Genomic DNA, 57,281 nt, shown 5'->3' with positions numbered 1-57,281 from the left:
CTCGATCTTCGAGAGGTCGAGGATGTCGTTGATGAGCGTGAGCAGATCCGTGCCCGCGGAGTGGATGTTCTTCGCGAAGTCGATCTGCTTCAGCGTCAGGTTGCCGCCGACGTTGTCGGCGAGCTGCTGGCCGAGGATGAGGATCGAGTTGAGCGGCGTGCGGAGCTCGTGCGACATGTTCGCGAGGAACTCGGACTTGTACTTGCTGGTGAGCGCCAGCTCGGCCGCCTGCTCCTCGAGGGCGCGCCGCGCGTGCTCGACCTCCTTGTTCTTGCGCTCGACCTCCTCGTTCTGCTCCGCGAGCTGCTTGGCCTTGGTGGCGAGCTCCTCGTTGGTCTGCTGGAGCTCGATCTGGCGGGTCTGGAGCTCGGAGGTAAGCTGCTGCGACTGCTGCAGCAGGTTCTCCGTCTTCATCGTCGCCTCGATCGTGTTGAGCACGACGCCGTTGGACTGGGTGTGCTGATCGAGAACCGTGAGTTGCGTGTTCGTGAACTGGCGCAGCGCGGCGAGCTCGATGACGGCCATCGTCTCACCTTCGAAGAGCACCGGGAGCACGAGGATGCTCTCGGGCGACGCGGTGCCGAGGCTCGAGTGGATCTGCGTGTAGTGGGGCGGCACGTCGTTGAGCAAGATGCGCTGCTTCTGCGCCGCCGCCTGTCCGACTAGGCCGACGCCGATGGAGATGCTCTCGGGCTGGTCGGAACGCTGCGCATAACCGGCCAGCAAACTGAGCACCTTCGGCTCCGCCGTCTCCCCGAGCTCCGCGGGCTCGCCGCGTTCCATGTGGTAGAACGCCCCCTGCTGCGCTTCGACGAGCGGCGACAGCTCGGAGAGGAGCATGCGACCGACGGTCACGAGGTCGCGCTGGCCCTGGAGCATGCTCGTGAACTTCGCGAGGTTCGTCTTGAGCCAGTCCTGCTCCTGGTTGCGGTCCGTCGTGGCACGCAGGTTGTCGATCATGGTGTTGACGTTGTCTTTGAGCTCCGCGACCTCGCCGCGGGCGTCGACCTGGATCGACCGCGTGAGGTCGCCCTTGGTCACGGCCGTCGCGACCTCGGCGATCGCGCGGACCTGGTTGGTCAGGTTCGCGGCGAGCAGGTTGACGTTGCGAAGCAGCTCCGTCATGAGCGGGAGCGCGGGGAAGTCGTCCCTCGGCTCGATCCCGCGGGCGAGCCTCAGGACGAGGCCGCAGATCTCGTGGTCCAGCACGAGCTTCTCGAGGCTCTGGCAGCTCTCGAAGTCGAGCATGCCGGGCCCCGACACGCTGTTGATGCCCGAGAGCGCCGCCAGCGTCGCTCCCATGGAGGTCTCGAGCCCGGCCTGGGCGTCGAGGCGCTTGGCGTCGCTGAGGCCGATGTAGGCCTGTGTCGGGAGATGGAGGTGCTTGCCGATCTCATTGTACGCGCAGTCCACCATCTGCGTCTCGACCGCGCCCATCGGGGTGGTCTCGTACCTCACGTCGAACGCCGCGGGGGAGCCGCCGTAGAGGACCGGCGCGCCGGGGCTCGCGAGCTGGGAGATCACGAGACCGCTCAACGTCTCGGCGGTGTGCTGGATCAGCGTCCCCACCAGCGTCACCGGCGCCATGAATCCCGAGAGCGGCATCGAGATCAGCTCGGTGGGGATCCCGAAGCGCGCGCAGTCCACGAGGTTCTGCGACGTGATCTCGCTCCACTTGAGGGGCGACGTGGGACAGCACGAGAAGATCGTCAGCGGCTTTTCACGGAGCGAGTTCTCGTCGCCCCGGACCGCCAGCTGGAAGTCCTTCATCAGCTCGAACGACTCGATCCGGAACGCCCCGGTGACCACCGGCTTCTCGCAGTAGAGGAGGCTCAGGTACAGGCGATAGCTGTCGGACACCGTCTCGTGCACGTCCGCGGGGACGATCGCGGTGCTCGCCGCGTGGATGTCAGAGAGGCCGCTCACGACCTTGAAATGCTCCACGCAGTCCCGGGTCGAGGGGCGGCGGATCTCGCCGGTCGCGGCGTCGAGCACGTGGATGGCCGCCGAGCCCGGCGTGAAATGGACGCGGCGGCCCGAAAGATCGTGGGTCTCTTCGCCCAGGACGTCGTAGAGCTTGAATCCCTTCGGGGCGCTTAAGACCGCCCGATCCACCAGCTCCTCCCGGATGAAGACCCGCTGCGCCGGCCGGTCGACCTTCGCGCCGTGGTCCGAAAGGAGCGACAGCACCCGGGGGTTGTGGACCTCGACGCCGAGCCGCCAGAGAACCTCCCTGGCCTCGGCGAGGATCCGCTCGATCAGCGCGTCGTCCAACAGCCGGAAGATCGGTACCATGCCTCCCCCTACCGCGGCAGGAGCAGGACCTCGTCGGTCCGCGCGATCGTCACGCCCCGCCGCCGCCAGTCGTCGAGCAGCCCGGGCACGGCCTCGGGACGGATCGCCTTCACCGCGTCCTCCACGAGCCACACGTCGAATCGCCCGAGGGTCAGGAAACCCTCGACGGCATACCGGTCGCAGACGTCCAGCGCGACCCCGTACACGACGATCCGCGACGGATCGTACGCGCGCAGCACCGTGCACGAGTTGGGATTCGAGAAGACGTCGAATCTCTGCTTCTCCAGGAAGACCTCGCCCCGGTGGTTGCGGACCTGCGCGGCGAGAGCCGGGGCCGGGACCGGGTTCGACGAAATCCAAATCGGGTTCTGCGCCGCGGTCGCCGCGATCTTCGCGGCGCCCGGTGTCCCGGCGACGCAGTGGGGCGGGTAGGTCTCCCGGAAGTCGGGCCGGTCGGAGATCTCCGGATCATCGGGGGCGTGGCGGTCCACCGACCCTGCTCTCGAGATTCCCGACCGCGTCGCGTGGAGCGTCAGCCTCTCGAGATTGGGAACGATCGTCTCGGCGCCGGGCACGTACAGCGCCCCCGAAGGGTCCATGAAGTCCACCTGGGTGTCCACGTCCCAGAATAACGTCCCCGCCATGGCGCACCTCCGGGATCGATGGCCCCTCATTGTATGCGCGATCAGCATCCGGCGGAGCCTCGGGTTAGACTGGTTGGGCGGGTGGCCGCTCCGCGGAGTCCCCATGAGCGATGCGCATCGAGCCGAACGGCCCCTCGAGGGGCGCCGCGTGGTCGTCACCGGCATCGGGGCGGTGGCGCCGAACGGGGTCGGACGCGAGGTGTTCTGGGGCGCCACGCGGGCCGGGAAGAGCGGGATCCGGCGGATCGCGGGATTCGACGTCTCCTCGTTCCCGACCCGGATCGCGGGGCAGGTGGCCGACTTCGACGTGTCCCGCTTCGTCGAGGGGCGCGACGCGAAGCACCTCCCGCGGGCGACCGTGATGGCCATCGCCGCCGCGGACGAGGCGTGCGAGGACGCGGGCCTGAGCCCTTCCGCGCTGACGATCGAGGAGCGGCGGCGGTTCGCGGTGGTGGTCGGCAGCGGCGGAGCCGGGCTCGAGTTCGCCGAGAACCAGTTTCGCGAGTTCTATCTCGGGAACCCGAAGGGGGTCAGCCTCTACACGATCCCGTCCGCGACCCCGGGCTCCCTCAGCAGCGAGATCTCCATGCGGCACGGCCTCAGGGGACCGAGCCACGTCCTGACCACCGGGTGCACCTCCTCCACGGACGCGCTGGGGCACGCGCTCTCGCTGATCCGCTACGGCCGGGCGGACCTCGCCCTCGCCGGCGGGGCCGACGCCCCCATCAGCCCCGGGATCCTGGCGGGGTTCTGCATCATGAAGATCATGACCCCGTCCTGGAACGACGAGCCCGAGCGCGGCTCCCGTCCCTTCTCGCGCGACCGCGACGGCTTCGTGCTCGGGGAGGGAGCGTTCATGCTCCTCCTCGAGGAGCGCGGGGCCGCGGTGCGGCGCCGGGCGCGGATCTACGGCGAGATCGCCGGCTACGGATCGACCTGCGAGGCGTTCCACCGGGTCCGGCTCGACGAGACCGGCGAGGAGCCGGCCCGCGCCATGACCCTCGCGCTCGAGGACGCCGGCGCCGGCCCGGCGGAGATCGACTACGTCGCCCTGCACGGCACCTCCACGCTGCTGAACGACCGGATCGAGACGCGCGCGGTGAAGCTGGCCCTCGGCGGGCGCGCCGGCGACGTCCCGGCGTCGAGCGTCAAGTCCATGATCGGTCACCCGCAAGGGGCGAGCGGCGCCGCGGGGGTGGCCGCCACGCTCCTCGCCATGCGCGACGCGTTCCTCCCGCCGACCATCAACCGCGAGGCGCCGGACCCCGAGTGCGACCTCGACGTGGTCCCGAACGCCGGCCGTCCCGGACGGATACGGGTCGCGCTCTGCAACTGCATCGGGTTTGGCTCGAAGAACTCGGCCCTGGTCGTCAGGGCCGCCGGGGACGAACCGTGACCGCCCTGAGGAGGAGCGAGAAGCCCGAGCGGATGGACGGCCCGGGCTGCGGCCCCGAGGAGATCGAGGCCGCGCTCCGGGACATCGCCCTCGTCAACCGTCGCCTCGGCGGGGCCCGCACGCTGCTCCGCGCGCTCGATCCTTACGTCCACGCGGTGCCGCCGGGAGGCGTTCTCGACGTCCTGGACGTCGGAACCGGCGGCGCGGATCTCGCGGTGGCGATGGAGTCCCGCGGCCTGAGCAGGGGACGGACCGTCCGGGTGACCGCCGTGGATCGCGATCCCGCGGCGGCACGGGTGGCGGCGAGGACTGCCGCGGCCGCGCGGCACGTCCTCGTCGTCCTCGCCGACGCGCGCGCTCTCCCCTTCGCCGACCGGAGCTTCGACGTCGTCACCGCGTCGATGTTCCTGCACCATTTCGCCGAAGCGGAAGCGGCGGCGCTGCTCGCCTCCTTCGCGAAGGTGGCCCGGCGCGCGGTGATCGTGAACGACCTCGAGCGAGGGGCGCTCCCGTGGGCGTTCATCGCCGTGGCGGCCCGCCTCGCGAGGCGCAGCGCGCTCTTCGTCCACGACGCCCCGCTCTCCGTCCGGCGGGGGTTCACCGTGAGCGAGCTTCGCGCGCTGGCCCGTCGGGCCGGGTCGGACCGCGCGCGGGTCACGCGGCGCTGGCCGTTTCGTCTCGCACTCACGCTGCCCGCGGGCGGATCTCGCCCGTGAAGCCGCTGGACCTGCTCGTGCTCGGAGGGGGACCGGCCGGGGCGGCGATCGCGGCTCTCGCGGCGGAGAGGGGGGCTCGGGTCCTCGTGGCGGACCGCGACCGCTTTCCCCGGGACAAGGTCTGCGGCGAGTTCCTCTCCGTCGAGGGGCAGGGAGTCCTGGAGCGGCTCGGAGTCATGCGCACGCTACTGGCGGCCGGGGCGGTCGGAATCGCCCGATCCACGATCACCTCCCGCGCCGGGCGCGCCGTCGACGCCCCTCTCCCCGACCTGCCCGGGATCGGGCGGGAAGCCCTGGGGGTCTCCCGGCGGCTCCTCGACGCCACGCTCGTCGATCGCGCGCGGGCGCTCGGCGCCATGGTTCGGGAGCGATGCGAGGCCGTCGTGCCGGTCCTCGAGGACGGCCGCGTGGCCGGCGCCCGTCTGCGCGGCGTGGGACGCCGTGACGAGGGGGAGGACGTCGTTGCGGCCCTGGTGATCGGCGCCGACGGTCGCCGGTCCGCGCTCGCCCGCGTCCTGCACCCGTCGCTCGGCGATCCTCCGCGTTGCGGTCCGCGATCCTGGTTCGGGCTCGAGGTCCACCTCGAGGGAGGATCTTCCGCTCCCCGCGACCGCGTCGAGCTCCACCTCTTCGACGGCGGGTACGCGGGGATCGGGCCGGTGGAGGGCGGGCGGGTCGATCTGTGCTTCATGGTCCGGGTGGCGGCCCTCCGCGCGTGCGGCGGATCTCCCGAGCGGGTCGTGCGCGAGCGGATCCTGGCCAACCCCGCCGCGCGGCGATCCCTCGCGGGGACGACGGCGTGTTCTTCCTGGAAGAGCGTGGGGCCGCTCCGATTCGGGCCGCGCCGGCCGACGGCGGCGGGAGCGCTCTTCGTGGGAGACGCGGCAGGAACCATCGACCCGTTCTGCGGCGAGGGGATCTCGAACGCCCTGAAGGGCGCCGAGGTCGCGCTTCCTTTTGCCCTGGACGCGGCGGCCCGCGGCGGTCTCGGGAAGGACGCGGCGCGAGGCTACGAGCGCGCGTGGCGCGCGGCGTTCGTCCCGGTGACCCGCCGGGCACGCGCGATAGGGTTCCTGTTCGGTCACCCTGCCGTGGGTGATGCGGTCATCGCGTTGCTGTCGGGCATCGCCTCTCCCCTCCTCCCACGTCTCGTCGCCGCGACGCGGACGGGGAGATCGGGAGCCCTCGCAGGTTGAACCTCGCGCAGCGACTGCGCTAGTCTTGCACGAGGGAGGGGCCATGGGAAACCGAGCCGCGGACTGGCTCGCGCAAGCGGAACGGGATCTTCAGCAGGCCGCAGGACCTCGTCGAGAAAGGCAAGGTACTGGACAACGCGTACGTCCCCGCGAGAAATCCGAACGGACATCCGGAGGGAGCGCCCTTCGAGCACTACGGCCCGCTCCAGAGCGGTGAGGCGATCCGGTATGCCGGTCAGATCCTTGACTTCGTCCGTTCTCAGATGGCCTGACGGCGCGGCGGTGGACGCCGCGGTGCGCGCCTGGGCTGCCGCGGAGACTCCTCGCCACCCTGGGATTCTGTCCCTCGGCTACTTCGGCTCTTACGCCAGGGGCGACTCCGGGGTCGGCAGCGACCTCGATCTCGTCGCCGTCGTCGGCGCCGCGGATGAGCCCTTCGAGCGCCGGGCACTCTCGTGGGACCTTTACCCCCTGCCCGTCCCGGCCGATCTCCTCGTTTACACGCGGGACGAGTGGAGCCGGATGGCATCCGGCGACAGCAGGTTCGCCCGGACGCTGCGTGCCGAGACCGTTTGGATCTTCGGGACGGTTCCCGGGGCCTGAAGGCGAGCGACGCTCAGCGCCCCTCCCCCTCCAGCCACCTCTCGCAGTCGATCGCGGCCCGGCAGCCGGCTCCCGCCGCGGTGACCGCCTGGCGGTAGACGTGGTCGTGCACGTCTCCCGCGGCGAACACACCGGGGATGTTCGTGTAGGACGAGCTGCCGTGGATCTCGAGGTATCCCTCGGCGTTCATCGGGAGGATCGTCTTGAACAGCGACGTGTTCGGCGTGTGGCCGATGGCGACGAAGAAGCCGGCGCAGGGACGCTCTCCCACGGCGCCCGTCTTCACGTTCCGGACTCGGACGCTCACGACCTTCTGGCCGTCGCCCAGGACCTCGTCCACGACGGAGTCCCAGACGACCTCGACCTTCGGGTTCTTGAGCAGGCGATCGACCATGATCTTCGAGGCGCGGAACGCGTCGCGCCGGTGGACCACGGTGGTGCGGGAGCCGTAGCGCGCCAGGAAGAGCGCCTCCTCCATCGCGGAGTCGCCTCCGCCCACCACCACGATCTCCTTGTCGCGGAAGAAGAACCCGTCGCAGGTCGCGCAGTAGGAGACGCCGCGCCCCGCGTACTCCTTCTCTCCCGGGATCCCGAGGGTGCGCGGCGAGGCGCCGGTCGCCACGATCACCGCGCGCGCGCGCGCCTCACCGTCGTCCGTCCAGACCCCGAACGGGCGCGACGAGAAATCCACCCTGGCCACGTCGCCGGGGAGGAACTTCGTGCCGAATCGCTCGGCCTGTTTGCGGAACAGGTCCATCAGCTCCGGCCCCATGATCCCCTCGGGAAAGCCCGGGTAGTTCTCCACGTCCGTCGTGTTCATGAGCTGGCCGCCCGCCAGGAGCCCCTCCGCGACCACCGGCGAGAGATTCGCTCGGGCGCAGTAGATGGCGGCGGTGAGCCCCGCCGGCCCGGACCCGAGGATCACGACGTCGTTCTGCGTCACCTTCGCCTCCCTCTAGTCGAGCTGCGTGCCCCGCGGGATGACGACGATGCCCCCCGCGGTCACGGTGAAGCGCTCCCGGTCCAATTCCGGGTCCTCCCCGATCACGAACCCGGGCGGGACGCGGACCTCCTTGTCCACGATCGCCCGGCCCACCCGCGCGTAGCGGCCGACCTCGACGCCGTCCATCAGCACGCTCTCCGCGACTTTGGCATACGAGTTCACGCGCACGCCGGGCCCCAGCACCGACCTCTCCACGCGGCCACCGCTGACGATCACCCCGCCGCTCAGGATGGAGTCGAGAGCGAGGCCGATGCGCCCGCCGGGCTCCTCCTGAGCGAACACGGTCTTCGCCGGCGGGAGCTGGTGCGGGACCGTGCGGAGCGGCCAATCCCGGTCGTAGAGGTTGAACACCGGGTCCACCGACACGAGATCCATGCTCGCGGCGTAGTACGCGTCCAGCGTTCCGATGTCCCGCCAGTAGAGCATCTGCTTCCGGTTCTCGTCCACGAACGGGTAGGCGTACACCTTCTCGGAGCCGACCAGGTTCGGCAGGATGTTGTGACCGAAGTCGTGCCGGCTCTCCTGCCGGGCGTCGGTGCACAGGGCGCGTACGAGGCTCTCGGTCTCGAAGCAGTACACCCCCATGTTCACGAGAGCGCGGTCCGGTCGGCCGGGCACCGGGCGCGGATCGGAGGGCTTCTCGGTGAAGGCGACGATTCGCCAGTCCTCGTCCACCTCGATCACGCCGAACGCCGACGCGTCCTCGATCGGAACCTCGACGGCGGCCGCGGTCGCCACCGCCCCCTTGGCCTCGTGCATCTCCAGCATCTTCCGGTAGTCCATCTTGTAGATGTGATCGCCCGACAGGACGATCACGTGCCGGGGCTTCTCCTGCTCGAGCAGGTAGATGTTCTGGTAGACCGCGTCGGCGGTGCCGGCGTACCAGCGCTGCCCGACCCGGAGTTGCGGCGGGACCGTGTAGATCCACTCGCCGAGCTCCGCCGAGAAGATCGGGTCCCACCCCTGCTTGATGTGCCTCTCGAGGCTCCCGGACTTGTACTGGGTCAGGACGAACATCTTCCGCAATCCCGAGTTCAGGCAGTTCGACAGGGTGAAATCGACGATCCGGTAGATCCCGCCGAAGGGCACGGCGGGCTTGCCGCGGTCGCGGGTGAGAGGGTAGAGGCGCTCTCCCTGCCCGCCTGCGAGCACCAGCGCCAGCACGTCCTGCAGGATCACCGACCGTCGGCCCATCGCTCAGTCCCCCTCGTGACGTGGGGAGCCCTTACTTGGGCTCCTCCGCGGGTCCCTCGCCGCCGGAGCGGGCCGCGAGGAGCTCCCGCACCTTGCCTCGGAGCTCGGTGGTGTCCGCGCTCTTGATGATGTAGGCGTCGGCGGCCCAGCTAAGGAAATTGTCCTTGTAGGACGAGTAGGCCGAGTTGAGCACGACCGGGATCTTCGGATGCTTCTCCAGGATCCGGCCCATCGTCTCGAGCCCGTCCATGCCGGGCATCCTGATGTCCAGGACGACCAGGTCGGGCGACCCCGACTCGAGAGCTTCGAGCCCCTCCACGGCGTTCGCGGCGGTGATTACCTCGTACCCCTCCTGCTCCAGGTCGTGCTTGTAGAGCAGTCGTAGGTTCTTCTCGTCCTCAACGACCAGGATTTTCGGCATCGTTCGATTCCTCCTGCGCTGCCGGGAGCCTCAAGTAGACCGTCGTCCCCGAGCCCACCTGGCTGTCGACGTGGATCTCCCCCCGGTGATCGGCGATGATCTGGCTCGCGATGGTGAGTCCGAGCCCCGACCCCGTCGCCTTTGTGGTGAAGAACGGCTCGAAGATCCGCCCGCGCACGTCCGCCGGGATCCCGATGCCCGTGTCCTCCACGGCCAGCTCGATCCCGCCCGGCACCTCCCGCACCCGGAGCGTGAGCGTGCCGCCGTGGGGCATCGCGTGAACGGCGTTCCTCATGACGTTGACCAGGGCCTGGAACATCTGGTTGCGGTCGGCGGCCGCGGGCGCGAGCCCGGACTCCGCGTCCACCCGCCCCACGACCCCCGCGTCGTCCACCTCCCAGCGGAGCAGGTCGAGCGCCTCGGTCGCCAGCTGGGCGAGGTCGACCCGACCGATCCGGGGAACCGCGGGTCGCGAGTAGTCGAGCACCTCCCGCACGATGGTCTCGAGCCGCCGCACCTCGTCCACGATGATCTGGATGGACTCCCGCTTCGTGTCCTGTGGAGGGACCTCGCGGAGGAGGGACCTCGCGAAGCCGCCGATCGCGACCAGAGGGTTCCGGATCTCGTGAACGACCCGGGCCGCCATCTCGCCCACCGCGGAGAGCCGCTCGGTCCGAAGGAGGCGCTCCTGGTTCTCGCGGATCTCCTGGGTCGCTTTCTCGAGGGACGCCACCTGGGTCTCGAGCTCTCCAATCAGCCTCGCCCGCTCGATCGCAAGGCCCGCCTGCATCCCGAGGAGCTCGAGCACGCCCACGTCGTCGTCCTCGATCGGACGGCCGGTGATCGCGTTGTCCGCCAGGAGGAGCCCCACCGGCTTCCCCTCGGCCACGAGGGGGACGGCGACGAAGTCGCCCACTCCCAGCCTCTGCAGGAGCTGGGAGCTCACCGGCCGGCCGTCCGGCATCTCGCGTCCACCCTGGACGCGGACGGTGGACGGCGCGTGCAGCGAGCCGATCAGGAAGTTGTCGCGATCGGCGAGGCGCGCCGTGATTCCCCGGACGATCTCGTTCACCCGGCTGCTGGTCCGCTCGACGAACGGCTCGTACTCACGGAGGAGCTTCCTCAAGCCCGCCTTCGAGCGGGACAGCTCGTCCCAGATCCGGTGGGCATCCTCCGGATCGGACGGGCCGATCGCCACCTTCCCCCGGAGCTCGCCGCGCTTGTCGTCGGCGAGCAGAAGGAAGGCCCGGTTGAATCGAAGCCCCTCTCCGGCGGTCGCGCCGACGAGGATGGTCCGCAGGATCTCGTTCAGCCCCATGGCGGACTGGAGGGCCTCCGCGATCTCCCGGATGATGGAAAGCTGGGCGACGCGCCGCTCGAGGTTGCGCTCGAGGGCTTTCGATCCGGTCAGGTCGAGGACCAGGTAGAACGCTCCCTGGGCCGCACCCTCCGCTCCCGGGATCTCGGTGCGGGTCACCATGACCCGGAGCTGGCGCCCCTCGTGGGTGCGGTGCTGCGCCTCGTATCGGTAGGTGGCGCTCCCCGGCGACGTTTCCGGCGCGTTCGGGACGATCTCCTCGACGATCTCGCTCCACCGCCGTCCGACCGCCTCTTCCCCCGGCCGCCCGTAGAGCGAGGCGGCGCCTCGGTTCCAAGCGCGGACGATGCCGCTCGCGTCCACCAGGACCACGGGGATCGACCAAGCCGCGATCAGGCGGACCAGGTCCATGGTCCCGCCCTGGAAGAACTGCTCGATCCCTTCGGCCCCGCGGATCTCCCGCGCCAGCTCGATCCACCGCCTCTCCGCCAGGCCGGGGACGCGAAGGGGGGCGACGGTCACCTCGAAGATGCGGGGGCGCGGGTCGGCGCCCTGGACCAGCCGCAGCACCCGCCGGAGCGGCCCCTCCTGCGCGCTCAGCTCCAGGAGGCACGGCTCGCACGGCCGACTGCTGCCGGCGAACACCTCGGTGCACGATTTTCCGAGCGCCTCCTCGGCGCGTACCCCGGGTAGCATTCCCGAGGCCCAGACCACCTTCCGGTCGGCGCCGAACACTGCGGCTCCGAGGCGGCCGACCTCCATCACGCGGGCGATCAGGTCCTCGCACGCGACCGGCAGATCCGGAAACTCCCGGTTCATTTCGCCTTCCACATCGCCTCCGGCGGGTTCGGAACGCGAGCGCTCATCGCCTCCGCGTACGCCGCCACGTATTGTCTCGCCGGGCGCTCCCAGGAGAAGTCGGCCGCCATCCCGCGGATCATGAGTCCACGCCAGAGCTTCCGATCGCGAAACGCGCGAGCCGCCCGACGCACGGTCTTGAGCAGCTCCGCCGGCTCGTACGCCCGGAACACGAACCCGTTGGCCCGATCCGGGTCCTCGTCGAGGTCCACCACGGTGTCCCCCAGGCCGCCCACCGCCCGAACCAGCGGCACCGTACCGTAGCGCAGGCTGTACATCTGGTTGAGGCCGCAGGGCTCGTAGCGGGACGGCATCAGGAACATGTCCGAGCCGGCCTCGATCCGATGGGCGATTCCCTCGTCCTGCCCCGAAAGGAACGCGAGACGGCCGGGGTGCTCCGACGCGGTCTCGCGGAGCACCGTCTCGAACCTCGCCTCTCCCGTCCCGAGGATCACGACCTGGATCCCGTCGCGGAGGATCGCGTCGAGCACCGGAACCACGAGGTCGATCCCCTTCTGGGACACGAGGCGCGTGACCATGCCCACGAGGGGAACCCCGCGGGCGGGCGGCTCGAGACCGGTCTCCTCGAGCAGCGCGGCCTTGACCTTCCCCTTGCTCGCGAGGCGGTGAGGGTCGTAGCGGAACGGTAAGTGAGAATCCGTCGCGGGATTCCAGGCTTCGACATCGATCCCGTTCAGGATCCCGCGAAGGCGTCCGGCTCTCGCGGCCAGAACCCCCTCGAGCCCGGCCCCGAACTCCGGCCCGCTTCGGATCTCCACGGCGTAGCGCGGGGAGACCGTGGTCAAGAGGTCCGCCGACTCGAGACCGAGCTTCATCAGGTTGACCCGGCCATGGTACTCGAGAGGGCCGGCCGGGAAATCGAGGCCCTCTGGGAGCCCCGAGTCCTCGATCCAGGACCGCGGCTCGATCCCCTGGTATCCGAGGTTGTGCGCGGTGAAGACCGTGGCGGGACGCCGGTCGCGGACCGGCGGCCCCCACCGGATCAGTGCGGGGAGCAGGGCCGCCTGGTGGTCGTGGGCGTGGACGACGTCGGGCACGAAGCCGTTGTCGCCGATCTCCGCGTGGATCGCCCGGCAGAAGAGCGCCCAGCGCAGCCCGTTGTCCGGGTAACCCATCCGGGTGGCCGGGTCCACGTAGATCCCGGGACGCCGGAACAGCTCGTGGGCGAACAGGAGCACGGGCGACGGGAGCGCCCCTCCCTCGCACCGCGAGACGATCACCGCCGTGCGCCCCTTGGCCAGGCGCACCGCGACCTCGGTGCGGTTCACCTCGTGGGCGCCCGCCGGGAGCGCGGCTTCGACCTCCGGGAAGCGCGGCAGGGCGCAGCGGACCTCGTGCCCGAGAGCGCAGAGCGCGCGGGAGAGCGATCCCACCATGTCGGCGAGCCCGCCGACCTTGGCCAGCGGCCACAGCTCCGTGGAGGCCATCAGGATGCGCACGCGCTCCCTCAGAGGATCGCCTCGCGGAGGAACGCGGCGGCCTCCTCCGGTGCGGTCGGGTTGATGTAGAAGCCGCTCCCCCACTCGAACCCCGCGACCCGGGTCAGCCGCGGGAGGACCTCGATGTGCCAGTGGAAGTCCAGCGGCAGGGTATCCCAGTAGTTCCTGCGGCGGACCAGCGTCTCGGTGTTGGGGGCGGTGTGGAGCATGAAGTTGTACGGCGGGTCGCGGAGCACCCCCTTGAGCCGCGCCAGGAGGTCTTGCAGGCAGCGGGAAAGCGCCGCGAGCACCGGCCCCGGCTCCTCGGCGAACGAATGGCAGTGGCGCCTGGGGATGATCAGCATCTCGAACGGGAACCGGGAAGCGTACGGAGCGAACGCCGCGAAGTGCTCGTCCAGGATCACGATGCGCTCCCGCGTCTCGATCTCCTGCAGCATGAGGTCGCAGTAGATGCAGCGCTCTTTCAGGTGGTAGTGCTGGCGGGCCGACTCGAGCTCCACCGAGATCGCCCTGGGCGTGACCGGGGTCGCGATGATCTGAAGGTGGGGATGCGGAAGCGCGGCCCCTGCCGCCGCGCCGTGGTTCTTGAACAGGAGGGAGTACTTGAATCGACCGTCCCGCATCAAGTCCCGGAGCCGGTCCTGGCAGAGCGCGAGAACCTTCTCGATCTGGACGGGCTCCATGTCCGCGAGGTGCAGGTCGTGCCGCGGCGTCTCCACGATCACCTCGTGGGCGCCGATCCCGCGCATCCGGTCGTACATCCCGACGGCGCGCCGATCAAGATCACCCTCGATCGTCAGGGCCGGGTACTTGTTCGGGAAGACCCGCGCCTCCCACCCCGGCCCGTTGGGAGGCGAGCCGTGCGGGCGGATCGCGGTGATCTCCGGCGGGGTCTTGTCCTCCCTCCCAGGGCAGAACGGGCAGAACTTCGGCTCGGGGAAGGGCTCCCGCGGCGAGAGGAAGTCCTCGGGCCTGCGGCTCCGCTCCGTCGCGATGATCACCCACCGCCGCGAGAGGGGGTCGTGTCTCAGTTCCGACATCGCTCGTCCTTTCCGGTGCGACGGCGCCCGCCGCGGGCTAGCCGAAGAATACGCTCGCGAGATCCAGGAGCGACGCGTCCACGGTCCTGAGCCGTGCGACCGCGTCCGCCAGGGGAACGGGCTCGAACCGCCCGCCCCTGAGCGCCGCCATCATGCCGAACTTCCCCTCGTCGACCATGTCGGCCGCGAGGACTCCGTAGCGGGTCGCAAGCCACCGGTCGTACGCGGTCGGGGTGCCGCCGCGCTGCACGTGGCCGAGCGCGACCGAGCGGGTCTCGAAGCCGGTGCGCCTCTCGATCTCCTTCGCGAGCCGCTCGCCGATCCCGCCCAGGAGCACGTGGCCGAAGGCGTCCTTGTCGACCTCCTTGGTCACGGCTCCCTCGGGGAGGACCGCGCCCTCGGCGGCGACGATGATGCTGAAGTTCTTGCCGCGCGCCCGCCGGCTCAGGATCGCGCCACACACCGCCTCGACGTCGACCGCCCGCTCCGGGACCAGGATGTAGTCCGCGCCGCCGGCCAGGCCCGTGTGGAGCGCGATCCAGCCGGCGTGCCGTCCCATCACCTCGAGGACGATGGTCCGGTCGTGGGACTCGGCGGTGGTGTGGAGCCGGTCCACGGCCTCGACCGCGATGGACACGGCGGTGTCGAATCCGAACGTGACGTCGGTCCCCGACAGATCGTTGTCGATGGTCTTCGGGACGCCGACCACGGGGCGGCCGGCCGAGGCCAGCCGCGCGGCCACCCCCAGCGTGTCCTCGCCGCCGACGGCGACGAGCGCGTCGAGGCCGAGGGCCCCGAAGTTCTCCTCCACCTTGCTCACGTCCTCCGGCCTCTTGAACGGGTTGGTGCGGCTCGTCCCCAGGATCGTGCCGCCGCGATGGAGGATCCCCGACGTGGCGGCCAGGGTCAGCTCGACCCGGTCGCCCTCGATCATCCCCTTCCAGCCCTTGCGGATGCCGAGCACGCGCTGGCCGCGGGACGCGGCCCGCCTCACCACCGCCCGGATCACCGCGTTCAGGCCGGGGCAGTCCCCGCCCCCGGTCAGGATGCCGATCGTCTTCATCGCGTCGCTCCTCCTAGAGAATCCAGTCGAATTGCGAGGGGTCGTCCGCCGCGGCCGGGATCGTCAGGCTCCCCTCGGCGGGAACGCGTTGCGATCCTCCTTGCCCCTTCTCGACCTCCACTTGAAACCGCAGCGCCTCGCCCGGGCCCGCGAGCATCGCGACCGGCACGGCCGCCTCGACGATCCGGTCCACCGCGACCCGCACCTCGCCGGCCCTTCCCTCGCCGCGCTCGGGGAGGGGGACACGTACGGTCCGCTCGGGCTCGCCGGGAACGCGCACGATCAGCACGCCGCCGCCCAGGCTCGCCGAAGCCGGCGCATCGAAAGGATCGAGCCTCAGGAAGAGGCACGCGTCGTCCCGCCCGAAGCGCACTTCCCGAACGAGCCGCGTCGCCGACTGCATCGCTCCCGACGCCGCCGCGGCGCGGCCCGCCGGGAGCCACTCGAAGTAGTCGGTGACCCGACCGTCCACGCTCGCCCGGACCGGGCCGGTGGGAGGCACGAACCCCCGCGCCGTGCTCCTGCGGATCGGCTCGGTCAGGACCGCGGGGGGCTCGAGCCCCGCGAAGCGGTGCGCGGCGCGGAGCTTCCGCCGGAACCCCGCGTCGAACTCCGCCGCGTGCGGCGTCGGGTGGTCGTCGCCGAACCACCAGAACCAATCGCTCCCTTCGGCGGCGAACACCGCTCGCCACGCCGGATCGGCGAAGCTCGGCGCCCCCCGCGCCTTCGCGATCGCCTCGCGCGTCTCCGCCAGAAGCTCCCAGGCCCGGTTCTTCTCCGGGTGGCCGATCCACGTGGCGAGGTTCCGCCCGATCCAGGAGCCGGCGACGACCCGCGGCAGCGTCCTGGCCGCCGCCGGGTCGGCCGCGTCCCGGGCCGCCAGGGTGACGACGCCCGGGTCGGACTCGAGCGCGGCGTAGAGCGAGTCGAGGAACACCTGTCCGTTGTCGGGGTAGTACTCCCAGGCGTTCTCGCCGTCGAGGATCACCGAGACCGTGTACGGCCCCTCCTCCGGCGGGAGCGCCGCGCGCAAGTGGTGGAGCCGCCGGATGAAGTCTTCGACCGCGGTCGCCGCCGACCAGGCCGAGTACACGAAGCCGATCCGGTCCGACAGGTCGTGATCGCGGAAGAGCAGCACCGGCCCGCGCCCGTGCTTCCAGGGGCGATAGAGGAGCGTTCCGCGCCTCACCTCCGCGCGATCCGCCGGGACCGACTCTCCCAGCGACCCGAACAGGACGTCCTCGTCGCTCGCGGCCCACCGGTAGCCAGCGTCGGCCATGAGGCCGAGCGAAGCTTCCGAGATCGATCCCTCAGAAGGCCAGCCACCGGCGGCGCGCCGCCCGAACCCCTTCTCGAAAGCCCCGAGGGCCTGCTCGAGCTGGAGCCGAGCGTCCTCGGCGTGCCGGAACGCCGCGGCCGGCAACCGGATCCCCGGCAGCGCCTCCCGCGCCGAGTCGAGCCCGCACAGGAGCGGCAGGATCGGGTGGTAGTAAGGGGTGACCGAGAACTCCACGTTCCCCGCCTCCAGTAGGCGTTTCCACCGGGGCAGCACGTCCCTGAGGAAATCGCGCTGGATCGTGAGCAGGGTCCTCTTCTCGTCCTCGGTGTAGCGCTGGCCCTTGTCCCGGAGCGCGCGCACCCGCGGATCGGCCCTCAGGATCGGCCCGCACCAGACCAGATGGAAGAGCACCTGCATGTCGCGGATCGCGGCCTCGTCGAACCGGTCCACGACCGCGGCGGGAAGGTCCTCGATCCCGTAGTCGCCGCGAAGGGCCGAGAGCTCCATGACCCGCCTCAAGCCCTTGGCCATCGTGTCCCGGTTGAAGGAGAAGAACTGGCTGACCACGAACCGCCGCTCGTCGGGGGAGAGCGACGACGCGGGACGCTCGGCGATCGCCAGGAAGGGGTCGGGAGGGGCGGTGCCGTCGGCGATGTCGCGGATCTGGTCGAGGAGCGACGGCACCACGTTGACCGTCGCCCGGACGCCGGGATGCCGGACCAGGTGCTCGGTGACGTCCACGTAGTCCTTGAGGGCGTGGAGGCGGGTCCACGGCATCGCCGCGGCGCCCGTCAGGCTGTCCGTGTAATCCGGCTGGTGGAAGTGCCAGAGGAGCACCAGCCGGATCGGTGGTCGATCGGAAGACATCAACGGCGACCTTTCTGCCCAGAAGAAGCGCGATTATACTCCGGCGAAGCGGCGGCAACGCCGCCGGGGGCGGCGAAGAGGACCTCGAATGCGACGGATCAGGACCTCCGACCGGGCGATCGCCGCCATCCCGAAGGTCGAGCTGCACCAGCATCTCGACGGCTCCATCCCCGTTCGGACCACGTGGGCGCTCATGAAGCGTCACGGCCTCAACCCGGTGGCCACCGAGCGGGAGATGAAGCGGCTCCTGCAGCTTCAGCCCGAGGACGAGGGATCGCTCCTCTCGTACCTGGACAAGTTCCACTACCCCCTTTGGATCACCCAGTTCTACGAGAACATCACCCGGGTCACCCGGGACATCCTCGACGAGGCGTACTCCCACGGGGTGAGGACGCTGGAGCTGCGGTACTCGCCGTCGATCCACACGTTCGGAGGGCTGACCCTGAGGCAGGCCATCCGGGCGGTGCTCTCCGCCATGAACGACGCGGCGCGCCGGCACGAAGACCTCGAGACGGGGCTGATCGTGATCTCGATGCGCCAGCACGGCCCCCACATCGCCAAGATCATCGCCCGGCAGGCCATCGCGGAGGCCCAGCACCTCCACGAGCGAACCGGGGTGATCGGCTTCGACCTCGCAGGGGCGGAGCGGGGGAACCCCCCGAGCTTGTTCCGGGAAGCCTACGAGATCGCTCGCCGGGGAGGGCTCGGAATGACGGTCCACGCCGGGGAGGACGAGGGGCCGGACCGCATCCGGGAAGCGGTGGACCTGCTGGGCGCCGACCGGATCGGGCATGGCTGCTCGGCGATTCGGGACCGAGCGCTCCTGAGGCGCCTCGCGCGCGATCGGATCCTGGTCGAGTGCTGCATCACGTCGAACTTCCAGACCGGGGCGGTCCGTGCCGGCGAGGTCCATCCGATCTTCACGTTCCTCGAGCACGGGATCCCGGTGGCGGTGTGCACCGACAACACCACGGTGAGCGGAACCGACCAGACCCAGGAGAACCGGTTGCTGCTCGACCGGCTGAGCGCCCGGGACGTGGCGGCCATCCACCGCCGCGCGGCGGAGCACAGCTTCATCCGGCGGATGCCGATGTTCCTCGAGCGCCGAGGGCCGCTCCGCTCGGCCGCGCGCCGAGGCTGACCCGCTTCTACTTCGTCGAGACCGTGAGGGTCAAGTAGCTGGACCGCGTGATGACCCCGTCCGCGCCGTTGACGAAGATCCCGTAGCTTCCCGTCTTCGCGCTGCTCGAAACGGTCAGCGTGAGAACGCTGTTCGCCGAGCCGTTCGCCTGTGGCAGGACGGGATTGACGGCGAACGCGTACGTGACCTTCGCCGGCACACCCTGGACCGTCAGCGTGACCGGTTTGGCGTAGCCGTTGATCGACGACACCGTGCAGGTGACGGCGCCGCTCTGGCCCTTCGGCACCGTCAGCGACGACGGACCGCAGTGGAGCGAGAAGTCGGGCACCGGCACTGCCGTCGTCGTAAAGGTGAGCGGCGCGCTCCAGCTCCCGGCGCCGCAGCCGTTGACGCCGCGGGCTCTCCAATAGTAGGTCCGGCTGTAGTCGAGGGCCGGGGCCACGGTCCACGCGCTGGATGCGAGCCCGCTCTCCGACCGGACCAGGCTGCCGAACGCGGAATCCGTCGCGACCTGCACCTCGTAGGATGTGGATCCCGAGGAGTCGCTCCAATCCAGGAGGGCCGCGATGGGAACGTCGATCGCCCCGTTCCCGGGGCTCGCGAGCGCGGGCACCGTCGGCACCCCGCAGCCGGGATCGACCGCGAACACGAGATCGTCGTGGTCGTCCCACGCTCCGGCACTGCAGGGAGTGGGGCTTCCGCCGTATCGGAACTGGGCGCGGATCGCCTGCTCGAGCCCCGAAGGCAGGTTGAATTCGCTCGAGAGCACCTGCGCGCCGCCTGACGACGGGGCGAGCGTGCCGAGCAGGACCCAGCTCGGGTTGACGACGCTCGCCGTGTGGTACAGGTCGAGCCGGTCCGAGGTGTAGCGCGCCGGGTCCGCCCAGACGGTCGTCTCGATGCGCACCGTCTTCCCCTCCCGCAGGTTGCCGGCGTCCACCGTCGATAGCCGGATCCGATCGCTCGACTCCTCCACGTGGAACGCGCCGGAGGTGCCGTCCGCGCAGGCGCCGGCGATCGTGTTGGGTGCGTTCGCCTCCGGGCCGAGGCCATCCCGGCCGCGGAGGAGAACCGACGAGTCGCAGAGGGGATTCACGGTCGAGCACCGGGGCGCTCCCCGCGTTGGATCGTAGCTGGCCGTCCCCGGCGGGGGAGGGAGGGTCGTGAAGCTGGAGACGACCCCGTAGGCGCCGGGATCGCAGGCGCTGATCGTCCGCGCTCGCCAGTAGTACGTGACCGCGTAGTCGAGCGGCGGGGAAATGCTCCAGGCGCTGCCGGCCACTTCGGACGACGCGACGATGCCGTCGAACGCCGGATCGGTCGCGACCTCGACGTCGTAGGACAGCGCCCCCGAGACGTCGCTCCAGTCGAGCGTCGGCGCGACCGCGACGCCGGTCGAGCCGCTCGGTGGGGCGAGGAGGCTCGGCGGATCCGGCGGGGCGCAGCTCGCCACGGGAGTGGCCGCGACGCAGGGGCTCGCCGGGCCGAAGCAGTTCGAGGAGGACCCCACCGCCACCACGTTGTAGGCGTAGGACCTGCCGTCGAGAAGCCCCGTGTCCTCGTACGCCGTTCCGGTGACGCCGGCGGGGGTCAGGTTCACCTTCCCGAAGTCGCAGCCCGCCTGCCCCTCCGTCCGGAGCACCCAGTAGCGCGACGCGCCGCTCACCGCGCTCCAGGACAGCGACACCCTTTCGTCCCCCGCGATGGCCGTCACCACCGGCGCCGTGGCGGGGCCGGCGGCGCAGCCGCTGTTCCTGGGGGTCGGAGTGCCGCAGGCGATACCGTGCCGATTGAAGGCCGCCTGGATCGCGGTCATGTGGGGGGTCCCGTCGCCGAGGTTCCCGTCGTCGTCGTCCGCGGCCAGCCACTGCATGTAGCCGCTGTCGGAGGCGCAGCCGTCCGACGTCTTCTTCTTGCAGGTGCACGCGTGCCACGCCCCGACGTTCCCGCTCCCCTGGTAGAACAGCTTGTTGCCGACCAGGAAGGCCGTGCTCGAGTCGTATCGGAACGGAGCGCCCCTCAGATCGCGCGCGACGAGATCCCAGGCGGCCTGACGGACGGGGGCGGCGGCGCAGTGCGTCTCGCGCCCGCATGGCCCGGAACCCGCGACGCAGCTCGAGCAGACGAATCCCACGGCGGTGTCGGGCGTGTTCGGAACGTGCTTCGCCCAATCCGCGTCCCTGAGGCCGGAGCAGTCGGTGTCGCAGTGAGCGGTCCCCACCTGGGCTTCGTTCGCGTTGATCCCCGTGCCATCCGACGTCCCGGGGCAACCCGTGGCGTACGTCGACCAGAAACCGTAGCCCACGCAGGATGCCTGGTCCCGATAGATGGCGGCGACGTCGGCGTACGCCTCGCTGGAGTTGCTGAGCAGGCCCCCGGCGTCGTTGTCGTCGAGGCCGTGTCCCCACTCGTGATCGAAGATCGCCGCGATCTCGCCGGTGTTCCGGCAGCCGCCGCCGCTCTTGAAGAAGTTGACCGTCACGTAATCGTAGAAGGCGTTGCAGGTCTGGTCGAGGTTCACGTTGGCCGTGAGCTGCCCCTTGAGCCACGTGTTGTCCGGCAGCCAGCCTCGCGCCTGCTCCGCGATCCGGTTCAGCTCGTAGAACGCGGACCGCGACGCCGGTGTGTTCCCGGCTCCTCCCGACCCCGGCGTCACGCAGTCGTGCTGTCCGTTGCTCCCCCCGAGACGCACGCTGCCGAGCGCCGTCGCGCTCAGCGGTCCGCAGGTGTCCAGGACCCTGATGTACTTTCCGCTCAGCGTGGTGGTCGCGTTGCCGCCCGTGTAGTCGAACACGCCGCCGCTGCCGGTGAAATTGGCGGGCGCCCTTAGCCCCGTATCGGCGTAGGGCATGGGAGTGCCCGGCTGCATCTCCCCGCAGAAGTCGGGCGTGGGACAGACCTCGGTGTCGGTGAGCGGATAAGCGCCGCCGACGATCTTCTGATCGACGTAGAGGTTCTTGTCCTCGAACGCGGTCAGCTCCCCCGTCTCAGCGTCCACCAGCGCCTCCCACCGCTCCGGATCGGGATCCCTCGCGAATTCGAACGACCAGACCAGGCGGTGGCCGATCCCCTTGCCGACCGGGCCGGCGAACGCCTCTCCGGACTCGTACTCGGACGGCGCGTACGGGACGATCTCGAGCGCCGGGTCCTTGACGAGCCGATCCTGCGCCCGTCTTCCCCCGGCGCGTGCGAATCCGGTCTCGAGTGCGTCCTGCCACGAGACGGCCGGGAGGGTTCGCGTGCGCACGTCCAACCAGGTCGAAGCTCCGAGGGTGACCAGGTTGCCGTGACTGAGGGTCGCGGTGACGCGCCCGTAGCGGACCGGGATGCCGTCGACCTCCTGTCCGATGCTGACCTGCCAGAGATCGTCCGTGACCCTCGTGGCTCGGACCTTCCCCAGCTGGGCCGTGTCGATGTTCAGCGCTTTCCGATTCTCCTCTACGAACCCGAGAACCAACTTCCCGACGACCTCGGCGTCGACGACCGCCACGCGGCTCCCGAGGATCCGCGAGACGTCGTCCAACGTTCGCGTGTTCCGCACGCCGTCGCCCGGAAGGAGAGGAAAGTGCCCGAGGATGTTGGTCGGCCGTCCCGATCGGGGATCGACGAAGACGTGGACGTCGGCGCCGTACCGAGCGAGGAAAGCGTCCCACTCCTGCCGGTTCGGCAGTTGCGGGAGGATTTCGGACAGCTCCACGTTGCTCGTGCTGATGCGGAGATCGGGCTTCGTCAGCTCTCTCGCTTTCGAGTCCGACTGCGTGCTCGTCGGCTGGAGCGCGTGAGCGACCGTCGCGAGAAGGCAGATGAGAACGACGAGCACGGCCGCGCAAGCGGGTCGATTGGAAGACATGGGTCACCCCCCCCCTCCGCATCCAATACGGCGACCCCACCGCAATGTCAACGAATTCCAGGCACCGAAACGAACTCCAGGAACCGCGCGGAAGTCCCGCGGCGGGGGGAGGCGGCACGGGGTTACAATGAGCCCGGAGAGGAGAGGGACCACGACATGGGCTCCGATGCCGACCGCCTGCGCATCGAGCGTCTGATCCAGCGCCAGATCCGGGAGTGGGACCTGAGGCGCAGGCTCGCCGAGGAGGGGGGGGAGGCCGCGCGCCGCGAGATCGCCCACCTTCCCGAGGGCCCCTGGGTCGCGATCGCCAAGCAGCTCGGCTCCGACGCCCGCCGCATCGCGAAAGCCCTCGGCGGGAAGCTCGGCTGGCAGCTCTTCGACAAGGAGATCGTCGAGACGATCGCCCTCGAGACCCACACCCGGGAGCGGATTCTGTCCCGCCTGGACGAGAAAGCCGTCGGAAGGTTCGACGACCTGCTCTCGGAGCTGGTCGTGCCGAACCATCTCGATCAGCTCACGTTTCTACGCGAGATGGGGAAGGTGATCTGGGCGCTGGCGCGGCAGGGGCACGTGATCCTGCTCGGTCGCGGCGCGAACTGGTTCCTGGACCCGCGCTACGGCTTGAGGGTTCGCGTCGTCGCCCCCTTCGACACCCGGGTCGCGCGCGTCTCGGAGCGCGAGAGGATCGGACCCAAGGAGGCGGCGAGCCGGGTGCGCGAGACCGACGCCTCCCGGGCCGCGTTCATCCGCCAGGTCTACCACCGCGACATCGACGACCCGCTCGGCTACGATCTCGTGCTGAACACCGAGGCCCTCGACATCGAGACCGCCGCCGAGACCGTGCACGGCACGCTCCGCCGCAAGCTGGGCGCGGTGGTCTGACGGGCGAAACCGGTCCATCTCTGAGATCATCGAACCTGCGCGGGCGAGCGTACCGAGGTCCCCGGGGCGCGCGGGGTGCCCGTGTCCCCGACGTCCGAAGCGCCCCGGCGGCGACGAAAGGAGAGAGAATCCCGATGGAAACCTACTATCGCCCTCACGACCTCGACCGCTTCTCCGAGATGGGGCTGAATCGAGAGGATCTCTGGGCGAAGTTCATGGATTACTACGGCGCGGTGTTCGCGGAGGGAGCCTTGACCGCGAGGGAGAAGGCGCTCATCGCCCTCGGCGTCGCCCACGCCGTCCAGTGCCCGTATTGCATCGACGCTTACACCCAGTCCTCGCTGCGCCACGGGGCGGACCTCGACCAGATGACCGAGGCGGTCCACGTGGCCAACGCGATTCGGGGCGGCGCGAGCCTCGTCCACGGCGTCCAGATGAGGAACGTCGCCGCGGGCCTGGGCCTCGAGAGCCGATGAGCGGTTCCGAGCGTATCGGCCCGCGGGACCAGCTCCTCGCCCTCGAGGCGGCCGGAGCCCCGGAGTTCGACGACGTGCTCGAGCGCCACGGCGTCGAGCGGCTCGAGGCCGACGGGGTCGAGGTCCTCCAGGTGAACGTCGGCCGGGTCTGCAACCAGACCTGCGCGCACTGTCACGTGGACGCCGGCCCGCACCGGACGGAATCCATGGGAAGGGAGGTCGCGGAGCAGTGCGTCGAGATGCTCGGCCGTTCGGGGATCCCCACGCTGGACATCACCGGCGGCGCCCCGGAGCTGAACCCGAGCTTCAGGTGGCTCGTCGAGCGGGGCCGCGCCCTCGGCCGACGGGTGATCGACCGGTGCAACCTGACGATCCTGCTGGTGCCCGCCTACGCCGACCTGCCGGACTTTCTCGCAGCGCACCGGGTTGAGGTGGTGGCCTCGCTGCCGTCGTTCCGGCCGCTCGGGACGAACGGGCAGCGCGGCCAAGGGGTGTTCGAGAAGAGCCTCGAAGCGCTCCGGCGGCTCAACCGGGCCGGCTACGGCGGCGGAGGGGACCTCAGGCTCCACCTGGTCCACAACCCGGTGGGGGCGTTCCTCCCCGCGAGCGAAGCGTCCCTCGAGCGGGAGTACCGGCGTGAGCTCGAGGGGCGGCACGGCGTCGTGTTCGACGAGCTGCACACGCTCACCAACATGCCGATCGGCCGGTTTCTCGAATCGCTCGAGGGCACGAACGGCCTCGAGAGGTACCTGCGCCTCCTCGTGGACTCGTTCAACCCCGCCGCCGCGAGGTCGGTCATGTGCCTTACGTATCTCTCGGTCGGGTGGGACGGGACGCTCTACGACTGCGACTTCAATCAGATGCTCGGTCTGGCGGTCGACCATGGCGCGCCGCGGACCCTCGCCGAGCTGCTGCGCACCGGCATCGTCCGGCGCCGCGTGGTGACGGGGCCGCACTGCTTCGGCTGCGCGGCGGGCTCGGGCTCCTCCTGCGGAGGCACCCTCACGAAGGGCTGAGAAGTTCCGGCCACACCGTCGCCAGAGCGCGGAGATCCTCGGGGGTGTCGAGATCGCGCAGCGTCTCGAGCAGCTTCACCCGGGCGCCGGCGCGCTCCAGGAGTTCGAGGGTCGCACGCGCCACCCGCTCGGTGGACCAGGGCACGTCGCGGAAGACGGGGAGAGGACGGGACAGGCCGAGGAGGTAGTAGCCGCCGTCCCTCGCCGGCCCCAGCACCGCATCGAACTCGTCGAGGGCGTCGAAGGCCCGCGCGAGGAGCGCCGCGTTGACGTCGGGACAATCGGTCCCGATCGCGACGACGTTTCGCGCGCCCTCGGCGAACGCCGCGGCGAAACCGCGCTCGAGGCGGGCGCCGAGATCCTCCGCGGGCTGCGGCCGCGTGTCGAACCGAGGGCCGATCCACGCCGCAGCGTCCCGGACCCGTTCGGCGGGATCGACCCAGGCGATTCGCGAGATCGCCGTCCGGTCGAGGCTCGAGGCCTGGCGCAGGACCTGCTCCGCCACGCGCCGGTAGACCGCCGCCGCACCCTCCTCTCCGAGGAGCGGGACGAGGCGCGTCTTGGTCCGTCCCGGAATCGGATACCTCAGGAAGACGAGGAGAGCCTCTCTGCGGTCCGGGGACGCGCCTGCCATCACGCCCGCTCTCGGATGCGGGCCAGCCGCGCCGCCGAGACGCCCAGCCGCTCCAGGACGAGGAGCGCGAGATCCGTTCCGCTGCTCCGCAAGAGCCCGCGAGTCTCCCAGCGCCTCGGCGAGGTCGGGAGCGGCATCGGGAGCCGCGCGAGCCTTCCCCTCCGCCTCGCTTCGCGCACCAGGTAGACGTCCTCGAACAGCGGAACGTCGCGGAACCCGCCGATCGCGTCGAAGGTCGCGCGACGGAGGAAGAGCCCCTGGTCGCCGAACGGCAGCCCGAAGAGCCTCACCCGCGCCGCCACCCCGTACTCCAGCAACCGGTACGCCCGCCGATCGCCGTCGAGCCGGAACCTGAAGGCGCCCAGGGAGGTCCCGGGGTCGTCGAGCGCCCGGCGGATCGCGGCGACTGCGCCCGGCCGCGGGACGCAGTCCGCGTGGAGGAACCAGAGGAGCTCGCCGGACGTCCCGGCGGCCCCGGCGTTCATCTGGCGCGCCCTCCCCCGCGGAGCGACGATCACCCGCACTCCCTCGAACGACCGAGCGACTTCACGGGTCCGGTCCCGGCTCCCGCCGTCCACGACCACCGCTTCCCAGGGAGCCGCCTCCGAGGTCAGCGCCGCGAGGCATCGCGCCAGCGGGCGCTCCTCGTCGAGGACCGGGATCACGATGCTCACGAGGCTGCTGCCGGACACGTCCGTTCCTCTCGGTTTGCGGTCGGCGGGCCAGGCCGCGCGAAACCTCGCCGGCCCACCGGCAACCAACTATACGGAATCCACAAGGCAGCGAAAGACCGAGGAGGGAAGCTGGAGTGGCCGAGGAGTATCCCCGCACGGCTCTCCGCCTGCTGGCCGCTCTCGCGGCGATCCTGTTGCTCTTCGCGTTCGGCCGCCGGGCGGCCGGTCTGCTGCCGCAACTCACGGGCTCGGTGGCGGCGCTCGGCGCGTGGGGCCCCGTGGCGTTCGTCGCCGGGTACGCGGTCGCCACGATCGCCTTCGTGCCGGGCTCGGTGCTGACCCTCGCCGCGGGGGCGATCTTCGGCCTCGCGGCGGGGACGGTCTACACGCTCCTCGGCGCGACGCTCGGCGCCTCGCTGGCGTTCCTGATCGCCCGTTACGCCGCGCGCGGGCCGGTCGAGAGGCGCCTCGCCGGGAGTCCGCGGTTCGCGGCGCTCGACCGGGCGATCGGCGCCGAGGGGCGGAAGATCGTGTTCCTGCTCCGCCTCTCCCCTGTCTTCCCGTTCAACCTGCTGAACTACGCGCTCGGCCTCACCCGCGTCCGGTTCTCGGACTACCTGACGGCGTCCGCCGGAATGATCCCGGGAACGGTGCTCTACGTGTACTACGGCAAGGTCATCGGGGACGTCGCGTCGCTCGCCGGCGGCGCCGGGGTGAGCCGCGGCGCCGGTTACTGGACGGTGACGGTGCTGGGCCTCGCGGCGACGGTCGCGGCCACGGTCCTGATCACGAGGGCGGCCCGCCGCGCGCTCGCCAGCGCGGAAGCGAGCCGATGAGCCCTTCGCTCGACGAGTTCGACCGGGCGCTCCTCGATCAGGTCCACCCCGGCGACTGGACGAACCCCGAGCCTCTCGACCGCTATCACCTCGTCGTGGTCGGCGCGGGGACCGGAGGACTCGTGTCGGCAGCCGGCGCCGCGGCGCTCGGGGCGAAGGTCGCCCTGGTCGAGCGGCACCTCATGGGGGGCGATTGCCTCAACGTCGGGTGCGTTCCGTCGAAAGCCCTCCTCGGAGCCGCGCGAGCGTGGCGTGGCGCGGGTCATGCCGCGTCCGGATACGGCGGACCTCCGGTCGCGGGCCCGGGCGACTTTGAAGCGGCGATGCGGCGGATGCGTCGCCTCCGCGCCAGTCTCGCGCCCCACGACGGCGCGCGGCGGTTCGCGGAGCTGGGCGTCCATGTCTTCCTCGGCCAAGGGACGTTCGTCGCGCCGGACGCCCTCGAGGTGGACGGCCGCACGCTCCGCTTCCGCCGGGCGGTGATCGCCACCGGCGCCCGCGCCGCCGTCCCGCCGATCCCGGGGCTCGCCGAAGCAGGCTACCTGACCAACGAGACGATCTTCTCCCTCACGGAGCTGCCGGAGAGCCTGGCGGTGATCGGCGCCGGACCCGTGGGCTGTGAGATGGCGCAGGCCTTCGCGCGATTCGGCAGCCGGGTGTCGCTGTTCGACGGGCGCGACAGGATCCTCCCGCGCGACGACCCGGACGCCGCCGACGTCGTGCGTCTCGCCCTCGCGCGGGACGGGGTCGATCTCCACCTGGGCACGCGGATCCTGCAGATGGAGCGGGAGGACGGCCGGACGCGGGTGCGTTACGAGCGGGAGGGCAGGGAGCTTTCCGTCACGGCCTCCCACCTGCTCGTGGCGGCGGGGCGCGCGCCGAACGTCGAGGGACTCGGGCTCGAGGCGGCGGGGGTCGCGTTCGACCGGAGCGGTGTCGCGATCGACGATCGGATGCGCACCTCCAACCGGCGCATCTACGCGGTGGGGGACGTCGCCCCGCTGCACAAGTTCACCCACGCCGCGGACGCGCACGCTCGCATCGTCCTGGCCAACGCGCTGTTCTTCGGCCGGTCGCGGGTGAGCCGGCTCGTGGTGCCCTGGTGCACCTACACCAGCCCCGAGCTGGCCCACGCTGGGATGAGCCTCGCCGAGGCCGAGCGGACGGGCTCGGAGGTCGAGACGATCACGGTCCCGATGAGCGACGTGGACCGGGCGGTCCTCGACGGGGAGGACGAGGGGTTCCTCAGGGTGCACTTCGCGAAGGGGTCCGGCCGGATCCTGGGGGCGACGCTGGTCGCGGAGAACGCCGGCGACCTGATCGGCGAGCTGACGCTCGCCATCACCACTGGGGCGAGCCTGGGCGCGATCGGACGCACCATCCATCCTTACCCCACCCGGTCGGAGGTGATCCGGAAAGCCGCGGACGCGTGGAGGCGGACGAAGCTGACCCCGCGAACGAGACGGGTCCTGTCCCTGGTCCTTCGATTGCTACGGTAGGCCCGCGGGTCTCACCGGGTAGGCGTTTCGAATCTCCACACGAGGTTTCCGCCGTCGGCGCGGGCGACCCCCTTGGCCTTGTTGGTCCCGTCCACGAACGCCAGGAACGAGTACTTGCCGTAGTGGGTGAGCTTGCGGCCGGCGGAGCGGATCCCGTCGGCGGACAGACCAAAGAAGAGGCCGAGGCCGCGCGCCGGGTTCGCGGGATTGCGGCCGATGCCGAGGAGCGCGGCACCTCCCTGCCGGTACTCGGTCCCCTGGACGGTGAAGCCCGCCGCTTCCGCCGCGACCTCCTTCGGGAGCCCGACGAGCAGGGACTTGAGCGGCTCTCCCGTGGGCAGGCCGAGGAGGAACACCGAGCGGCCGGAGAGATCGTCCGGCTTCACCTGCGACGCGTCCTTCACCTCTCCCTCGCCGGTCCGGGTCAGGGTCGAGGCCACCTCCCGGTAGGCCGCCGTGACTTCCTTCGCCGCGCCGTCGTCCACGACGAACAGGGTCTTGGGATCGCCCAAGAGGAGCGAGAGCACCGGCGGCATCTCGGCAGGATCGAGCCGCCTGAAGAGATCCTGCTCCGGGTCCGCGCGGAGCGTCTCCGGCCGGAACGGAAGCTCCACCGCAAACTCCGACGCCGCTTCCACCGAATCCACCGTCCTGCGCTCCACGCGCTCCCCCGCCTGGAACGCGAGAGGAACGCCGAGCCGCCAGAGACCTCCGTCCTGGACGATCCGCCCGCTCACCTTCCACCGCTTCTCCGCGGCTCCGTCTTCCTCGGCGAGGGCGACTCCCGCGAGCGAGAGGCGCGGCGCCCCGTCCCGCTTCACCCACTGCTCGAAGAAGCCGGTGAGGTCCTCCCCCGCCTCGCGGGAGAACATCGCCCGCCAGTCCTGCCACGAGGCCGCCTCGAACTTCTTCTCGGCGTACATCCGGCGCAGCGCCGCGTCGAAGTGCTCCTTGCCGATGCGCCGCTCGACCATGTGGAAGACCATCATCGACTTTCCGTAGCCGATGGCCCGGGTCGCGGGGGTCGAGCGCTCGGTGAACTCGGCGAGCGGGAAGTCGCGCCCGGGCTCCGAGACGTAGTTCGTGAAGTCCCGCGCCGCCTCGCGGCGATATTCGGCGGCGGCTTCGGGGCTCTCGAGGACCTTGTAGTGGTAGTCGGCGACGTAGGTGGTCAGCCCCTCGCACCAGTTGCCCGCCGACTCGTCCACGAACACGCCGTTCCCCCACCAGTTGTGGGCCACCTCGTGGCCGAGGGAGGTCCCGACGATGAACGGGAGCCGCATCACGTCGCGTCCCAAGAGCGTGAAGCCCGGCATGCCGTACCCCGTGGAGTAGAAGTTCTCCACCACGGTGAAGCGGTCGTAGGGGTAGGGGCCGAACCAGTCGGAGTACATGTCGAGGTAGCGGCCGACCGCCTTGAGGTACGACTCGGCCAGCTCCACGTCTTCCGGGAACAGATAGGCCGCGATCTTGATCCCCTTGTGGTCCTCCTGGATCCGCTTCCACCGGCCCGCCACGAGGTCGATCCCGTCCTTGGGCCAGCGCCCCTCGAAGAGGGTGCGGGTCCCCTTCTGGGTCTCCTCCCTCGCCCTGAGGCTCCCCTCGGTCATCGCCTCCCAGCCCGGCGGCAGGTCGACCTGGACCCGCACGGTGCTCCGCGCCGGCAACGGGAGGGTCGGATACCAGGCGCACGTCGGTGTCAGGAACACCCCTTCGGCCTGGATGGTCCCCTCGCTCTGGTCGGCGATCCGCTCCCTCGAGAACTGCGCCACGCTCGGCGGGTCGAAGATCGTTCCGTCGTAGCGCACCACGTACCGGTGTCGCCCCGGCCTCGCCGCGGGCAGCCGGACGGCGACACGGGTCTTGCCGCCCTTCTCGGCCGGGGGCGTCACGTCGAGCTTCGCTGCCTTCCCGTCGACGAGGACTTTCCGGACGGTGAGCCCATTGTGCATCTCGAACACGGCGCCGCCGGCGGCCGGGCTCTCGAGTTCGATCGTCGCCGTCGCCTCGATCCGGTGAGAGGCGGGATCGAGCTTAACCGAGAGGTCGATCGTCGGCGAGGTGCCGGCAGGGGGCCGGGCGGCGGTAAGCGCGGGTGCAGCGAGCATCGCGAGGAACGAGAGGAGGACCGGGTTCCGGCGCGTCATGGCCACCTCGTTCGGCCAGCCTCCCGACGGGGCTACCGGCCGATCACAGCTGCAGCTGCTCCTGGGCTTTCTTCACGTCACCAGCGGCCGCCCTCAGGGCACGCAGCTCGTCGGGCTCGAGCTTCAGCTCGAGGACCCGCTCCACCCCTTCCGAGCCGAGGACGACCGGGACCCCGAGGAAGACGCCGTCGATCCCGTACTCCCCCTCGAGCCAGGCGGTGCACGGGAGGACCTTCTTCTTGTCCTTCACCACGGACTCGACCATCTCGACGACACCGGCGGCGGGGGCGTGATAGGCCGACCCGGTCTTGAGGAGCCCGACGATCTCGGCGTCCCCCCGGACGGTGCGCGCGACCAGCTCCTCGATCCTGTCCGCCGGCAGCAGCTCCACGAGGGGAACGCCGCCCACGGTCGCGAGCCGCGGAAGCGGGACCATGGCGTCGCCGTGGCTCCCCAGCACCAGCGCCTGCACGCTCTCGACCGAGACGCAAAGCTCCATCGCGATGAACGAGCGGAAGCGCGCGGCGTCCAGGATCCCAAGCATGCCGACCACCCGCTCCCTCGGGAGCGCGGCGACCGTCTTCGCGACCCAGGCCATCACGTCGACGGGGTTCGAGACCACGATGACCAGCGCGTCGGGCGACCCCGATCTCACCTGCTCGGCGCACGACTGGACGATCTCGGCGTTCCTCCGGAGGAGGTCGCTAAGTCCCATTCCCGGCTTCCGGGCCAGCCCCGCGGTGATCACGACGACGTCGGAGCCCCGGACGTCCTCGCGGGCGTTCGTCCCCTTGATCCTCGAATCGAACCCGTGGACCGGGCTCGACTCGAAGAGGTCGAGGCCCTTGCCCTGCGGGATCCCCTCGAGGATGTCCAGCAGGACGACGTCGCCCAGCTCCTTCTGGGCGCAGCCGATGGCCACGTGCTCCCCGACGTAGCCTCCGCCGATCACCGTGATCTTCTTCCGCAAAAGGCGCCTCAGTACTGGACGAGCGAGCCGTCCTTCTTGGCCTTACGGATCGCGATCCGCGAGAAGAAGAGCCCCAGGGGGAGCAGGATCACGGTCAGGATCGCGAGGTTGAGGATGTCGTGGCGGAGATCGGCGTACCCCTTTCCCTGGAGCAACGCTCCCCGGACCACCTCGAGCGACCAGGTGATCGGAAGGAACCCCGAGACCCACTGGATCGAGCCGGGGAGGAGCTTCGACGGAAAGAACACGTTGCCGAAAAAGGTCGTGAGCGCCGAGAGGAAGAAGTTGATCGGGTCGCCGCGCTTGAAGTACAGGATGAACGAGGCCGACAGGATCCCGAGACCGGCGGACGACAGGAGCGTCAGGAAGATCCCGACCGCGAGCGTTCCCAGGCTGGTCGTGTGGAGCTTCACACCGAACACCAGCGTGGCGAAGAGTAGGTAGATCGCGACCCGGATCGCTCCGTACGCGAAGTCCCAGGCCGCCTCCGAGAAGATCACGATCGAGGTGGGGGTCGGGGACACCAGCATGGCTTCGAGCGTCCCCAGCATCTGCTCGCTCCTTATCTTCGCGGAGAACGAGTAGAGGGCCGTGGAGAAATAGTACTGGAACGCCAGCCCGACCAGGATCCACGGGAACGGCTCGATCCCGTTGAGCCCCTCGGTCTTCGGGTTCATCATCTTCGCGACGAAGTAGAACGCCGCCACCGAGAACAGCATCCCGCCCACCTGGAGCAGGAACGCCACGCGGTACGACACCTCCGATTGGAAGTCCCGCTTGAGGAACGCCAGGAGCTTCCTCAGGCCGCGGATCACGCCCCCTCCCCTCCCGCCTGTTGCTCGAGGATGCGGGAGAACGCCTCCTCGAGGTCCGGCTCGATCCGGTCGCACGCGTGGATCACGCCGCCGCCCGCCAGCACGAGTCGCAGCACGTCGTCGAGCCGCGCGTCCGGCGCGAGGGCGAGGGTCACGCGGCGGATGCCGTTGAGCGGCTCGTCGGCCACGACGCGGAAGGGTCCGGCAAGCTCCTGGGGCCACGAGGCCAACTCGAGGCGGAAGCGCCGCTCGTCCACCCCCCAGTGCCGGACCTCGTCCACGGTGCCGATCTCCAGGACCTTGCCCTTGACCAGGATCGCCACCCGGTCGCAGAGCGTCTCCGCCTCGCGCAGGTTGTGGGTCGCGAGGAGCACCGTCTTTCCGTCCCGCTTCTTCAGCTCGTCGCGGATGAAGACCCTGAGCGTCATCGCGGACGAGGGGTCGAGGCTCCGCGTCGGCTCGTCCATGAAGAGGATCGGAGGGTCGTGGAGCAGCGCGCGGGCGATCGCGAGGCGCTGCTTCATCCCGGAGGAGTAGTCGGCGAATCGCCGGTCCGCCGCCTCCACCATGTCCACCCGGGCCAGGAGCTCGTCGATGCGGGACTTGGTGCGCCGCCTGGGGACGTCGTAGAGCCGCGAGAAGAAGTCCAGGTTCTCCCGGCCGGAGAGTCTCCAGTAGAACGACCTCTCGTCGGTGTGGACGAGGCCGATCTTCGGCTTGACCTTCCCCTCGTGGCGAACGTCCTCTCCGCCGACCACGGCCCGGCCGCGATCGGGGAGCACCAGGCAGGACAGGATCTTGAGAAGGGTCGTCTTGCCCGCGCCGTTCGGCCCGAGGAGCCCGAAGATCTCCCCCTTCTGGACGTGAAGGTCCACGCCGCGAAGCGCCTCCACCCGCTCCGCCCGGCGGAACGGGTGACGGAGCAGCTCGCCGAGCTGTCGCTTCTTGGCGAAGGACTTCTCGACCTGGAAGGTCTCGACGGCGAAGTTCACGCGGCCCTACCTCCTAAAGCGGGAGATTGTAGCCCAGAGGGGGGAATGCTGCGCCGGGATCGATCGAAGCCCCACTAATCTAACCCATCGAAACGTAAGGGATCGGCCGGCACCCAGCGCTTGAGTTATTCCTTCTCCTTCACCACCGGCGCGAGCCACTCGCCGGGAGCGAAGCCGTCCCTGGGGCGCCAGATGGGGTCGATCAATGGCTGCCGCCACAAGACCGGGTGGAACTGGGTGACGTCGCTCGAGGGCGTGTACGCGGGCAGCGGCGACCAGATCGGGTCGATGGTCGTCTGCGCCCAGACGACCGGGTTGAATTGGGTCGCGTCTTTCCCCTGGTACGCGTTGGTGGGATACCACCGGAACGACATCGGCGAGCCCTGGAACAGCGCCGGGGGACGGCCGAAGGCGGCGAGCGACTCGCGGCGGCCCGGAAGCGTAAGCTCGGGCCCCGCCAGCGTCATCGGGCCCGCGTACACGAGGCCCGTGGGTGGCTTCGCGTCCCCGCCGGTGAGACGCATCTCTTTGACCAGCTCGACGGGCACGGCGATCACGTTATCGCGGTTCGTGGTGAGGAAGTAGGTATTCCCTTTCCGCTCCACCGAGCGGCCGCGGAGCAGCGTCCCGTCCACGAGCACCAGGTCCGCGCCGGCCCATACCGCCGTGGCGAGGAACCCGAGGACGGCCATGATCGTCGCCAAGCGCCTCAAGGGGCGCCTCCCTTCGCTCTTAATGATAGGCCCCAGGGGCGGTTCCGTCACGCCGCGAGCGTGGTACCCTCATTCCGATGCACGTCCTGGTCGCTGGATGCGGGTGGCTCGGGATGGCTCTCGGGCGCGCGCTCGTCGCGCGCGGAGACCGGGTGACCGGCGTGCGCCGCACGGCCTCGGCCGGACCCGAGCTTCGCGGCCTCGGCATCGAGCCGCTGTTCCTGGACCTCGCGGACTGGCACTCCGTGCGCGCGATTCCCGTCAGCGTCGAGGCGATCGTCGCCTGCCAGTCGGCGCGCGGCGATTCGGTGGAGGCCTACCGCTCCGCCTACGTCGAGGCGACGGGCAACCTCCTCGAGGCATCGAGACGCCTTGCGCTTCAGGCCTTCGTGTACACCGGCTCCACCGGGGTCTTCGGGCAGCGAGACGGCAGCGACGTCGACGAGATGACACCGCCCGCTCCGGCCGGACCCACCGCGGAGGTGCTCGCGGAGGCGGAGCGGCTCGTGCTCGACGCGGCCCGGACGGGTGTACCCACCCGCATCGTCCGACTCTCGGGTCTCTACGGCCCCGGACGCACCGGGGTCATCGAAAGGGTCCGCACCTTCGTCCTCGCCCTCGGTCCCGGCGACGACGCCTGGATGAACTGGTGCCATGTCGACGACGCGGTGGCGACCGTGATCGCGGCGATGGACCGGGGACGCTCGGGCGCGATCTACCACGCGACCGACGCCCACCCCGCCCGCCGCCGCGACGTCGTCGCCGCGATCGCCTCGCGGCTCGGGATACCGCCGGGCCGGCTCCCCGAGGACGGCGCGCGGGCCGACGACGGCCGCCGCGGCGCGAACCGCAGGATCCTCGGCGAAAGGACCCGCGAGGAGCTCAAGATCACCCTCGCCCGGCCGTCGTTCCTCGACGGGCTCGCTCCGTTCCTCCCCGCGGACCGCGGCTGAGCGCAACCGCGGGGCGCTCCAGGAGGTCGGCAGGTGAACGCCCCGCTCGATCGCCTCTACGAATGGGCCTCCGCCCACATCCCCAACGCGTTCAGGGTCGTTCTGATCCCCGTCGCCGCGCTGAGCGACCCGCGCCGGTGCTGGCGACACGCTCCTTATTTCAGCGCCGCGAGTGCCGCGTCGTAATTCGGCTCCTGGCCGATCTCCGGGACCAGCTCGGTGTGCACGACCTTGTCGCTCTCGTCGAGCACGACCACCGCGCGCGCCGTGATCCCCTCGAGAGGCCCGTCGGTGATCAGGACGCCGTAGTCCTTCGCGAACTGCCGCCCGCGCATCAGGGAGAGCGGCACCACGTTCTTGAGCCCCTCGGCGGTGCAGAACCGCCCCGCCGCGAACGGGAGGTCGGCGGACACGATCAGCACCACCGCGTTCGGGTGGCTCCCCGCCGTCTCGTTGAACTTGCGGGTCGAGGTGGCGCAGACCGAAGTGTCGAGGCTGGGAACGATGTTCAGCACCTTCTTTTTTCCCTTGAACGAAGCCAGGGAGACGTCCTTGAGGTCGCCGCCGGCCAGCCGGAAATCCGGAGCCTTGCTACCCACCGCCGGCAGGCTGCCGCTGGTGTGGATCGGGTTTCCCTTCAGCGTCACGGTCGCCATGCTGCCTCTCCTTTTCGCATGGGGCGATGCCATCGCCCTCGTCGTCCATCGTGAATCTTGGAGCGTACCACGAACTCGCGGGCGGACGCAGGATCCGCCGTGTTGACGGCGCTCCCGGCGAGGCGCTAAGGTCGACGCGGTGGAGGGTAGGCGATGGTCCAGGCCGCGGCCCGGTCCCCCGAGGTCCCTCAGGCCTACCGGACCCACCCGCTGCTCGATCCCCGCCTGCCGAGCCACGATCCGGGGCTCGCGCGGGTGTGGCTCTCGGTCTGGCGCAAGCTCCTCCGGGAGCCGGACGCCTCGGGACGCATGGTCGCCTCCTACGCCCGTCCCGCCGGGAGCGCGTCCCAGGTACCCCTGGCGATGGCGGCGCACTATCGCGACGCGGACCTCTACCTCGACGATCTCCTCCGCCTGGTCCCCGACTCCCTGTCGCGCCACCTGGAGCCTCTGGCCAGGACCCGCCGGCTCAACGCGATGATCGATCTCTTTCACGCGGTGTTCGAAGGGACCGACGCGAGGGTCCGCTACGAGGCCCAGCGGAAGCTCTACCTCGGGAAGCTCCTCTTCGACATCGAGCATTGCCGTTCGGTCCACGACGGCCCGCACCACCGGCAGTGCTTCGAGAGCGCCCTGTCGGAAGGCCTCTGGAGCGGAATGGAGGAGGGAGCGGAGGTCGAGATCTGCTGCCGGCTGTCGCGGGACAAGGACGGGTCGGAGCGATTCGAGGTCGGGATCTCCCCCGCCCCCGGCGCGCGATGCTACGGGTTTCACCTCCGGCGGCTCCGGCCCTCGGAGGGCGAGGGCTCAATCGAGGTGTTCCACTACCGGTCCCGGTTCAAGCGCGAGGCGAACCTCGCGCCCCCGACCGAGGGTGAGGACGGCCTCCTCGCGCTGGCCGAGGAGGCGCGATGGCCGGCGCTGGGCGGGCGCGGAGGCTCGATCCTGAGCAAGATGATCCGGCGTGGGCTCGCCCACCCCTCCGCCGTCGAGGACATGCTGGGCGCCATGTTCATCGTCGGCGAAAGGCGGCAGGCGTACGCCCTCGAGCGGAGGCTCCTCTCGGTCCTCGGGGGCCCCTTGAGGTGGCGCGACCGCGTGGACACGCTTTCCGGACGGCGGGACCGCGAGCGGCTCGGCCCCAGCTCGTCCAGCGGCTTCGAGGTCCTGAAATCGATCGTGGACGTCCTCGCGGAGGATCCGGCGGACCCGTCGCCGTACCTGTTCCCGGTGGAGATCCAGATCTACACGATCGGGGCGTACCTGAGGACGCTCCACGACGAGCACTTCGCCAGCCACACCGCCTACAAGCGGCGCCAGTTCCTCCGCGACCTGATCCCGCTCCTCTTCCCGCCTCAGATCTACGGCGAGGAGACGCTGCTCCTCGGCGGGACCGCCGCGGGATGACCGGCCGATGCCGGCGAGAGGGCCTTCCAAACAGGCGCCGCTCGCGGCATAATGGGGCCATTCACGGGAAAGCGAACGCGGAGAGCGTCCTGGAGGAAGGATGACCACCGACACCGCCCGACTTCCGCTCACCGTCCTGTCCGAGGAGGAGGAGATGTTCCGCGACGCCGTGCGCGACTTCGCGGACGCCGAGATCCGGCCGCGCGTCCAGGCGATGGACGAGGCTCGATGCTACGACGACGGCCTGGTCCCCAAGCTGTTCGAGATGGGCCTGATGGGGATCGAGATCCCGGAGGCCTACGGCGGCTCCGGCGGGACCTTCTTCCAGTCCATCCTCGCGGTCGAGGAGGTCTCTCGCGTGGACGCCGCGGTGGGCGTCCTGGTGGACGTCCAGAACACGCTGTTCATCAACGCGATCCTCCGCTGGGCGACCGAGGCGCAGAAGAGGGAATTCCTGGGGAACGCCGCCACCGGGACCGTCTGCGCCTACGCCCTCTCGGAGGCCGGCTCCGGGTCCGACGCGTTCGCGCTCAAGACCCGCGCCGAGCCGAAGGACGGCGGCTGGGTCCTGAACGGCCGGAAGCTCTGGATCACCAGCGCCGGCGAAGCCGGGCTGTTCCTGATCTTCGCGAACGCGGACCCCTCGAAGGGATACCGCGGGATCACGGCGTTCGTGGTGAGGCGGGACGACCCGGGGTTCGCCGTCGGCAAGCGCGAGCACAAACTGGGCATCCGCGCCTCGAGCACCTGCGAGCTCCTCCTGGACAACTGCCGGATTCCCGCGGACCGGGTCGTCGGCGAGGTCGGCAAGGGGTACAAGATCGCCATCGAGACCCTGAACGAGGGGAGGATCGGGATCGGCGCGCAGATGGTCGGCCTCGCGCGCGGCGCGATCGAGGCCGCGGCCAAGTACGCGACGGAGCGAGAGCAGTTCGGGAAGAAGATCGGCGAATTCCAGGCGATCCAGTTCGCGATCGCGGACGCGGCGACGCACCTCGAGGCGGCGCGCCTGCTCGTGTACAACGCGGCGCGGCTCAAGGAGGCCGGGCGTCCCTTCGTCAAGGAGGCCGCCATGGCGAAGCTCTTTTCCAGCGACGCGGCCGAGCGAGTGACGTCCGCGGCCGTCGAGGTGTTCGGCGGGTACGGGTACACCGTCGAGTACCCCGTGGAGAAGTACTACCGCGACGCGAAGATCGGGAAGATCTACGAGGGCACCTCGTTCATGCAGCTCCAGACCATCGGCAAGATGATCCTGGCGGGTTGAGCCGTGGACCTGGGGATCCGTGGAAAGGTCGCCCTCATCACCGGCGCGAGCGAGGGGCTCGGCCTCGCCGCCGCTCGTGCCCTCGCCGGCGAGGGGGCCGAGATCGCCATCGCCGCGCGCCGACCCGAACGGCTCAAGGCCGCCGCGGAGGAGATCTGCGCCGCGACCGGCGCCGAGGTCCTCGCGCTGCCCGCGGACGCGGCCGATCCCGAGCAGGCGGGGAATCTCGTGAGCGAGGTCTCCGCCCGCCTCGGGCCGGTCGAGATCCTCGTGGCCAACGTCGGCGGTCCGCGTCCCGGCCGGTTCGGCGACTTCGCCTGGAACGACTGGGTCGAGGCGTTCGCCGCGATCGTCGGCCCGCTCCACCACCTGGTCAGGGCGGCGCTCCCGGCCATGAAGGAGTCGCTCTGGGGACGGATCGTCTCGATTCAGAGTGTGAGCGTGAGGCAGCCGGTGGACTCGCTCATCCTCTCGAACTCGATCCGTCCCGCGGCCGCGGCGCTCGTCAAGGCCCTCGCCGCCGAGCTGGCCCCTTCCGGGATCACGGTGAACGTCGTCGGGCCCGGCCCCGCCCGGACCGGCCGCATCCTCGAGCTCGGACGTTTCCGGAGCCCGGAGGCGGACGACGACGAGCTCGCGCGCACGCTCGGGGACGGCCTTCCAATCCGCCGGCTGGTGGAGCCCGACGAGGTCGCCGCAGCCATCGCCTATCTGTGCTCGGCCCAGGCGGCCGCGGTCACCGGTATGTTCTTCCCGGTGGATGGGGGAACGATCAGGGGGCAGATGTAGGACTGCAGCGAGCATCCGGGGGTTCCACCCCCGGCTGCTCCAGAGATGCCGTGCCCTTCCGGGGGTTCCACCCCCGGCCCCCCGGCAACTTCGGGATCGGATGGCAGAGGACTGCCGTCCGATCCCGAAGTTACTTCAAGAAGACACCATTGCCGCTAGAATACCCGCATGGTCGGTGACATCGAACACGTCCTTCAGGCGCTGAACGACGCGCAGGTCCGGTATGTGATCGCGGGCGGAGTGGCGGTCGTCCTCCACGGGCATCTCCGTACGACCGCCGACCTGGACCTGGCCCTGCGACTCGACACGGAGAACGTCCTGCGTGCCGTGCGGGCGCTGTCGGAATTGGGCTACCGACCCAGAGCGCCGGTCTCGGCCGAGTCTTTCGCAGACGAGGAGACCCGGAGTCGTTGGGTCCGTGAGCAAGGCCTGACCGTCTTCTCCCTCTGGAGCAGCCGGTTCCCGACACTCGAGCTGGACCTTTTCGCCGTGCTGCCCTTCAACTTCGAGGACGTCTACTCGCGGGCCCTGCGCGTCCCGCTCGAGCGGACGGAGGCGGTGGTCATGGCCCTTGACGATCTGATCGCGTTGAAGCGCCAGGCCGGCCGCCCCGTCGATCAGGAAGACATCAGGGCGCTGGAAGCGCTGAGGGACGCCTCCGACAGGGGTGGCGAGCATGCCTGACGACGGCCGGGAGCCGGCCACCGACCCCCAGGACGGATTCGACCGCGGCTACGACGGTCACCGCCGCCGGCAGGCGAGGATCGGTCTTTCGCTGACGCCGGCCCAGCGCGTGCGCTGGCTCGAGGAGACGATGGAGGAGATGCGGCGTCTGCTCGGGCGCGCGCGTCTTGGGCGACCCGTCGACCCGATCCGCTGATCCGGCGTTCGCCCCTCGTCTTGCGATGGAACCCGACGTCCGGTAGCGTAATCCGGGTACGAGGCCCGTTCCGCGAAACCGACTCCCCGCCCCGAGAGGAGCCCGACCGTTGAACGACCTGTTCCTCAGGGCCTGCCGCCGGCAGCCGGTGGAGCGCACACCGATCTGGATGATGCGGCAGGCGGGGCGCTACCTTCCGGAGTACCGGGCGGTGCGCGCGAAGGTCGACTTCGTCACCCTCTGCAAGACGCCGGAGCTGGCCGCGGAGGTGACGATCCAGCCGATCGACCGCCTCGGGGTGGACGCGGCGATCCTGTTCTCCGACATCCTGGTGCCGGCGGAGCCGATGGGACTCACGATCAAGTTCAACCCGGGCCCGGTGCTCGAGCCCCCGGTCCGCCGCGCGGACGACGTCGCGCGCCTCCGGGTCCCCGATCCCGAGGAAGCGGTCCCGTTCGTCTACGAGACGATCCGGATCCTCAGGCGCGAGCTCGAGGGGCGCGTGCCGCTGATCGGCTTCGGCGCCGCCCCGTTCACCCTCGCCGCCTACCTCGTCGAGGGGGGCGGCTCGAAGAACTTCGAGCACCTGAAGCGGCTGATCTACGCCGAGCCGGCGGTCGCGCACGCCCTCCTCGAGAAGTGCACGGCCACGCTCGAGACGTATCTCCTGGCGCAGGCGCGCGCGGGTGCCCAGGCCATCCAGATCTTCGACACCTGGGCGGGGCTCCTCGACCCGGTCGACTACCGGGAGTTCGCCCTGCGCTACGCGCGGCGGGTCCTCGACTCCCTCCGCCACGCCGGGGTGCCGCGGATCTACTTCGCGCTGGACGCTTCGCACCTGCTCGACGAGATCCGGGAGTGCGGGGCGGACGTCGTCGGCCTCGACTGGCGGACGCCGCTGGCGGAGGGGTCGCGCCGCCTCGGCCCCGCGCTCGCGCTGCAGGGGAACCTCGACCCGTCGGTGCTCCTGGCGCCACCCCCCGCGATCGAGGAGCGCGCGCGGCGGATCGTGGCGGAAGGGTCCGCGGCGCCCGGTCACGTGTTCAACCTCGGGCACGGAATCCTGCCGGAGACGCCGGTCGAGCACGCCCAGGCGTTGGTCGACGCGGTCCGGAGCGCCCCGGTCCGGGAGTGGAAACGATGAGCGGCGGCGCCGAGGTGACCCTCGACCTCCTGAAGAAGTACGACCGGCCGGGGCCGAGGTACACGTCGTACCCCACCGCGGTGGAGTTCAACGAGAGCTACGGCGAGGGGGACTACCGCGCGAGCTTGGCGGCCGCGAACGCCGCCGGCGATGAGCCGTTGTCGCTCTACGTCCACCTCCCCTTCTGCGAGGAGCGCTGCTCGTTCTGCGGGTGCAACGTGGTGATCACGCGGAAGCGCGAGGTCGAGGCGGAGTACCTCCGCTACCTCCACCGCGAGGTCGACGCCCTGGCCGAGCGGCTTCCCTCCCGCCGGCGGCTCTCGCAATACCACTGGGGCGGCGGGACGCCGACCTACCTGAGCCCAGCCGAGATCGAGGCGCTCCAGCGGAAGGTCGTGGAGCACTTTAGGATCGACCCGGACGCCGAGGTCGCCATCGAGACCGATCCCAGGGTCACGAGCCACGAGCAGATGGACTTGCTGAAGGCGCTGGGCTTCAACCGGATCTCGATGGGGGTCCAGGACTTCACCCCGGAGGTCCAGGAGGCGATCAACCGGAACCAGACCGAGCGCGAGACCCGGGACCACTTCGAGTATTGCCGGAAGCTCGGCTTCCACTCGATCAACCTCGACCTGATCTACGGCCTGCCCCTCCAAACCCCCGAGGCGTTCGACCGGAACATGGACGTGGTCCTCGACCTCACGCCGGACCGGGTCGCGGTGTACTCGTACGCCTACGTCCCGTGGATCAAGGCCAACCAGAAGCGGATCGACACCTCGCAGCTGCCGTCGCCCGAGGCGAAGCTCCACCTGTTCTGCATCGCGCGGGAGCGGTTCCTCTCGGCGGGGTACGTCCAGATCGGCATGGACCACTTCGCGCTCCCGGACGACGAGCTGGCCAAGGCGGTCAGGAAGCGTCGCCTGTTCCGGAACTTCATGGGGTACACGGTCAGGATGGGGAGCGACATGGTCGGCGTCGGCGTGTCGTCCATCGGTGACGTCCGCGGCGCCTTCGCCCAGAACGTGAAGAAGCTCTCGGCCTACTACGAAGCCCTGGACGCCGGGAAGCTCCCGGTGGAGCGCGGCTACCGCCTCGACGCCGACGACTTGATCCGGCGCGACGTGATCACCCGCCTGATGTGCAACTTCTACCTCGACCGCGGCGAGGTCGAGCGGGCGTTCGGCATCGACTTCGCGCGCTACTTCGAGGTGGAGCTGGCGGAGCTGACCGCCCCGGACGGCCCGGTGAGCCACGGCTTCCTCGAGGTGCACCCCGGCCACCTGGAAGTCGTCGGCAACGGCCGCCTGTTCGTCCGCAACATCGCCATGGTCTTCGACCGCTACCTTCGCACGAAGAAGACCGACAAGCCGGTGTTCTCGCGAACGGTCTGACCGGTCTACGCCGACCCGATCAGCATCCCGGCGACGAACACCAGCACCCCGCCGACGACCACCTGGAAGGCCGCCTGGAGGAACGGGGTATCCATGTAGCGGTTCCTGATCCACGCGATCGAGATCAGCTCGACCACGACGATGACCGAAGCGATCGAGGTGGCCACCCAGAACGCGGGGATCAGGTACGGCAGCGCGTGGCCGAGCCCTCCCACGAAGGTCATGAGGCCGCAGATGAGCCCGCGGAGCCACGGCCGCCCCCGCCCGGTCAGCGATCCGTCGTCGGACAGCGCCTCCGCGAACCCCATGCTGATCCCCGCCCCCACCGCGGCGGCCATTCCCACGAGGAACGCGTCCCAGCTCTTCTGGGTCGCGAACGCGGCGGCGAACAGCGGCGCCAAGGTGGACACCGAGCCGTCCATGAGGCCGGCGAGTCCGGGCTGAACGACCTGGAGCACGAACAGCTGCCGCGCCGTGCGCGTCTCCTCCTCGCGCTCCGACGTGGGCTGGCGGCTCGGGTGGAACATCGAGGACTCCGCCTCGTGGCGCCGCTCTTCCTCCGCGAGGTCGCCGAGAAGCTGGCGCATCCCGGCGTCCTTGGCCTGCTCGGCGGCCTTGGCGTAGAAGCGGGCGGTCTCGAGCTCCATGAGCGCGACGCGCTTCCGGATCTCCTCGACCCCGGGCTGCCGGAGCGCCGAGATGGGGTCCCGGCGGACGAACCCCTTCACGTCCTGGGCCCGCACCAGCGGGATCTCCTCGCCGAACCGGGCCCGGTGCAGGTCGATCAGCCGGTGGCGGTGCGCGTCCTCCTCGGCCCGCATCGCGTCGAGCCTGGTCGCCGCCTTCGGGTAGTTGGACCTCAAGATCCTCGCGAACTCCTGGAAGATCCGCGCGTCCTCCTCCTCGAGCGAGATCGCGAGCGCCAGCACCTCGCCCGCCGACAGGTCCTTGAATCGCCGTTTCATGGGCGCGCCCTCCGGTCGGTTCCTGGGCGCGGAGGTTAACACCGTACGGACGGCCGAGTCACGGGAATCCGCCTCCCGCGCGACACGGCTCCTTGCCGCCGGCGCCGTTCCGGCGTACAAGATCAACCTCACCCGCGCGGACGCCGGGAAGAGGTAGAGGGCGCACCGAGAGGAGGAAGGAATGAACGAGACCAGGAAGACGATCAGGCTCAACCTCGAGGTCGAGGAGCTGGAGAAGGGGCGGAAGCCGGGAGGCTGCTCCACCTCGTCCAGCACGTCCCTGATGTGCACCTGCCCCTGCAAGGAGATCGGCGCCGTAGAGAACTGAGCGCCGGATCTCGCGAGAGTTCGTACTCTGGGGGGGCTCGTCGCCCCCTCTTTCTTTTTCAATCCCCGGGCCCGCTCTTGTCCCCGGATCGGTGGGCGCGCGCGTCGTTGCGCCCCGCCTCGGGCTCCCGATATCCTTCCCTGCTTTCACGAGGAGCGGAAATGCCCCAGAAAGTGGTCATCGTCGGGGGCGGGGTCGCGGGACTCGCGGTCGCGTACGAGATCGGTGAGCGGGCCCCCCGCGTCCCGGGCGGGATCGAGATCGTGTGCCTCGAGGCGGAAGTCCGCCCCGGCGGGAACATCCGCTCCGACCGGGTGGACGGGTTCACGTGCGAGTGGGGACCCAACGGCTTCCTCGACAACGTCCCGGCGACCCTCGAGCTGGTTCGGAGGCTCGGGATCGAGGACCGGCTCCTCCGGTCCGATCCATCCGCGGCGATCCGGTACATCTACCGCGGGGGCCGGCTCCGCAAGCTGCCATCCGGCGCCCTGTCCTTCCTGACGTCCGATGTCCTCTCCGTTCCCGGCAGGCTCCGTATCCTCCTGGAGCCGCTCGTGCCCGCCCGCCGCGACCCTTCCGAGGAGTCGGTTCACGACTTCGTGGCCAGGAGGATCGGGTCCGAGTCCGCGCGCGTCCTCGTGGATGCCATGGTGAGCGGCATCTACGCCGGCGACGTCAGGGCGCTGTCGCTGCAGGCGACCTTTCCCAAGATGTGGCGGATGGAGGCCGACCACGGCGGGCTCGTGCGCGCGATGCTCGCCCGCAGGAAAGAGAAGGGGGTCGGCGCGAGGTCCGGAGGGCCCGCGGGGCCCGGCGGCATCCTCACGTCCTTCCGCGACGGCCTCGAGGAGCTGATCGGGGCGCTGGCCCGCGCCGCGGGGCCCGCGCTCAGGCTTCGCTCGCGGGTCGTCCGCGTCGTCGAGGCGAGCGAGCGCCGCTTCCGGGTGTTCCTGCGGGAGGGCGAGCCGTTCGACGCGGCCGCGGTGGTCCTGGCGTGCCCCGCGTGGTTCGCCGCCGAGATCGCGTCCGGCCTCGACGCGGAGCTGGCCGAAGCACTCGCCGGCATTCCGTCGGCGTCGGTGGCCGTCGCCCATTTCGGCTTCGACGACAAGGACCTGGCCCGGCGGCCACACGGCTTCGGCTTCCTGGCGCCGCGCGGCGAGGGGCCGCGCATCCTCGGCACGCTGTGGTCGTCGAGCATCTTCCCCGGCCGCGCGCCGGCCGGCAAGGTGCTGCTCACGTCGATGGTCGGCGGGGCGCACGATCCGGAGGCGGTGACGCTTCCCGACGGCCGGCTGATCGAGATCGTGCGCCGCGACCTCGCCCGCGCGATGGGGATCGACGCCGCGCCCCGCTTCGTCAGGATCTTGAGGCAGCCGCGCGGCATCCCGCAGTACGTGCTCGGCCACATGGCCCGTCTTAAGACCGTCGAGCGCCGCCTCGCGGGTCACCCGGGCCTCTTCGCGTGCGGCAACTCGTACCGCGGCATCTCCGTGAACGCCTGCGTGGACGAAGCGCCGCGGGTCGCGGACGCGGTGATCGACGCCGTCTCCCGTGTCGCGCGCGCGTCGTGAATTACAGACAGTTGCGGCCCCATATGGCATGTAGCGCTCTGCTATCTTGCGCGTGGGGGCGCGCAGACGGGCGGCATCCGCTGACGATTGCGTAGACCTTCGGAGCCCGCCCCGCCCCCGCATTCCTACCGGATCCCAGTGCCCCTCACATGCAGATCGACTGGGAGCGGTCGATCTCGGAGCCGTCCCCGCGGGTTCCGGCGGGTGATTCCACGTCGTCCACGTGGGCCGTGACCAGGAAGTAGAGGTCCGCTAAGGGCTGCTGCGCCGGCGTCACCGAGATCTGGAGCCGACCCCCTCCCGCGTCGGCGGTCGTGGCGGCGCAGAACGGCCCCGCCGGGGCCGGGCTCCCGTGGTCGTAGGACCCCGCGAGGAGTGTCGTCATCCTCCCGACGTACGCGTTGTACCGCTCTGCGCCGGGTAGCGGGTCGAACGAGATCCCGAGGGTGCCGTCCGCGAGGCGGGAGATCCGGAGGCTCGCGACCTCCGCCGGCCGCGTCTTCTGCCACCCGTAGACGTCGAGCCACGCTGCATCCAGCTCGACCTGGTAGTTGTCGTTCCCCGCGGTCAGCGCGACGGGGGCCGACACCACCCGGATCGCCGCGGTCGAAAGATCGGCCTGGCTCACGGGCGGCCACTGGTAATCGGACGCGCCCTGCGGGAGCACCGGGTTCTTGCTGAGGGTCGCCGACACCTCGCGGTACGTCGCGACGTTCGGGCGCGCCAGGAGCTTCTCGGTCGGGTAGTCGGGATTCTCCTGGGGCTGGTTGGGACCGCCGCCGCCCACGATCGGCGTGTAGTAGTTCCAATCGGTCGGCATGTAGGCGTGCCCCGGGGCCGGGCGGAACTGCCCTGTCGTGGAGGCCTCCATCCGGTAGAAGTCGTCGGTCACGGTCCCGGTGGTCCGGTAGCGGACGCCGGCGATCACGCGGACGATCTGGTCCTCGTCGTACCAGGAGGGGAACCCCGACAGCCGGAGCTCCTCGCTGCCGATGCCGAGGCCGATCTGCGCCGGTGCGCCGCCGTCCTGGTCGTCGAAGGCGGCGGTGGGGCTCGCGACCGAGGCGCCGTTCGAGGTGGCCCAGGCGGTCGGGAGCAGGCGTCGGATCCGCCGCAGGAATCCGAAGTCGTTGGCGATCGACGTCCTACCCAGCGCGTCCTTGCTCCCCAGGTTGAAGCCGCCGTCGGCCTCCCAGAGTTTCTCGCGGACGATCTGGTAGCCGGTGGCCTTCGGGTGGATGTTGTCGGTCTGGAAGATGTCGCGGCAGATCAGGCCGTCGAAGCCGAAGCAGGTGCCGGCCTGGTCCTCGTGGGCGAAGTCCGCGGCGATCTCGTTGATCGAGGCCCGCCGAGTCTGGCCCCACGCCAGGTCTCGCAGGATCCGGTCCACGATCGGGAGCCACTGCCGATGGAACACCGACGGCGAGCCCGTGTAGCAGTTGTAGGCGAGGTTGTCGTAGAGCGTGTTGAGCGCGACGTCAGCCCCCGGGATCTCGGAGGTCAGCGTCGAGAGGATCTCCTGGAGGTTCTGGCGCGAGTCCAGCACCTCGGCCAGCGCCGTGTCGACCTGGGCCTGGGTCGGCGTCCCCGCGGGATCGACGCCCAAGAGATCGTTCCCGATCATCGAGATCGTGACGTACTGCGGCTGGATCTCGATCACGCGGAACACGTTGTTGAGGTCCGCGGTGTCGTCCACCAGCAGGTCGTCGGTGTGCTGCCCCTTGACCGCCGCCTGGTCGAGGGTCACCGATGCCGCCGGGGCGACGCATTGGAGCCGCGACTGGATCTGCTTGCTGTACCAGAACGACGTGGTGTCGAAGCAGGAATTCCAGTTGTAGGCGATGCTGTCGCCCATCGCCGTGAACCGGATCCGCCCCGCCTTGAGATTCGGGATCCCCTGGTTCATCTTCGCGAACCGGGGCTGGCCGACCGGCTGGGCGTACCCCGGCGTCGTCTTGACGAACGAATCGTCCCTGGCCCCCGTGAGGCGCCACCCGGCCGGGTCGCCCGGGAGCAGCAGGTAGCAGCCGCTCCCCGGCGAGAACGAAAACGCCCCGTCCGCTCCGCTGCTCGAGGTCAGGTCGTAGGCCCCGCCGGCGTCACGGGTCCCGTAGATCTCGAACGGTACGCCGGAGAGGACCGGCTCGCCTGGATCCTCGATCCCGTTGCCGTTGCGGTCCTCGAATGCGTGCCCCGAGATCGTCTGCGCGCCGGCCGGGAGCGCCGCCGCGAGGAGCGCACCGAGGAGCGCGAACCACCGGCCCCGGGACATCACTTCTCCCTCTCGAAGCGCCGGTGGAGCGTGTAGCCACCGCGGTTGCGGTCGCCCCCTGTGAACTTCACGTGCAGCGTCCCCTCGAGCGCAGAGCCGTCCTTCGAGACCTGGTAGCTCTCGGTCACGACGAGCACGAGGTCGTCGCCCGGCGACGGCTGGACCCTGTAGCGAGCCGCCGCGAGGCCGAGGAGCGGGTCCGCGCTCCTCTCCAGGACGTCGGTGGCGAGGGAGCCCGCTTTCGAGGAGAAGGCCGGCCAGGGGACGGCGGAGGAGGGGTCGTCCCCCGCCCAGATCCGCCCGACGAGCCGGCCGGACTCGATGGTGAGCTCGAGGTGCAGCGGCGACTCGTCGGCCATCACGTTGGCGGTCCCCGCCTCGTAGCGCTGCTCCACGAGACGCCAGCGCCCCTCGGGGGACGCGGCCAGCGCCGGGGACGCGAGACGGGACGCCGCGAGCGCCAGAGCGCATGCGACCGTGAATCTCCAAGTGGCTTTCATTCGCCTGCTCCTTCCGTCTTATGTACCGCATGTCTCGCCGCACGACAAGCAGGGCCGGCCGGCGAGCGGACGCGCCAGGGGTAATCGGGTAATCTGTGACCGGGCTCCACGTTCGCGGGAGGCGGCGCATGTCGAGACTCGGGGGAAAGGTCGTCTTCATCACCGGAGCCAGCAGCGGGATCGGCGCCGCTTGCGCCCAGGCGTTCGCGAGGGAAGGGGCGATGTTGCTCCTCGCGGCCCGGCGCGCCGAGAGGATCGAGGCGGAGGCGCCGGCGCTCCGCGAGGCGGGCGCCGCCGACGTGCGGGTGCTTCGACTCGACACGCGGGACGCGGTCGCGGTCGAGGCCGCGGTCGCCGGCCTTCCCGCGCCGTTCAAGGACGTGGAGGTCCTGGTGAACAACGCGGGCCTCTCCCGCGGCCTCGACAAGCTGCACGAGGGACGCCTCGACGACTGGAACGAGATGATCGACACCAACGTCAAGGGGCTGCTCCACGTGGACCGGGCGGTGGTCCCGCTCATGGTCGCGCGCGGGAGGGGGATCGTGGTGCACGTCGGCTCCATCGCGGGACGGGAGGTCTACCCGGGCGGGAACGTCTACTGCGCGACGAAGGCCGCGGTGCGCGCCCTGACCGACGGGTTGAGGCTCGACCTCCTCGGCACCGGCGTCCGCGTGACCACCGTGGACCCGGGGATGGTCCTGACCGAGTTCAGCGACGTCCGCTTCCACGGGGATCGCGCACGCGCCGCCACGGTCTACCGCGGGGTCACTCCCCTGTCCGGCGCGGACGTGGCCGATGCGGTGGTGTTCGCGGCGACCCGGCCGGATCACGTGCAGATCGCCGAGATGGTCGTTCTCCCCACGGACCAGGCGTCGGTGACGAGCGTTCACCGGAGGGGTTGACGGTTGCCGCACGGCAACCGCGGAGGCTCCCGTTCCGGCCCGGGCGCCTTGACCCGTGACCTCCGGGCGAGTACAGGTAGGGACGGCATCCTCGACCTGGAGGCCCCTCGATGAGGAACTCCGCGCGCCTCGCGATCCTGGCGCTCATCGTCCTCCTCCCGGCGGCCACGTCGGTGGGCAAGGGCGAGGCCGGGAAGCCCAAGGACATCGGGCTCGTGGAGAAGGCCGGCACCCACCTCGCCCAGGTGGACGTGACCGTGTCCGGAAAGCCGGAGATCATCGCGTCGCTGGGCCCGGACGACTTCGTCGTATCGGTGCTCCGGCGGCGGATCCCGAGCGTGTTCGTGGATCGGGTCTGTCAGCCGACCGCGCCGGCCGGGAGGGAAGAGCCGGTCGCCGCCGCAGTGGCGCCGCGGGTCGCGACGACCATTCCGGTCCGGTCGCAGCCGGCGACCTACCTCTTCTACTACGACCAGCCGCACCTCACCATGGCGGGAAGGCAGCGCGCGCTCGACCTGGCCCGGGAGATCATCCCGAAGGTGATCGTGGGCGAATCCCGCGGGATGATCGTCAGCAGCTCGAGGGAGCTCAAGACCGTCGCCCCGCTCACGTCCGATCCCGCCGCGCTCCTCGGAGCGCTGAGCCGCCTCGAGAAGGACAAGACCCAGTGGAGCCCCTACTCGACGCTCGAGGAGAAGCGAGTGGAGGAGGTGCTCCAGATTCTCGAGGACCCGATGGGAGGGGTGCACCAGGCGATCGGCCGCGCCCGGTTCTACCAGCTCGAGGAGTCCTGGGAGATGCAGAAGGCGCTGAACCGCTTGAGCATGGTGATGGGCGCCCTGGCGGACGCGGACCCGCCGAAGGCGGTGTTCTACTTCGCCGACACGATGCGGGCGAGGCCGGGAGGCCACTACCTCAGCCTGTTCAACGAGCGGGTCCAGCAATCGGATTCCGGACCGCTCCTCGAGTCCGACGCCCGGTTCGGCTCGCTGAGCATGGACCGGATCATCAACGAGGCCTCGGCCCACGGGATCCGGTTCTACCCGATCGAGGCCCAGGGGCTCGTCAGCCTCTCGATGTCCCAGGGGTCCGGGTTCGCCGGATCGTATCATGCGAACAACGCGAGCCTGCCGTCGTCGGTGCGGATCCGCGAGTCCCAGGACACCCTCTCGGCCATGGCACTCGAGACCGGCGGCCACGCGTTCCTCAACGGGGTCTCCGCCGCGAAGATCGCGACGAGGGTCCTCGACGACCTCTCGTGCGTGTTCCTGGTCAGCTTCGATCCCGGCGATTTCCCGGTGGACGAGCCCCTGCCGGTCCGGGTCCAGGTCAAGAAGGCCGGCGTCACGGTGCAGGCGCGGGGGCGGCTCGTGATCCAGAGCGAGTCGTCGAGGCTCACCTCACGGCTCCTCGCCGCGTTCTCCACCCCCGAGGCGACGCGCTCCGACGTCCCGATCGGGGTCCAGGTGATCCCCACCGGCTTCAGCGACGGGAAATTCGCCGCGCTGGTGCAGCTCCACGTGCCGCCGTCGCGCTACCCGAAGTCCAGCTGGGACCTGGGCGCATCGGTGGTCTCGCAGGGCCAGGTCCGGGAGGACGTCTCAGCAAGGCTCGAGGTGGCGTCGGCCGGCGTCCCCCTCGTGCTCGAGCGGGAGATGCGCTTCGCCCCGGGTGCCTTCGAGATCGTCGCCGTCGCTCACGAGCTGTCGACCGACCAGATCTCGTCCCGCCAGGCGGAGGGGGGCTGGCCGGACCTTCGGGACGTTCCCGCAGCCGTCGGGCCGATCGCGGTGATGCAGCCCGCGGGCGCGATGTTCCGGCGCAACGGCGCGATCCAGCTGCGGGGCCCGTTGGCGCGAGGCGAGGCGGAGCCGCTCGGCGCGGAGCTTCCGACGGCGTTCGTGACCCTGGTCTGCCGCGGTCGCGACCAGAAGGGGCCGCTTCGCGCGGAGCGCCGGCTCCTCGGCGAGTCGCCGGTCTCCTTCGACCCACAGGATCTCGACCTCGAAGGCGATCCGTGCGCGCAGATCCGCGACGTGGTCCCGGCCAGGATCTTGGGTCCCGGCGAGTTCAGGTACGAGGTGCGCCTCCTCGCGGGCGATCGGGAGCTGGCCCGCTCCGAGCGCAGGTTCGCGGTGGCCGCGCCCGAGGCGCCGGCTCCGGCAGCTCCCGCCGCCCCGCCGCCGGTGCCGGCGGGAGCCGATCCGCCTTGACCGCTGGCGTCGGGCTGACGTTCCATCCCGCCGCGATCGCGGCCCTGGGCTGCGCTGCGGCGATCGCGGCGGTCGCCTCCGCGCTCCTTCTCTACTCCGGTGCCCTGGAGCGCCGCGGTCTCGTCGCGGAATCGCGTGCGCTCGCCCGGCGCGCGGGACTCTCTATGGCGGCCGGGACGCTCCTCGAGATTCCCTCGGTCCTGGTCCTCCTCCTGCGGATGCCGCCGGCCGCCCGCGGGACGCTGCTCGGAGGCGACGAGACGCTCACCTGGCTCTTCGCAGCCGGGCTCGCCGCCGCGATCGGGGCCGGGGCGGCGGGGCTCCTCGCCGGGCTCTCGGGAAAGCCCAGGCCCGCTTGCTCGTTCGCCGCCGCGCTGCTCCTCTGCGCCGCGGCCGCGTCGGTACTCCTGCGGCTTCGCCTGTAGAATGGCGCGTGCGGCTTTGCGGCGGACCGGAGAGGACGAGACGGAGAGGGAGTTGGACGAAGGCGATTCGGGAACGGGGCTGCTCGACCGGCTTGTGGACCTTCTCGCGAGGGGGCTCGATGCCCTCGGCTTGAACGGGACCCGCCTCAGATGGCGGTGGAACGCGCGGCGCCGGGACCTCGGCGAGGCCGGGCTCCGCACGGCCGTGATCGCCCGGTCCGCCCGGGGACGGTTCAAGATGTGCCCGTCTTGCCGGGCGCTCGTGCCGAAGTCTGCGTGGACGTGCACCGAGTGCGGCGCCGGCCTCGCGAGCGTCAGGGCGCCCGGCGTCGGCCGCATCGTCGCCAACGTGCTTCCCGGGGCGACGGCGGCGACCGGCGCGATCTTCCTCGTGAACGGCCTACTCTTCCTCCTTTCGGTCCTCGCGCCGGCCGCGGCCGTGGATGGGGCGACGGCCGGCGCCTCCCGGGTGATCAGCCTCGACATCGCGACCCTTCTCCGCTACGGCGCGGGATTCGGCCCGCTGACCTTCAAGCTCGGCGAGTGGTGGCGCCTCGTGACGCCGATCTTCCTCCATGGCGGGCTGCTGCACATCGGGTTCAATTCGATGGTGCTCCTGCAGCTCGGCCCGCTCGTCGAGGAGGAGTACGGCACCGAGCGGTTCTTCCTGGTGTATCTGGTCACCGGGATCACCGGCAACCTGGCGAGCCAGCTCCTGGGAACGCGCCCCACGGTCGGCGCGTCGAGCGCGATCCTGGGCCTGATGGGGCTCCTCCTCGTGTACGGCTTCCGGCGCGGCGGCGTGTTCGGCCAGAACCTCCGCTCCGCGATCGGGAGGTACGCGATCTACGTCTTCATTTTCAGCCTGCTCCCGGGCGTCGACTTCCTCTCCCACGCCGGCGGCTTCGCCGGAGGGTGTCTCCTCGGGCTCGTCGTGCCCCCGGGGCCTTTCCGGAATCGCGCCACCGCGGTATTGTGGGAGGGCCTCGCGCTGGCCGCCTTGCTGCTGCTGCTCGGGGCGTTCTTCATGATGGCACGACACGGAGCCGACGCGCTGAGGCTGCTCCGGGCTTCGTGAAGGGGCGAGCGAGACGATGAGCGGTCACGGCGCGAGGTCCTTGCGCGGCCTTCCGGCGATTCTCGCGGCGCTTCTCACGATTCCGGCCTTGTCCGTTGCCCACGCGGACGACGCTGCGGATGCGGGCCAGCGCCCACGCCTCCTCGTGCTCTGCGTGGATGGGCTCCGGGCCGACGTGTTCGAGAGGCTCCTGGCCGAGGGACGGCTGCCGGCCATCGAGCGGCTCGTGAAGGGCCGCGCGTCCACCCTCGGGCGCGCCCTCGCCTCGTTCCCGTCGTCCACGGCCCCGTCCGTGCCGGAGTTCCTCACCGGCAGGTACGCGGACCGCACGACCTCGATGCCCCGCGCGATCCACGCGTTCGACCGGTCATCGGGGTCCGCGCGCCGGTACAGCCTCGAGCCGGCCGCCTGGGATGACGGCACGCCGACGCTGTTCACCCTCCTCGACTCCCGCGGCGAGACCAGCTACAGCCTGTTCGAGGGCCGGTTCGAGAGCAGCGTCAGCTTCTCCTCGAAGCGCGAGCTGGTCTGGGGCGGCATCCTCGAGGCGCTCCACCTCCCCGTCTACAACCCGGACCGGTCGCTCCTCCGGCAGTTCCGCAGGATGGTGGAGGTCCGCGGGATGCCCCCGCGCGCCGCGTTCCTGATGTTCAACTCGGTGGACCTGGCCGGCCACCTGCGGTCGCCCGAGTCGAAGCGGTACGAGGACGCGCTCGTTCACCTGGACCGGCTGCTCGAGAGCGAGCTCCTCGATTGGATGAAGCGGTATCCCCTGCCCGGCGGCGGGTCCTACCTCGACGACACCACGATCGCGATCTTCGGCGATCACGGGATGGAATCGAGCCGGCGATTCGTGGACCTCCCCGGCGTCCTGAAGCGGCAGGGGCTCAAGGTCGTGGACATGGGCACGGTGTTCCAGGTCGCGGTGCGCGAGAAGCTGTCGCGCAAGTGGGCGGCCCGGCCGGACGTGGTGCTGGCCCCCGGCGGGTCGAACGTCACCCAGGTGTACCTGAGGCGGGCCGGCGAGACCTGGGCCACCGGACCCGCGAGCGGGTCGGAGACCGAGTCGATCGCCCGACAGCTGGCCGCGGTCCCCGGGGTCGAGTTCGTCGTCAGACGTCTCGCCGGCGACCGGCTCGAGCTTCGCGCGGAAGGGAAACGGCGCGCGGTCCTCGTCGAGGACGGGGACGGAGGGTCCCGGACCTTCGCGTACCTGGTCGGACCCGGGCCGGGTGAGGATCCCCTGGGGTACCTCGCCGACCCCGCGGCGTCCCGGCTGGTCCAGGTCGTGGACGGCTCCCTCGACGGCCCGGTGGACCCGATCGCCTTCCACGGCTTCGACGAGTGGCACCTCGCCAGCGAGGCGACGACGTATCCCGCGGCGGTTCCGCTGATCCTCAAGGGTTGCGCCTCGGGACCGACCCAGGGGGACCTCGTGCTCACGTCCGCCCCCGGCTGGTCGTTCCTCCGCCACTCCCAGGGGGACCACGGGGGCCTCCGGCAGGATTCGATCGAGACGGCGCTCCTCCTGTCGGGGCCGAGGGTCCGCGCCGGCGCCTCGCTCGCCGGGTCGAGGCTGATCGACCTCCTGCCGACCTTCCTCGACCTCCTCGGCCTCGTCGCCGATCCGGATTACCTCGCGTCGCTGGACGGCCGCCCGCTCCCCGTGGTCCGCTCCGGCGAGCCCGTTCGCGGGTTCATCCCTCCGCTCCGCGCGGCCGGACCCGCCGCCCGGGACACCGCGATCGCGGCCCGGCGGGCGGGCCCCTGAGGGCCGCGCGAGACGTCCCGGCCCCTCCCTTTGCGCTAGACTACCGCCGCTCATGGCGCCACGCCCGATCCGCATCCTCGTCGCCGACGACCACGCCATCCTGCGCCAGGGGCTGGTGCGCCTCCTGGGATCGGTCGAGGGGCTCGAGGTGGTGGGGGAGGCGGCCGACGGCGCCGCGGCCGTGGACAAGGTGCTCGACCTCGATCCGGACGTGGTCGTCCTCGACATCGTGATGCCGGGGATGGACGGGATCGAGGCCGCCCGCAGGATCACGAGGTCGCATCCCCGCACCGAGATCGTCTTCCTCACGGCCCATCGAAGCGAGGGGTACCGGAGGCAGGCGTTCGAGGCGGGAGCCCGGGGCTACCTGCTCAAGGACTGCGGTCTCGACACCTTGGTCGAGAGCATCCGCCACGCCGCCCACGGCGACTACTACGTCACCGGGGCGGAGGAGCGCGAGAGGGTGGACGAGTACGTCATGCCGCTGATCGAGCGACAGAAGCCCGGGGGTATCGTGACACCTCGCGAGCGGGAGCTCGCCTGCCTCCTCGCGGACGGCTACTCCACGAAGGAAGCGGCCGCCGCCCTCAACATCAGCGTCAGGACCGCCGAGACCCACCGCGCCTCGATCATGCGGAAGCTCGACGCCCGAAACGTCGCGGACATCGTCAAGTACTGCATCCGGAACCAGCTCATCGACCTCTGAGACCTTAATTGCCGTTTTTACTACCGGATTCTACGGAGGCGCCTCGCGTGGAAGTCTCTATACTGCTACGCCACGCGGTGCCCTAGGCTTCTCGTTCAATGTGATCCCGTCGCCCCGTGGGGCGGCGGCAGATCGGAGGGAGAGCCCCATGGCGGATTACGTCCAGTCGTTGATGGCCGGGGTCAAGGCGAAGAACCCGGCGGAGCCGGAGTTCCACCAGGCCGTGCAGGAGGTCGTCGAGTCCCTCGCGCTCGTGATGGACCGGCACCCCGAGTACCGCTCGGCGAAGATCCTCGAGAGGATCATCGAGCCGGAGCGCCTGCTCATGTTCCGTGTACCGTGGCAGGACGACCAGGGGAACTACCAGGTGAACCGCGGGTTCCGCATCGAGATGAACAGCGCGATCGGCCCGTACAAGGGCGGCCTGAGGTTCCACCCGTCGGTGAACCTCGGCATCCTCAAGTTCCTGGCGTTCGAGCAGGTGTTCAAGAACGCCCTGACCACGCTGCCGATGGGCGGCGGCAAGGGCGGCTCCGACTTCGACCCCAAGGGAAAGAGCGACAACGAGGTCATGCGGTTCTGCCAGGCGTTCATGAGCGAGCTCTACCGCCACATCGGCCCGGACACCGACGTCCCCGCCGGCGACATCGGGGTCGGCGGCCGTGAGATCGGCTACCTGTTCGGGATGTACAAGAAGCTGCGGAACGAGTTCACCGGCGTCCTGACCGGGAAGGGCCTGAGCTGGGGCGGCTCTTTGATCCGGCCCGAGGCCACCGGCTACGGCGCCGTCTACTTCGCCGCCGAGATGCTCGCCACCCGGAAGGAGACCCTCCAGGGCAAGACCTGCCTGGTGTCCGGCAGCGGCAACGTGGCCCAGTACACCGTCGAGAAGCTCCTGCAGCTCGGCGCGAAGCCCGTCACCCTCTCCGACTCCGGCGGCTACATCCTGGACGAGGCCGGCATCACCCCGGAGAAGCTGGCGTTCGTCATGGACCTCAAGAACGTCCGCCGCGGCCGGATGAAGGAGTACGCCGACAAGTTCAAGGGCACCGTGTACACCCCGGTGGACCCGAAGCAGGACTTCAACCCGCTCTGGAACCACAAGGCCCAGTGCGCGTTCCCCAGCGCCACCCAGAACGAGATCAACGGGAAGGACGCCGGGAACCTCCTGAAGAACGGCGTCTACGTGGTGTCCGAAGGCGCGAACATGCCCACCACGATCGAAGGCGTCAACCAGTTCATCGCCGCCAAGATCCTTTACGGCCCCGGCAAGGCCGCGAACGCCGGCGGCGTCGCCACCTCCGGCCTCGAGATGTCGCAGAACAGCATGCGCCTGGCCTGGAGCCGCGAGGAAGTGGACGCGAAGCTGCACGGCATCATGAAGAGCATCCACAGCGCGTGCTACGAGACCGCGAGGACGTACGGCACGGCCGGCAACTACGTGAATGGCGCCAACATCGCCGGCTTCCTGAAGGTCGCCAACGCGATGATGGACCAGGGGCTCGTCTAGCCCGCGTTCCTGTCGTTCCTGCGGCGCGGGGGGAACGATCCTCCCGCGCCGTTTTGTTTTCGCCCTGCCCTCCCCCGCCCCGCGGCGTCCGGCCCGCACGATGGGCATGGACCGAGCGCCGGAACGACCGGCCGTAGCGTATCTTCAAAGGTGAGGAGCCCGTCGGACCGCGCCGGAGACGCGGTCGGGGGAGGCCTTGCATAATCAGGAGGTTCGGCGTAGACCGGTGCCACGGGCGGCTCGCGGCCCGAAGCGGAGGCTGCGGCGCGAGCAGCGGTGAGGACGGCTGGGTCGCGCCGGAGGTTGTCGGCTATGCGCATAAAACCAGAAAGGTGACCGGTTTTACGTGATAACGAAGTTGGCCCGAAAGACAAGTTGGGCAGACATGAGAAAGACCCGCGCCCCCCTTGGTGCCTCCGTGCTGTTCGCAGCAACGCTGTGCCTCGGGGCTGGTACCTCCAAACCCTTCTTCCGTGAATACGTCGTTCCGGCGGGCCACTTGGCGGAAGGTGCCGCCGCACGCGTAATCGTCACCGAGAGGGCAGAAGCCTTCGA

The 57,281-nt window shown here is 70.2% G+C and carries 49 protein-coding genes; 27 read left to right on the top strand and 22 right to left on the bottom strand.

The features are described 5' to 3' along the window. The coding region (locus LAO51_05515) for a trimethylamine methyltransferase family protein (protein MBZ5638204.1) at positions 1-2,295 on the bottom strand (2,295 nt) is incomplete at its 3' end. 8 nt (positions 2,296-2,303) lie between these two features. Next, positions 2,304-2,939, bottom strand: coding sequence for an isochorismatase family protein (locus LAO51_05510; GenBank protein MBZ5638203.1), 636 nt, complete (start codon positions 2,937-2,939; stop codon positions 2,304-2,306). Positions 2,940-3,042: 103 nt separating this feature from the next. On the opposite strand from LAO51_05510, the gene LAO51_05505 reads away from it, so the two are divergent. From LAO51_05505 to LAO51_05490, 4 genes are all read left to right on the top strand, one after another. Then, complete coding sequence (locus LAO51_05505; protein ID MBZ5638202.1) at positions 3,043-4,335, top strand: beta-ketoacyl-[acyl-carrier-protein] synthase family protein; 1,293 nt, start codon at positions 3,043-3,045, stop codon at positions 4,333-4,335. After that, the gene (locus LAO51_05500; GenBank protein ID MBZ5638201.1) at positions 4,332-5,051 is read left to right on the top strand and encodes a methyltransferase domain-containing protein; all 720 of its coding nucleotides are present in this window, start codon (positions 4,332-4,334) and stop codon (positions 5,049-5,051) included. The genes LAO51_05505 and LAO51_05500 overlap by 4 nt, the downstream gene beginning before the upstream one ends. Then, entirely contained in the window at positions 5,048-6,247 is a 1,200-nt protein-coding gene (locus tag LAO51_05495) for an FAD-dependent monooxygenase (GenBank protein ID MBZ5638200.1), read from the top strand. Before LAO51_05500 ends, LAO51_05495 begins: the two co-directional genes overlap by 4 nt. Positions 6,248-6,475: 228 nt before the next feature. After that, positions 6,476-6,850 (top strand): nucleotidyltransferase domain-containing protein, encoded by a 375-nt coding sequence (locus tag LAO51_05490; protein MBZ5638199.1) that lies wholly within the window; start codon positions 6,476-6,478, stop codon positions 6,848-6,850. Between the two features lie 13 nt (positions 6,851-6,863). Here LAO51_05490 and trxB read toward each other — a convergent pair whose 3' ends face one another. The 8 genes from trxB to LAO51_05450 are packed head-to-tail and all read right to left on the bottom strand — an operon-like array spanning position 6,864 to position 17,353. Beyond that, positions 6,864-7,793, bottom strand: a complete 930-nt coding sequence (trxB, locus tag LAO51_05485) for a thioredoxin-disulfide reductase (GenBank protein ID MBZ5638198.1) — start codon at positions 7,791-7,793, stop codon at positions 6,864-6,866. 12 nt (positions 7,794-7,805) lie between these two features. Further along, positions 7,806-9,047, bottom strand: a complete 1,242-nt coding sequence (glgC, locus tag LAO51_05480; GenBank protein MBZ5638197.1) for a glucose-1-phosphate adenylyltransferase — start codon at positions 9,045-9,047, stop codon at positions 7,806-7,808. 31 nt (positions 9,048-9,078) lie between these two features. Then, a complete protein-coding gene (locus LAO51_05475) occupies positions 9,079-9,468 on the bottom strand; it encodes a response regulator (GenBank protein ID MBZ5638196.1) in 390 nt (129 codons plus the stop codon). Continuing rightward, positions 9,446-11,605 carry a PAS domain-containing protein gene (locus LAO51_05470; protein ID MBZ5638195.1) on the bottom strand — a complete coding sequence of 720 codons (2,160 nt, stop codon included), beginning with the start codon at positions 11,603-11,605 and terminating at the stop codon, positions 9,446-9,448. Before LAO51_05470 ends, LAO51_05475 begins: the two co-directional genes overlap by 23 nt. Beyond that, entirely contained in the window at positions 11,602-13,104 is a 1,503-nt protein-coding gene (locus LAO51_05465; GenBank protein ID MBZ5638194.1) for a glycogen synthase, read from the bottom strand. The genes LAO51_05470 and LAO51_05465 overlap by 4 nt, the downstream gene beginning before the upstream one ends. A gap of 8 nt (positions 13,105-13,112) precedes the next feature. Then, positions 13,113-14,144, bottom strand: a complete 1,032-nt coding sequence (locus tag LAO51_05460) for a DUF4931 domain-containing protein (protein MBZ5638193.1) — start codon at positions 14,142-14,144, stop codon at positions 13,113-13,115. 37 nt (positions 14,145-14,181) lie between these two features. After that, entirely contained in the window at positions 14,182-15,207 is a 1,026-nt protein-coding gene (locus LAO51_05455; GenBank protein MBZ5638192.1) for a 6-phosphofructokinase, read from the bottom strand. 13 nt (positions 15,208-15,220) lie between these two features. Then, entirely contained in the window at positions 15,221-17,353 is a 2,133-nt protein-coding gene (locus LAO51_05450; GenBank protein ID MBZ5638191.1) for a glycoside hydrolase, read from the bottom strand. A gap of 88 nt (positions 17,354-17,441) precedes the next feature. Here LAO51_05450 and add point away from each other — a divergent pair, with 88 nt between their 5' ends. Further along, positions 17,442-18,494, top strand: coding sequence for an adenosine deaminase (gene add / locus LAO51_05445; GenBank protein ID MBZ5638190.1), 1,053 nt, complete (start codon positions 17,442-17,444; stop codon positions 18,492-18,494). A gap of 7 nt (positions 18,495-18,501) precedes the next feature. Here the strand turns inward: add and LAO51_05440 are convergent, their stop codons facing one another. Then, a complete protein-coding gene (locus LAO51_05440; protein ID MBZ5638189.1) occupies positions 18,502-22,344 on the bottom strand; it encodes an endopeptidase in 3,843 nt (1,280 codons plus the stop codon). 156 nt (positions 22,345-22,500) lie between these two features. Between LAO51_05440 and LAO51_05435 the strand changes: the two genes are divergently transcribed. The 3 genes from LAO51_05435 (at position 22,501) to arsS (ending at position 24,718) form a co-directional block, all read left to right on the top strand. Beyond that, the gene (locus LAO51_05435) at positions 22,501-23,226 is read left to right on the top strand and encodes a cytidylate kinase-like family protein (protein ID MBZ5638188.1); all 726 of its coding nucleotides are present in this window, start codon (positions 22,501-22,503) and stop codon (positions 23,224-23,226) included. A gap of 134 nt (positions 23,227-23,360) precedes the next feature. Beyond that, positions 23,361-23,702, top strand: coding sequence for an arsenosugar biosynthesis-associated peroxidase-like protein (locus LAO51_05430; GenBank protein MBZ5638187.1), 342 nt, complete (start codon positions 23,361-23,363; stop codon positions 23,700-23,702). Beyond that, positions 23,699-24,718 (top strand): arsenosugar biosynthesis radical SAM protein ArsS, encoded by a 1,020-nt coding sequence (gene arsS / locus LAO51_05425; GenBank protein MBZ5638186.1) that lies wholly within the window; start codon positions 23,699-23,701, stop codon positions 24,716-24,718. The genes LAO51_05430 and arsS overlap by 4 nt, the downstream gene beginning before the upstream one ends. Here the strand turns inward: arsS and LAO51_05420 are convergent. Together LAO51_05420 and LAO51_05415 are read right to left on the bottom strand one after the other, a co-directional pair. Next, the gene (locus LAO51_05420; protein MBZ5638185.1) at positions 24,705-25,352 is read right to left on the bottom strand and encodes a TIGR04282 family arsenosugar biosynthesis glycosyltransferase; all 648 of its coding nucleotides are present in this window, start codon (positions 25,350-25,352) and stop codon (positions 24,705-24,707) included. The genes arsS and LAO51_05420 overlap by 14 nt on opposite strands. Beyond that, positions 25,352-26,044 carry a TIGR04283 family arsenosugar biosynthesis glycosyltransferase gene (locus LAO51_05415; GenBank protein MBZ5638184.1) on the bottom strand — a complete coding sequence of 231 codons (693 nt, stop codon included), beginning with the start codon at positions 26,042-26,044 and terminating at the stop codon, positions 25,352-25,354. The genes LAO51_05420 and LAO51_05415 overlap by 1 nt, the downstream gene beginning before the upstream one ends. A gap of 209 nt (positions 26,045-26,253) precedes the next feature. Here LAO51_05415 and LAO51_05410 point away from each other — a divergent pair, with 209 nt between their 5' ends. After that, positions 26,254-26,862: a TVP38/TMEM64 family protein gene (locus LAO51_05410; protein MBZ5638183.1), complete on the top strand. Its 609-nt coding sequence runs from the start codon at positions 26,254-26,256 to the stop codon at positions 26,860-26,862. Beyond that, positions 26,859-28,361 carry a mercuric reductase gene (locus tag LAO51_05405; GenBank protein ID MBZ5638182.1) on the top strand — a complete coding sequence of 501 codons (1,503 nt, stop codon included), beginning with the start codon at positions 26,859-26,861 and terminating at the stop codon, positions 28,359-28,361. The genes LAO51_05410 and LAO51_05405 overlap by 4 nt, the downstream gene beginning before the upstream one ends. Before the next feature lie 11 nt (positions 28,362-28,372). On the opposite strand, the gene LAO51_05400 is transcribed toward LAO51_05405, so the two are convergent. The 5 genes from LAO51_05400 to LAO51_05380 all read right to left on the bottom strand — a co-directional run bounded on the left by LAO51_05400 (position 28,373) and on the right by LAO51_05380 (position 33,998). Continuing rightward, positions 28,373-30,508: a hypothetical protein gene (locus tag LAO51_05400; GenBank protein MBZ5638181.1), complete on the bottom strand. Its 2,136-nt coding sequence runs from the start codon at positions 30,506-30,508 to the stop codon at positions 28,373-28,375. Between the two features lie 43 nt (positions 30,509-30,551). Next, the gene (gene mdh, locus LAO51_05395; protein ID MBZ5638180.1) at positions 30,552-31,478 is read right to left on the bottom strand and encodes a malate dehydrogenase; all 927 of its coding nucleotides are present in this window, start codon (positions 31,476-31,478) and stop codon (positions 30,552-30,554) included. An 8-nt stretch (positions 31,479-31,486) separates the two neighbouring features. Beyond that, positions 31,487-32,293, bottom strand: a complete 807-nt coding sequence (locus LAO51_05390; protein ID MBZ5638179.1) for an ABC transporter permease — start codon at positions 32,291-32,293, stop codon at positions 31,487-31,489. Then, positions 32,290-33,285: an ABC transporter ATP-binding protein gene (locus LAO51_05385; protein ID MBZ5638178.1), complete on the bottom strand. Its 996-nt coding sequence runs from the start codon at positions 33,283-33,285 to the stop codon at positions 32,290-32,292. The genes LAO51_05390 and LAO51_05385 overlap by 4 nt, the downstream gene beginning before the upstream one ends. A gap of 125 nt (positions 33,286-33,410) precedes the next feature. Then, a complete protein-coding gene (locus LAO51_05380; protein ID MBZ5638177.1) occupies positions 33,411-33,998 on the bottom strand; it encodes a hypothetical protein in 588 nt (195 codons plus the stop codon). A 77-nt stretch (positions 33,999-34,075) separates the two neighbouring features. Between LAO51_05380 and LAO51_05375 the strand changes: the two genes are divergently transcribed. After that, positions 34,076-34,951: an NAD-dependent epimerase/dehydratase family protein gene (locus LAO51_05375; GenBank protein ID MBZ5638176.1), complete on the top strand. Its 876-nt coding sequence runs from the start codon at positions 34,076-34,078 to the stop codon at positions 34,949-34,951. 155 nt (positions 34,952-35,106) lie between these two features. Here the strand turns inward: LAO51_05375 and tpx are convergent, their stop codons facing one another. Beyond that, entirely contained in the window at positions 35,107-35,607 is a 501-nt protein-coding gene (tpx, locus tag LAO51_05370) for a thiol peroxidase (protein ID MBZ5638175.1), read from the bottom strand. Positions 35,608-35,760: 153 nt separating this feature from the next. Between tpx and LAO51_05365 the strand changes: the two genes are divergently transcribed. The 7 genes from LAO51_05365 (at position 35,761) to hemN (ending at position 42,482) form a co-directional block, all read left to right on the top strand. Beyond that, the gene (locus LAO51_05365; GenBank protein ID MBZ5638174.1) at positions 35,761-37,014 is read left to right on the top strand and encodes a hypothetical protein; all 1,254 of its coding nucleotides are present in this window, start codon (positions 35,761-35,763) and stop codon (positions 37,012-37,014) included. A 100-nt stretch (positions 37,015-37,114) separates the two neighbouring features. Beyond that, positions 37,115-38,278, top strand: coding sequence for an acyl-CoA dehydrogenase (locus LAO51_05360; GenBank protein MBZ5638173.1), 1,164 nt, complete (start codon positions 37,115-37,117; stop codon positions 38,276-38,278). A 3-nt stretch (positions 38,279-38,281) separates the two neighbouring features. Next, positions 38,282-39,067, top strand: coding sequence for an SDR family oxidoreductase (locus LAO51_05355; GenBank protein MBZ5638172.1), 786 nt, complete (start codon positions 38,282-38,284; stop codon positions 39,065-39,067). 168 nt (positions 39,068-39,235) lie between these two features. Next, complete coding sequence (locus LAO51_05350) at positions 39,236-39,751, top strand: nucleotidyltransferase (GenBank protein MBZ5638171.1); 516 nt, start codon at positions 39,236-39,238, stop codon at positions 39,749-39,751. Continuing rightward, entirely contained in the window at positions 39,744-39,947 is a 204-nt protein-coding gene (locus LAO51_05345; GenBank protein MBZ5638170.1) for a hypothetical protein, read from the top strand. The genes LAO51_05350 and LAO51_05345 overlap by 8 nt, the downstream gene beginning before the upstream one ends. A gap of 109 nt (positions 39,948-40,056) precedes the next feature. Beyond that, positions 40,057-41,091, top strand: a complete 1,035-nt coding sequence (hemE, locus tag LAO51_05340) for a uroporphyrinogen decarboxylase (protein MBZ5638169.1) — start codon at positions 40,057-40,059, stop codon at positions 41,089-41,091. After that, positions 41,088-42,482 (top strand): oxygen-independent coproporphyrinogen III oxidase, encoded by a 1,395-nt coding sequence (hemN, locus tag LAO51_05335; protein ID MBZ5638168.1) that lies wholly within the window; start codon positions 41,088-41,090, stop codon positions 42,480-42,482. The genes hemE and hemN overlap by 4 nt, the downstream gene beginning before the upstream one ends. A gap of 5 nt (positions 42,483-42,487) precedes the next feature. Here the strand turns inward: hemN and LAO51_05330 are convergent, their stop codons facing one another. Beyond that, a complete protein-coding gene (locus LAO51_05330) occupies positions 42,488-43,447 on the bottom strand; it encodes a rubrerythrin (protein MBZ5638167.1) in 960 nt (319 codons plus the stop codon). 181 nt (positions 43,448-43,628) lie between these two features. Between LAO51_05330 and LAO51_05325 the strand changes: the two genes are divergently transcribed. Next, positions 43,629-43,775 carry a hypothetical protein gene (locus tag LAO51_05325; GenBank protein ID MBZ5638166.1) on the top strand — a complete coding sequence of 49 codons (147 nt, stop codon included), beginning with the start codon at positions 43,629-43,631 and terminating at the stop codon, positions 43,773-43,775. A gap of 161 nt (positions 43,776-43,936) precedes the next feature. Further along, entirely contained in the window at positions 43,937-45,349 is a 1,413-nt protein-coding gene (gene hemG / locus LAO51_05320) for a protoporphyrinogen oxidase (GenBank protein MBZ5638165.1), read from the top strand. Positions 45,350-45,494: 145 nt separating this feature from the next. Here hemG and LAO51_05315 read toward each other — a convergent pair whose 3' ends face one another. Then, positions 45,495-47,621, bottom strand: a complete 2,127-nt coding sequence (locus LAO51_05315) for a hypothetical protein (protein MBZ5638164.1) — start codon at positions 47,619-47,621, stop codon at positions 45,495-45,497. Then, positions 47,621-48,121: a hypothetical protein gene (locus LAO51_05310; protein ID MBZ5638163.1), complete on the bottom strand. Its 501-nt coding sequence runs from the start codon at positions 48,119-48,121 to the stop codon at positions 47,621-47,623. The genes LAO51_05315 and LAO51_05310 overlap by 1 nt, the downstream gene beginning before the upstream one ends. A gap of 128 nt (positions 48,122-48,249) precedes the next feature. Here LAO51_05310 and LAO51_05305 point away from each other — a divergent pair, with 128 nt between their 5' ends. The 7 genes from LAO51_05305 to gdhA all read left to right on the top strand — a co-directional run bounded on the left by LAO51_05305 (position 48,250) and on the right by gdhA (position 56,726). Next, the gene (locus tag LAO51_05305; GenBank protein ID MBZ5638162.1) at positions 48,250-49,023 is read left to right on the top strand and encodes an SDR family NAD(P)-dependent oxidoreductase; all 774 of its coding nucleotides are present in this window, start codon (positions 48,250-48,252) and stop codon (positions 49,021-49,023) included. Between the two features lie 110 nt (positions 49,024-49,133). Then, a complete protein-coding gene (locus tag LAO51_05300) occupies positions 49,134-51,236 on the top strand; it encodes a hypothetical protein (protein ID MBZ5638161.1) in 2,103 nt (700 codons plus the stop codon). Further along, entirely contained in the window at positions 51,233-51,661 is a 429-nt protein-coding gene (locus LAO51_05295) for a hypothetical protein (protein ID MBZ5638160.1), read from the top strand. Before LAO51_05300 ends, LAO51_05295 begins: the two co-directional genes overlap by 4 nt. Positions 51,662-51,713: 52 nt before the next feature. After that, positions 51,714-52,739 carry a rhomboid family intramembrane serine protease gene (locus LAO51_05290; protein MBZ5638159.1) on the top strand — a complete coding sequence of 342 codons (1,026 nt, stop codon included), beginning with the start codon at positions 51,714-51,716 and terminating at the stop codon, positions 52,737-52,739. 16 nt (positions 52,740-52,755) lie between these two features. Continuing rightward, positions 52,756-54,510, top strand: coding sequence for an alkaline phosphatase family protein (locus LAO51_05285; protein ID MBZ5638158.1), 1,755 nt, complete (start codon positions 52,756-52,758; stop codon positions 54,508-54,510). Positions 54,511-54,562: 52 nt separating this feature from the next. Further along, positions 54,563-55,216 carry a response regulator transcription factor gene (locus LAO51_05280; GenBank protein ID MBZ5638157.1) on the top strand — a complete coding sequence of 218 codons (654 nt, stop codon included), beginning with the start codon at positions 54,563-54,565 and terminating at the stop codon, positions 55,214-55,216. A gap of 148 nt (positions 55,217-55,364) precedes the next feature. Continuing rightward, entirely contained in the window at positions 55,365-56,726 is a 1,362-nt protein-coding gene (gdhA, locus tag LAO51_05275) for an NADP-specific glutamate dehydrogenase (GenBank protein MBZ5638156.1), read from the top strand. Positions 56,727-57,281: the final 555 nt, after the last annotated feature.

The sequence above is a fragment of the Terriglobia bacterium genome (genome assembly GCA_020073205.1).
Lineage (GTDB): Bacteria > Acidobacteriota > Polarisedimenticolia > Polarisedimenticolales > JAIQFR01 > JAIQFR01.
The sequence above is the reverse complement of the archived record's forward strand: the minus strand, read 5'-3'. Positions and strand labels throughout refer to the sequence as shown.

Excerpts from the sequence above, each read along its gene's own strand:
- LAO51_05510 (MBZ5638203.1), bottom strand. The coding sequence starts at position 2,939 with ATGGCGGGGACGTTATTCTGGGACGTGGACACCCAGGTGGACTTCATG.
- LAO51_05505 (MBZ5638202.1), top strand. The coding sequence starts at position 3,043 with ATGAGCGATGCGCATCGAGCCGAACGGCCCCTCGAGGGGCGCCGCGTG.
- LAO51_05490 (MBZ5638199.1), top strand. The coding sequence starts at position 6,476 with ATGCCGGTCAGATCCTTGACTTCGTCCGTTCTCAGATGGCCTGACGGC.
- glgC (MBZ5638197.1), bottom strand. The coding sequence starts at position 9,047 with ATGGGCCGACGGTCGGTGATCCTGCAGGACGTGCTGGCGCTGGTGCTC.
- LAO51_05475 (MBZ5638196.1), bottom strand. The coding sequence starts at position 9,468 with ATGCCGAAAATCCTGGTCGTTGAGGACGAGAAGAACCTACGACTGCTC.
- LAO51_05470 (MBZ5638195.1), bottom strand. The coding sequence starts at position 11,605 with ATGAACCGGGAGTTTCCGGATCTGCCGGTCGCGTGCGAGGACCTGATC.
- LAO51_05460 (MBZ5638193.1), bottom strand. The coding sequence starts at position 14,144 with ATGTCGGAACTGAGACACGACCCCCTCTCGCGGCGGTGGGTGATCATC.
- LAO51_05455 (MBZ5638192.1), bottom strand. The coding sequence starts at position 15,207 with ATGAAGACGATCGGCATCCTGACCGGGGGCGGGGACTGCCCCGGCCTG.
- LAO51_05450 (MBZ5638191.1), bottom strand. The coding sequence starts at position 17,353 with ATGTCTTCCGATCGACCACCGATCCGGCTGGTGCTCCTCTGGCACTTC.
- add (MBZ5638190.1), top strand. The coding sequence starts at position 17,442 with ATGCGACGGATCAGGACCTCCGACCGGGCGATCGCCGCCATCCCGAAG.
- LAO51_05440 (MBZ5638189.1), bottom strand. The coding sequence starts at position 22,344 with ATGTCTTCCAATCGACCCGCTTGCGCGGCCGTGCTCGTCGTTCTCATC.
- LAO51_05435 (MBZ5638188.1), top strand. The coding sequence starts at position 22,501 with ATGGGCTCCGATGCCGACCGCCTGCGCATCGAGCGTCTGATCCAGCGC.
- LAO51_05430 (MBZ5638187.1), top strand. The coding sequence starts at position 23,361 with ATGGAAACCTACTATCGCCCTCACGACCTCGACCGCTTCTCCGAGATG.
- arsS (MBZ5638186.1), top strand. The coding sequence starts at position 23,699 with ATGAGCGGTTCCGAGCGTATCGGCCCGCGGGACCAGCTCCTCGCCCTC.
- LAO51_05420 (MBZ5638185.1), bottom strand. The coding sequence starts at position 25,352 with ATGGCAGGCGCGTCCCCGGACCGCAGAGAGGCTCTCCTCGTCTTCCTG.
- LAO51_05405 (MBZ5638182.1), top strand. The coding sequence starts at position 26,859 with ATGAGCCCTTCGCTCGACGAGTTCGACCGGGCGCTCCTCGATCAGGTC.
- LAO51_05400 (MBZ5638181.1), bottom strand. The coding sequence starts at position 30,508 with ATGACGCGCCGGAACCCGGTCCTCCTCTCGTTCCTCGCGATGCTCGCT.
- LAO51_05375 (MBZ5638176.1), top strand. The coding sequence starts at position 34,076 with ATGCACGTCCTGGTCGCTGGATGCGGGTGGCTCGGGATGGCTCTCGGG.
- tpx (MBZ5638175.1), bottom strand. The coding sequence starts at position 35,607 with ATGGCGACCGTGACGCTGAAGGGAAACCCGATCCACACCAGCGGCAGC.
- LAO51_05365 (MBZ5638174.1), top strand. The coding sequence starts at position 35,761 with ATGGTCCAGGCCGCGGCCCGGTCCCCCGAGGTCCCTCAGGCCTACCGG.
- LAO51_05360 (MBZ5638173.1), top strand. The coding sequence starts at position 37,115 with ATGACCACCGACACCGCCCGACTTCCGCTCACCGTCCTGTCCGAGGAG.
- LAO51_05350 (MBZ5638171.1), top strand. The coding sequence starts at position 39,236 with ATGGTCGGTGACATCGAACACGTCCTTCAGGCGCTGAACGACGCGCAG.
- LAO51_05345 (MBZ5638170.1), top strand. The coding sequence starts at position 39,744 with ATGCCTGACGACGGCCGGGAGCCGGCCACCGACCCCCAGGACGGATTC.
- hemN (MBZ5638168.1), top strand. The coding sequence starts at position 41,088 with ATGAGCGGCGGCGCCGAGGTGACCCTCGACCTCCTGAAGAAGTACGAC.
- LAO51_05330 (MBZ5638167.1), bottom strand. The coding sequence starts at position 43,447 with ATGAAACGGCGATTCAAGGACCTGTCGGCGGGCGAGGTGCTGGCGCTC.
- LAO51_05325 (MBZ5638166.1), top strand. The coding sequence starts at position 43,629 with ATGAACGAGACCAGGAAGACGATCAGGCTCAACCTCGAGGTCGAGGAG.
- hemG (MBZ5638165.1), top strand. The coding sequence starts at position 43,937 with ATGCCCCAGAAAGTGGTCATCGTCGGGGGCGGGGTCGCGGGACTCGCG.
- LAO51_05315 (MBZ5638164.1), bottom strand. The coding sequence starts at position 47,621 with ATGTCCCGGGGCCGGTGGTTCGCGCTCCTCGGTGCGCTCCTCGCGGCG.
- LAO51_05310 (MBZ5638163.1), bottom strand. The coding sequence starts at position 48,121 with ATGAAAGCCACTTGGAGATTCACGGTCGCATGCGCTCTGGCGCTCGCG.
- LAO51_05305 (MBZ5638162.1), top strand. The coding sequence starts at position 48,250 with ATGTCGAGACTCGGGGGAAAGGTCGTCTTCATCACCGGAGCCAGCAGC.
- LAO51_05300 (MBZ5638161.1), top strand. The coding sequence starts at position 49,134 with ATGAGGAACTCCGCGCGCCTCGCGATCCTGGCGCTCATCGTCCTCCTC.
- LAO51_05285 (MBZ5638158.1), top strand. The coding sequence starts at position 52,756 with ATGAGCGGTCACGGCGCGAGGTCCTTGCGCGGCCTTCCGGCGATTCTC.
- LAO51_05280 (MBZ5638157.1), top strand. The coding sequence starts at position 54,563 with ATGGCGCCACGCCCGATCCGCATCCTCGTCGCCGACGACCACGCCATC.
- gdhA (MBZ5638156.1), top strand. The coding sequence starts at position 55,365 with ATGGCGGATTACGTCCAGTCGTTGATGGCCGGGGTCAAGGCGAAGAAC.